The organism is Bifidobacterium sp. CP2 (assembly GCF_018555635.1).
Lineage (GTDB): Bacteria > Actinomycetota > Actinomycetes > Actinomycetales > Bifidobacteriaceae > Bifidobacterium > Bifidobacterium saguinibicoloris.
Genome location: NZ_JAFEJX010000006.1, coordinates 56,925 through 114,595, shown reverse-complemented (window position 1 = coordinate 114,595; position 57,671 = coordinate 56,925). Strand labels below are relative to the sequence as shown.

The window sequence follows — 57,671 nt, the reverse complement described above, 5'->3', positions numbered from 1 at the left end:
CCGCGGCGTACCAGCCGGGCGAGGTGAGGCACCGGCCGTAGTCGCCGTACGGGTATGGGGGCCTGCCGCCGACCACCGGACACGGCCGGTGCAGGTACGAGCCGCCCCAGACGCCTTCGAACACGGTGCTCCACATCGCCATCGAGGCCGCGACGACCGGCGAGACCGCGAGCGGCAGCGTCTTCGGCCGGATCGCGCCCAGCCATGCCTTCCACATTCCGTTACCCATGGCCGCCAGTCTAGACGCCCGTGCCGTCCGTCCGCCCTCATCCGGAAGGCGGAACGCGGCGACGCCGCGGCCCGTCCCGTCTACCGTCCGGACCTACCGTCCGGATTCGTAGCGTTCCAGCATGCGCCGCGTCGCGACGATGGCCTCCAGGTCGCCGTCGCTCAGCCATGCGTGCACCCGTTCCGTCCTCACGCGCAGCGCGAAGTGGCCGTCGTCGTCGAGGGCCGCGTTGCAGGCGCGCACGTAATCCTCGATGGTCGGACGCGGCGCGACGGTGTCCGCGACGTCCGGCATGCCCGCCGCCCGTCGCAGGGCGTCCGTCTCGAGATACGTGCTGCCGTCGCTGGGGACGCGCAGCAGCACCAGCCCGTCGATGCCCGTCATGGCGCCCGGTGTGAAGACGTCGTCGCGGAACGGCTCGGTCTCGGCGTGGTCGGGGTCGCCGTCCTCGTCGGCGGTGGAGTGCGGCCGTCGTCCCAAGATGCGCAGACGCACATCCTCCAGATAGGGCCGACGGTCGCCGCCCGAGGAGGAGCTGTCCGCACCCAGATGGACGACGGTCCCGTGCGCGTGGGACATCACGATCCGGTCCTTGAGCAGGTCGCGTTCGACCACGTCCTCGCGCGGCGGGTACGTCCGGCGCGCGTCGTCGCCCGAGGCGGCGGCCGATGCGCCGACGCCGTCGGCACCTCCCGCCGCCAACCGGTGGACCAGACGGCGCATGTCCTGCTGACGCCGTTCGAACGGCGTGATTTCCTGGGGGCTCGTCTCGCGGGCGAAGCGGTGGTATACGCCGTCCGCCTCGATCGCCATCACGATGCGCCCGTCGAGACGGGCGAGCACCACGTCGAATTCCGTGTTGGACGGGTCCTTGAAATGGTGGAAGCCTTCGTCGACGTCGGCGAGCGCGGTGCCGTCCGGCAGCAGCACGTCGGGCCATTTGACGGTGTGCAGCAGGACCAGTCTGTTGTGCTCGGCGATGCGGGCCGCCGCGGCCAGCACGATGTTCTCCGGCGCGTATTGCGTGGACCGTTGCCGGTCCCGGCGCTCCAGCGATCGGACGACCGCGCGGTCGCGTTCCTGCACGGCGGGGCGGATGTCGAAGATCGACCGTACGCGGGAGCGGATGACGCCGAAGTCCGGCTCGAGGTTCCGTCCGGCGGCGTCCACCGGCGCGTTGGCGGCGATGTAGTCGGCGAGCTTGCGGATGAACATCTGCTGGTTGCGCCGGTCGTGGCTGCGTTCGTCGGCCGGCGCGTTCGCCGGCACCTCGCCTCCGGTGAGCCGTCGTTGCAGCTCCCGTGACATCAGCGTGGTGGAGGCGATGACGCGCAGCTCCCGTTTGGCGCGGGAGACGGCCACGTTGATGAGGTGCCGGCCCTGCGACCACGGCCATTCCCAGTTGCCGTCCTCCACCGGCAGGAGGTAGACGATGTCGAAGCCCTGTCCCTGCGATTTGTGGATGGTGAGGGCCTGCGCCCGTTCCGTTCCGTCGCGCGTGGGACTGCCGCCGCCGGCGGGGGCGTCGCCGTCGCTATCGTTGTCCCTGGTGCCGTCCAGACGTTCGGTCGCGATGTCCTTGCCGTCGACGATGCCTTGGAGTTCGCGCCGCAGCAGTCGTTCGAGCCATTCCTGCTGCCCGCGGAACGGCGTGAGCAGGCAGACCGACAAGGGCCTGCCCGCGTCGGCGCCCTCCTTGAGCCGGCGTTTGAGGTAGGGCAGTTCCTCCATGCGGAAGACGGTCAGCTGTTTGTCGTTGACCGAGCTGGACCGGCGGCCACCTCCCGAGCCTTTGCCGTCCTTGCCGTCCTTGCCGCCGGCGCTTCCGAGCCAGGAGCCTTCGCGGTAGTCGCCGTCGTACCAGCGCAGGGCGAGCGGGAAGGCGGGGTCGCCTTCCCTCCGTGGTTTGGCCGGTTTGAGCACGCCCCGGTAGACGTATTGGTTGCAGAATTCGATGATGGCGGCGGGACACCGGTAGTGTTCGGTCAGCGTGGTCGTGACGTCGGTGTCGATGTCGGCGACGGCCGTGCGGGCATTCCCCGCCGTGCCGTCCGTGGCGGTTCTCGACTCCAGTTCGGCCTTCCTGCGCACGAAGACGGGGTCGAACACCCGGTAGCAGGCCGTCAGGAAGCTGCTTTCCGGGTCGGTCAGGTCGTATGGGGACGTGATCGCGTCGGCGTCGCCTTCGCCCGCCGGCCGGCATACGCGGTGGTGTTCGGCGAGCTCGGTCAGCGTGCCGGCGTACGCGTCGTTCACCACGGGCGGCAGTTGTTCCTCGTCGCCGACGATGACCACGCGTCTGGCGCAGCTGAGCGCCACGATGCCCTGGATCACGTTCGTCTGCGACGCCTCGTCCATGATGAGCAGGTCGTACTTTCGTTCCGCGCCGTCGGCGAAGCATTTCTTCAGCGAGTGGATGGTACTGGTGACGATGGGATACTTTTGGGTGAAGTCGTCGAAGGTGATCTTCGTCTCCGCCCCGGCGATGTACGGTTTGCCCGACTTGGGGAAGTACCGGGCCGTGACGTGTCCGCCCCCGTCCTTCTCCACGCGGGGTTCCGGCTTGCCGAAGACGGGTTCGTCGGTTGCCGCGCCGATGGGGCGCCACGCCCGCCGCACCTGCGTGCTGCCCAACGCGGCGAGCATGGTGGCGGTCACCGCGGCGAGGTCCGTCTCGTCGGGGCCTGCGTTCACGCGGCCGTCGCCGGCGCGCCGCATGTACGCCCGGTAGGCTTCCGTCGCCTTGTCCACCACGTTGCGCACGGCGGAGTTGTTGGAGGAGACGACCGCCACGGTCTCCCCTCGTTCGACGGCCAGCGCGATGATGTGCATGATCACTTCGGTCTTGCCGGTTCCCGGAGGCCCTTTGATAATCGACACCTTGTTGTGGAGCGCCTTGTGCAGCGCCTCCCGCTGTTTGCGGTTGAGCCCGTTCGTATCCTGCGGGAAACGGCTGTCCAGTATGGCGTCCTCGCGGCGCGCGTCCGCACGGTAGGTTCCGACGGCGGGCGCGTCATCCAATCGTCCCATGCCGAGGAACGCGACGAGGGGGTCGTCGGTGGATCCGCCCGCGGCGGTCGCCGTCCCGCCGGGACGATGGCCGAGGGCCTTCGCAAGGTCCTGCTCCAAGTAGTCGGTGAAATACCAGGCGAGCGAATAGGAGGACTGCCAGTTCGGGTCTCGGATGCCGGTCGGCGGCTCGAGGTCCTCCGCCTTCCGGCCGGGCTTGGGGCCGAAGCCCAGCACGCATGCCGCGTCGATGAGATAGTCGATGAGTCCGCGTGCGGTGGGCGTTCCGGCGACCAGCCGGGGAAGGGGCCCGTCGCCGGTGTCCCCCACGTCGATATCGGCCATATCCTTGCCCCCTTGCATATCTTCGTCGGGCCGCGGCTCTGCGGCGCCGCGCCGCATATCCCCCCGTTATAGCATGCCGGCACACGGCGATCCAACGACGCGGGCCGTCGCACCGACGGATGCCACGGCGTCGGCGGCATCGACGCTGCCCGCCGAATGCAGACGGCTCCCCTTCCCATACATGGGAAGGGGAGCCGAACAGCGTGGACGGAACCCCTCAGGGAACCATCCGTATGTCAGTACGTCCGTACGTCAGGCGACGAGCGGCTTGACGAGCGGGAACGTGATGGTCTCGCGGATCGTCGCGCCGGTCAGGGCGATGAGCAGGCGGTCGATGCCCATGCCGGTGCCGCCGGCCGGCGGCATGCCCACGCCGAGGGCCTCGAGGAAGTCCTCGTCGATGTCGCACGCCTCCTCGTCGCCGGCGAGCGCGTCCTTGGCCTGCGCCACGAAGCGTTCGCGCTGGACGATCGGGTCGTTGAGCTCGGAGTAGCCGGTGGCGAGTTCGAAGCCGCGCACGTAGAGGTCCCACTTCTCCACCACGCCGGGCTTGGAGCGGTGGCCCTTGACGAGCGGCGAGGTCTCGACGGGGAAGTCGCGCACGAAGGTGGGCTCGTAGAGCTTGTCCTCGTAGAAGTGCTCCCACAGGTGTTCGACGAGCTTGCCGTGGTTCTCGACCTCGTCGCGTTCCACGCCGAGCTTGTCGGCGATGGCGGCGAGATGTTCGACGGAGGTGCCGGGGTTGTCCGGGCCGCCGTTGGGGATGATCTCCTCGCCGAGCGCCTCGGACAGGGAGTCGTACATGCTCATGCTCTTCCATTCGTCGCCGCCGAAGTCGTATTCGGTGCCGTCGAGCAGGGTGACGGTGGTGGAGCCGAACACGTCCTTCGCGGTGGTCTGCACGAGTTCCTTGACGAGCTGGCCGATGGTGTCGTACGTGCCGTACGCCTGGTACGCCTCGAGCATGGTGAATTCGGGCGCGTGGGTGGCGTCGACGCCTTCGTTGCGGAAGTCGCGGTTGATTTCGAACACGCGGTCGATGCCGCCGACGAGGCAGCGCTTGAGGAACAGTTCCGGCGCGATGCGCAGGTAGAGGTCCAGGTCGAACGCGTTCATGTGCGTGGTGAACGGGCGGGCCGCGGCGCCGCCGTGCACGGTCTGCAGCATCGGGGTCTCGACCTCGAGGAAGCCGTGGCGTTCGAAGGTGTGGCGCAGCGAGGAGACCGCCTTGGAGCGGTTGCGCACCATGTTGCGGATCTTGTCGTCGGCGATCATGCCGATGTACGGCTTGCGGGTGCGGGTGTCCTCGTTGAGCTCCTTGTGCAGGGCCGGCAGCGGCTGGAGCGCCTTGGAGGCGATGGCCCAGTCGGTGGCGAAGACGGACAGCTCGCCGGTCTTGGAGGCGATGACGCGGCCGCGCAGGAACAGGTGGTCGCCGAGGTCGACGAGCTGCTTGAAGCGCTTGAGGGAGTCGGCGCCGATCTCCTTCTTGGAGATCATGCCCTGGATCTTGGTGCCGTCGCCCGCAGCGAGCTGCACGAAGTTGAGGCCGCCGGCGTTGCGGATGAACAGCACGCGGCCGGCGATGCCGACCATGTCCTCGGTCTCCTGGCCGGGCTCGAGCTTGCCGTCGTACCTGGCGCGCACGTCTTCGATGGTGTCGGTCACGTCGAGGTGGACCGGGTAGGGGTTGGCGCCCTCCTCGAGCATCATGGCGCGCTTGGCCACGCGCATCTGCACCTGCTCGGGGTGGCCCAGCGGGCCGAACTCCTTGTTGGACGGGTCCACGGCGTCGTCCAGGGAGGCGCCCTCCCTGATCTTCTCGCGGATGGCCGCATCCTGCCTCAGCAGCATCTCGGCGCGTTCCACGGTGGTCATCTGGGGAACGGCGTTCTCTTCCCCGTTCGCTTGGGATTCTTGGGTTTCACACATAGCCCCACAGTGTAGCGAGGAGACGATACAGGCTCGGGGCCGCCGCCGCATGCGCCGCAGAATCAGGGAAATCCGCGGTTTTCCGGCGCGACACGCCGGAGTTTGCTTCGCGAACCGAAACATGTAATATATCCCCCGTTGCCAAACGGGCTGTAGCGCAGCTTGGTAGCGCGCTTCGTTCGGGACGAAGAGGCCGCGGGTTCAAATCCCGCCAGCCCGACAACCGAGGGAACCGCTGAGAAATCAGCGGTTCCCTTTTTTCATATCCGGAAGGGACCCCATGAAGAAAAGCATGCTCAGCCTGCTGGCGCTGGCCGCCGGCGCGTTCATCCTCGGCGCGGCCGAATTCGTGATGATGGGCATCCTGCCCCAGGCGGCGGCCGCCACCGGCGTGGACATCCCAACGGCCGGCAACTACATCTCCGCATACGCCATCGGCGTGTGCGTGGGCACGCTGATCCTCGTGTTCGGCAGGAAGGTGCCGCCGAAGAACCTCATCATCCTGTTCATGGCCATCGCGCTCGTCGGCAACCTGCTGAGCGCGTTCAGCGTGAACGGGGTGATGCTCGTCGCGGCGCGCTTCATCTCCGGCCTGCCGCACGGCGCGTTCTTCGGCACGGCCACGCTCATCGCGAAGACGCTGGCCGAACCCGGCAAGGAGGCGCAGTCCGTCTCCGTGATGGTGACCGGGCAGACGGTGGCGAACATGCTGGGCGTGCCGGCGGGCACGCTGATGGCCGAGTTCCTGTCCTGGCGTCTGGCGTTCGGCATCCTCGCCGCATGGGCCGGGATGACGATCCTGCTCACCCTCGCGTGGATCCCGTTCGTGCCGCCGGTGAAGGACACGGGCATCCTCGGCCAGTTCCGCTTCCTGCGCCGCCGCGGCCCATGGGTGATCCTCGCGGCCGTGTTCACCGGCAACGCGGGCGTGTTCTGCTGGTGGAGCTACGTCTCCCCCTGGCTGCAGAAGACCGGCGGATGGCCGTCCGCGCTGGTGCCGTTCCTCATGATGCTCGCCGGATTCGGCATGGTGGTGGGCGGCATCATCGGCGGCCGCATCACGGACAACTGGCGTCATGCGGGCACGGCGGCGCTCGGACAGTTCATCTCGCTGCTCGGTCTCGCGATGGTGCTGCTCGTCCCCGGCAACCGTGTGACCACCGCGATCCTCACGTTCTGGATCGCGTTCGGCCTGTTCTTCATCTCCGCGCCGCAGCAGCTGCTCATGACGGAGGCCGGTCAGGGCGGCGGCGAGCTCATCGCCGGCGCCGCCGTGCAGGTGGCGTTCAACTTCGGCAACGCGGTCGGCTCGGTGGTCGGCGGCGCGATGCTCACCACGTTCGCGATGGACTACCGGTTCACCGGTCTGGGCGGGCTGCCGCTGGCGCTGCTGTCCGTGGGGCTGCTGGTCTTCTATTCGTGGCGCTGCGAGGGCGACACCGAGGCGATCCACCGCATGCGCGAGATCGACGTGGAGTGACGGACGGCGTGGGCCAGGGCAATCGCCCCGGCCCACGCCGCATAATCGCCTCTCACTGTGCGATCGCCCACAGGCGGAGTAAGTTCACCCTGCGTTCTTCCCGATTGCGCCTGTATTCCATGTTGCGGCCGTAGCGTGGGAGCAGTCCGACGGCCCATGTCCGAAACCGACGAATCCGGGCCGCGGACCGCAACGAAGGGAATACACAGTGAAGAGGAACATGCATGTCGCGGCGAGACTGATCGCCGCGGTGGCCGCCGTCGCGACGCTGTCGAGCGTCGCCGTGGCGACCGCCTCCGCGAACGAGCCCGCCTCGCCCGCGGCCTCCGCCACCGGCGTCAGCGCCGGCGGCGCCACCGGAAAGTTCGATGCCGCGAAGTACGCGACCACCAGCGAAGGCCGCTACGACGCCGCGGCCGCCGGGAACGACGTTTCCGGCTATGCTGCCGGCCCCACGGCGCGAGCCGCCAAGCCGAACCTGGTCCAGCTGCTCGGCGAATACGACTCCTACTGGCAGCCGGCCACCGAAACCGCCGGCGGCAAGGTGCTCAACAAGACCGTGCTCGACCATGACGACCAGTTCGTCCAGCAGATCAACAACGCGGCAGCGCAAGGCGGCGACGGCAAGACCGCCACCGCGCAGCAGCAGCGCGCCCTCGTCGACGCTGACCTGAGCGCCGCCGAGACCCTGCCGGACTCCCTGGGCCCGGTGCTCGGCAAGTACTTCTCCGACGGCCTGGCCGACGGCAGCCTGAACAAGGTGTCCGACATCTTCAAGTACGACACCATCTCCACCTCCGCCGCCAAGACGCACTTCCAGCATCCGCGTCCGTTCGAGGACCGCACCGACGGCGGCAGGAACGACATCACCGACATCTCCGCCGGCATCAAGCGCGTGCCCGACTGGACCGACGCGCAGGGCAACACGCATTCCGCCGAATACGACGGCCTCGCCGGATCCGGCTCGTTCCCGTCCGGCCACACCACCGGCGCCTACTCGTGGGGCATCGCGCTGGCCGGCATGTTCCCGCAGCTCGCGCCCGAGATCCTCGCCCGCACCTCCGAGGCGGGCAACAACCGCATCGTGCTCGGCGTGCACTACCCGCTCGACATCATGGGCGGCCGCATCGACGGCGAAGCCCAGAACGGCTACTACTGGAGCACCTTCTATGACCAGTACGTCAAGCCGGCCTCCGACCAGCTGCAGGCGTACCTCGCCGCCAAGTGCGTGGCCGACGGCCACGCCGCCAAGCAGGCCTCCGACTACGCGACCGTCACCGCATGCGTGAACAACCTCGGCGCGAACGCGTCCAACGGCTACACGAACGGGTTCGTCGACGCGGTAAGCAAGCAGACGGTCACCGACCGCAAGTCCGCCATCGCCGTGTACACGAACCGCCTGACCTACGGATTCCCCAAGACCACCGCCGGCACTACGTTCACCGCGCCGGAAGGCTCCGCCGACCTGCTGAAGATCGCCTACCCGAAGCTGCACCGCGACCAGCGCGAGGCCATCCTCGCGAAGACCGCGATCGACGGCGGCTACCCGCTCGACTCCACGTCCGCGGGCTGGCAGCGCATCAACCTGGCCGCCGCGCTGAGCGCCACGGTCACGCTGAACGAGAACGGCGACGTCGTCAAGGTCGAGCCGGGCGCGAGCGCGCCGAGCGTGATCGGCGAACAGTACGCCGACAACGGCGGACACCCGGACTCCGACGGCAACGGCTCCACCACCCCGGACCAGCCGGGCAAGGACGCCAAACAGGTGACCGTGTTCGACATCACCGACTTCCACGGCCACATCGAGACCGGCCAGTGGGTCGAGGCCGCGTACAAGAAGCTCGCCGTCGACCACAACCCGGGCAACAGCGTGTTCGTCTCCAGCGGCGACCTCGTGGGCGCCTCCCCGTTCGAATCCGCCTACTTCCAGGACAAGCCGACGCTTGAGATGGCGAAGGCCTGGGGCCTGAGCGTGAGCGCGCTGGGCAACCACGAGCTCGACAAGGGCACGGGCGACTTCAACGACCGCATCGCCGACCCGCAGTACGGCATCGACTGGGTAGCCGCGAACATCTCCGGCGGCAAGCTCACCTCCGATCGCCTCAAGCCGTACACGATCAAGACGATCAACGGCAAGAAGGTCGCGTTCGTCGGCGCCATCACCGCCGACCTCAAGAACGTGGTCTCCCCCAGCGTCATGCAGGGCGTCACCGTGACCGACCCGGTCCAGGCCGTCAACAAGGTGGCCGACCAGCTCTCCGACGGCGATCCGTCGAACGGCGAGGCGGACGCGGTCGTGGCCCTCATCCACGAGGACGCCGACACGATCCGCGACGACGGCGCCGGACTCGACGCCAACGTCGACCTCGTCTACGGCGGCCACAGCCACCGCAACAAGTACGGTTCCACCACGAAGTCCGGCGCGCCGATCATCGAGGCTGGCAGCTACGGCCGGGACGCGGCCGCGCAGGACCTCTTCATCGACGGCACCGGCAAGGACGCGAAGGTCACCGTGCGCAACGCCTCCCAGTACGACGTCACGTTCGTGACGAACAAGGACGGCACCGCGCCGTCCAAGGGCTTCGAAGGCGATCCGAACGGCCCGGCCGCGAAGGTCTACAAGCAGGCCCAGGCGGATTCCGCCGAAGCCGGCGACAAGGTCGTCGGCACCATCGACAAGTCCGCGGACTTCGCGAAGGGCGACTGGTCGGCCGAAACCCAACTCGGCACGCTCAACGCGGACGCCGCGCTCGAATCCGCGAGGAACACGGAGGTCGGCAGGAACGCCACCATCGGCTTCATCAACCCGGGCGGCCTGCGCACCGACAACCTCGACCCCGACGGGAACAAGCAGATCACCGTCAAGGAGGCGTACGGCATGCTGCCGTTCGGCAACGACAACAGCGTGGTCGACCTCACCGGCAAGCAGCTCAAGGCGGTGCTCGCCCAGCAGTGGCAGGAGAAGGACGGCAAGTCCAACGTGGTGCGTCTCGGCATCTCGTCGAACGTGACGTTCACCTACACGCTGACGCCCGACGCGAACACCAAGGTGCCGGTCGCCACCGTCACCGACGTGTACGTCGACGGCAAGCAGATCAAGGACGACGACACGGTCACCGTGGCCGCCAACTCGTTCCTGCTCTCCGGCGGCGACGGATTCACCGGGTTCACCGCGCAGGGCGCGCCGCGCCTGACCGGCACGGTGGACGTGCAGGGTCTCATCGACTACCTCGGCAGGCACAAGGACGTCAAGGGCGACGAATCGCCCGCCGGCGTCCAGCTCAAGTCCTCATCCGTGGAGAACGGCAAGGTGACGCTCACGTTCGGCCTGCCGGTGTACGCGAACGGCCCGAAGCCGCTCGCCTTGGGCCTGTACGTCAACGGCGTGGACTTCGGCGTCAACGACCTCGGCTCCGCCAAGCCCTCCGAGTTCACCGTCACCAAGACGCTGACCGCGGACGAGCTGGCGAAGTTCGGTTCCGCCATCACCTCCGTCTACCCGCAGATGCTCTACACGCAGGCGGAGATCGACGCCGCCAAGCAGGCGCGCGCCAACGGCGGCCAGCCCAGCCAGCCCGGTCAGCCGGGCCAGCCCAGCCAGCCGGGCCAGGGCGGCGAACCGCAGAACCCGACGCCCGGCAAGGGCGACGGCGGCAAGACCGGCGGCACAACCACCGGCAAGGGCAAGGCCAACGGCAGGACCGCCGGACTCTCCCGCACCGGCGCATCCGTGGCGGGCATCGTCGCGGTCGTCGTGCTGCTGGCCGCGGCCGGCGGCGCGACCGTCGCCGTGCGTCGTCGTCAGCACTGACGGCGACCGGCCGGGACCTTCCGCAAGGCCCGGACCACAGTCCATCGAGAGCCCCGCTTCGGCGGGGCTCTCCCCGTCTTCGGGCACGTCCGTACGGCGCGTCCTCCCATCCCCGTCCACCCCGTCCGTCCGCGTCCGCTCTTCCGTCCCGTCCACACCGCACGTCCGCGTCCGTCCTTCCGTCCCGCCCGTACGTCGTGCCCCTCGGCGGCCGCCGATGTAACGACACTCACAGCGTGCGCGCGCGACACGCACACTACGCTGGAGACCGGTATGCACGTAGTCGCGATGGAGGGGACGGACGATATGACCGGGAACGTGGCCGCAGGCGCGGACGCCGATGCGTCGCAGGAGACGTCGAAGGACTCGATGCTCGAGGCGGCGTTGGAACGGATGGCGGCGAAGCACGCGCACGACTTCGACAAGCCCGCCGACGCCGTCGCCTCCGACTCCCCCTCCCGCACGTTCGACGTGAACGGATTCCTCAAGGGGCTCGACGCGATCTTCGAGGCGCACGACGCCGCCGGGAAGGCCGGCCCGTACCTCGAGCAGGCGGCCGTGGACGCGGAGAACGCGGGCGACGACGCCGGCCTGCTCACCGTGCTCAACGAGACGATGGGCTTCTACCGTTCGCAGGGCCGCCACGAGGAGAACCAGTGGATCGTGCAGCGGGCCATCGAACTGGCCCTGCGCATGGGGCTCGAGGGCTCCGAGGCGTGGACCACCACGCTCATCAACTGCGCCACCGCGATGCGCGCGGCGAAACGCTACGACCAGTCGGAGGACCTGTACGCGCAGGCGCTGGCGTGCGCCGAGCGCAACTACGACCCCACGGACCGTCGTCTCGCGGCGCTGCACAACAACCTGTCGATGCTGTACAGCGAGACGGACCGTCCCGGCAAGGCGGAGGCGGAGCTGCGGGAGGCGCTGCGCATCATCGAGGCTTCGAGCGTGGATCCGGACGCGGACATCGACGTGGCGTCCTCGCACACGAATCTGGCGCTGGTGCTCCTCGGCGAGGGCAAGCTTCAGGAGGCGCACCGGCATGCGGCGAAGGCGTTGGAGATCTATGCGAACGGGCATCTGGAGCATTCGGCGCATTTCGCGTCCGCGTTGGCCGGGTTCGCGCAGGTGCTGTATGCGGAGGGCCGCTTCGGCGAGGCGGCGGACCGGTATCGCCGGGCGCTTGCGGTGATCGCCGAATGCTATGGCACGGACACGGACTACTACCGCATCACCGAGGCGAACCTCAGGGAGGCGGAGGCGAAGGCCGGTTCCGCCGCGTCGGCGGCCGATGTGGCCGATGCAGTAACGTCCGCGAGCGCGGACGCCGATACGGACGGTACGTCCGATACCGCACCCGCCGCGTCGTCCGTCCCGTCCGGTGCGCCCGCCGGCCCGGCGTCATCCCCCTCCCCCGCTTCCGTCCGTTCTGCCTCCCGCCCTGCGACGGCTTCCGCCCGCCCCGACGTGACCGGTCTCGCGCTGGCGCGCGCGTATTGGGACGAGGTGGGCCGGCCGATGGTCGAGGCGCAGTATCCCGAGGCGGTGGACCGTATCGCCGTCGGCTTGGTGGGGCATGGTTCGGAATGCTATGGCTTCGACGACGCGCTTTCGCGTGACCATGATTTCGGTCCGCGGTTCTGCCTGTGGCTGTCCGACGAGGATTACGCGGCCTTCGGCGAGCGTCTGCAGGCCGATTACGATGCGTTGCCCCGCGATTTCCGCGGGTTCACGCGCGCGGCCGCCCACGTCGCCGACCCCGCCACTACCGTCGCCACTCCCGCCGGCGATGTTTCACGGAACGTTTCACAAGCCTCCGAATCCGTTTCACGAGATGTTTCACACGCTGCCGCCATCGCCGGCGACACGGCCACCAACATCGGCGACAGCACCGTCACCGCCGTCTCCCCGCTGACACCGCGCGCGCAGGGCGCGTTCCGCCGCGACGGCGTCTTCCGCATCGGTGACTTCTTCGAGGCCCTGACCGGATACCGTCAGGCGCCCGCGCAGGACGCGCCCCACGAGTGGCTCATGCTGGACGAGGCCACGCTGGCCGCCGCCACGAACGGCGAGGTGTTCATGGACCGGTCCGGCCGGTTCTCACAGACCCGTCAGGGGTTCAAGGACATGCCCGAGGATGTGCGGCTCGCCCTCGTCTCGCGGCGTCTCGGCATGATTGCGCAGGCCGGCCAGTACAATCTGCCGCGTTCGTTGGAGCGCGGCGATGGCGCGGCCGCCTGGATGGCGGTCCACGAGTTCGTCGACGCGGCCGCCTCGCTCGTGTTCCTCGTCAACCGTCCGATGGTCGTGGGCTACCTGCCGTACTACAAGTGGCGGTTCGCCGCGCTGCGGCGGCTCTCCGCCAGGCCGTTCGCCCTGTTGTCCGACGTGTGCGCGCGGTTGGAGACGGTGATGCGCCTGTCGTCCACCGCCTGCTTCGGCGGCGCCGGTTTCGGCGAGGGCGGCAAGGGGTCCGCGCCGGCGGCGTCCGAGATCGCCGCGCAGGTGGAGGCCGTGGCACGTGCGATCGTCAAGGAGCTCGCCCGCGAGGGGCTCACCCGCTCGGACGAGACGTTCCTCGAATGGCAGCGGCCGTACGTCGAGGAGCACATCGTCTCCGACGCCCCCTGTCTGCACAGTCTGTAAGGAGCATCCCCATGACCGAATCCACCGATATCGACGCGTTGCGCGAACGCATCGTGCGTCTCGAATGGGACCAGTTCCAACGCACGAACAACGAAGGCGGACGCGCCGCATGCCAGGGCAACTGGCCGGTGTTCCACCAGATGCGCCTCTCCCAGTTCCTCACGTGGGACCGGCCGCTGCTGGAATCGTACGAACATGACCTCGACGAGGCGGACCGGACCGGCCGCAATCTCGTCACCGAGAAGTACGGGCGCATGATGGCCTCGACCGCGCCGGACGAGTATGCGCGCAACATCGAACCGTTCATCCCGCGCCTGTCCGAGGGCCGCGTCGCACGCCAGGAGCGCATCATCGCCGTGCAGGTGGCGTGGGCGCGCGACTTCCGCGCCCGCTGGCCGAAGCTGGGACGGGCCATGCGCGTGCTCACCACCGCGGAGGACACACCTGAGGCCACGTCGTTCGAGACGTATCTGCGCGGCGAGCTCGGCACGTATTCCGAGACCACGCTCGACCGCTACGCGCGCATGGTCGACGCGTTCGCCGCGGCCGGACGCAACCTCACCGAGGAGACGATCCGCCGCACCGTGGAGATCGGCGGGTTCGCGAACCTCGACGAGGCGGAGGCGGCGCAGGCGTAGAACGGCCGACGCAAACCGCGCGGCGCGTCACGGCCACGGTCACGATCACGCCGTGAACAACCCCCAGAACGCGAGGACCGTGAGGGTGAGCAGCATGCCTGCAAGCACCAGCAGCGCCATCACCCAATGCCAGCGGCCGAACATCCACGAGGAGCGGACGCGGCGGCCCGTCGGATACAGCCCATGGTCGACGGCCGCGCGACGCACGCGCCATGCGCGCCACAGCCGGACGATGAGCCACGCCGTCAGCAGCAGCACCACCGCGGCGCCGCCGCGCAACGCCGTGAACCCCCATGTCATGCCCTGCGGGTCCCGCTGTTCGTGCAGGGCGGCGACCCCCACGTAGGACAGGTATCCGCCGAGCGCGAGCATGACGCCCAGCGACGTCAGCGCGCCCGCGACGAGCAGCGCCTTCAGCCCGTGCGGATAGCCCATCATGCGGGCGAACTCACGGCCGGTGCCGGGCCAGGGGGCGACGGTGCGACCCCGCCTTCCGAGCGCCGGGAACCGTTCGCGCCCGGTGCCCATGCCGTCCGCGGCGGCCATGGCGAGCCGACGGCGTCGGACCATCTCGAACACGAGGAACATCGTTCCCCCTGCGCCCGCCACGACGAAGCACAGCACGGCCGCGGCGATAAGGCCCACGAGCATGGCGAGCGAACCGATGATGCCGGATGCGGTGCCGTGGCGCGGCGCCGCTACCCGTTGCCGTGGCGTGGCGCCGGCGATCCGGGGCGTGGCCCATCCGTCCGCATCCGTGCCGGCGGCCACGCCGTTGACCCAATCGGCGAGGTCGCGCGTATAGCCCTCGGCGAGCGGCAGCCCTTGCGTGAACAGGCCTTTGCCGGCGCGCAGCTGATGGTTGGCCGCGTAGTAGCGGACGGTGACGTTGCGGTTGCCGTGCCGTGCGGCGGTGTCGACGAGCGTGCGCGCGCCCTGTTCGATGGGCATGGCGGTGTCGTAGGTGCCGTAGTTGACGAGCAGGGGCATGGTGAGCGAGCCGCGGACGGCGTCGGCGTCGAAGTCGGCGTAGCGGAAGTCGAACGGCGCGTAGTCCATGGACATGAGCTTGGCGGCGTCCCTGACGACCGCCGTGGGTGCGCCGGCGGCGTGGATGGAGGCGCTGACGGCCATGGCCATCTGTTCGCGTCCGGTGTATACGGGCGCGGAGGTGAGGATGGCGAAGGCGATGTCCCGTCGTTCGGAGGTCATGAGCGTGGCGATCCATGTGCCTTCGGATTCGGCGTAGACGCCGGTGCGCGCGGCGTCCACGCCGGGCATGGCGCGCAGCAGGTCGAGGGCGGTGCCGTAGTCGCGGGCGAAGCGCGCGTAGTCGCGGTGTGCGGGCGTGTAGCCGTCGGTGCGTTTGGCGGGGACGAGGGTGATGATGCCGGCGGAGCTCATGGCGTTGGCGATGTCGCCGAAGTCCTCGGCCGTGCCAGTGCCGGAGCCGTGGACGAACAGGCATGCGGGATGCGCCCCGTCCACGCCGACGGGTTCGCGCAGGATGGCGGGCACGTCGCCTTCGCCATCCTCCAGGTGGATGGTGATGTGCCGTTCGCGGGTGGCGTAGGCGCCTTGGTGCGCGATATGCGCGTCCCGTGGCGCGATGGCGGTGTCCGCGGATGCGATCGTGATGTGGTCGCGGTAGGGTTCGGCGCTCCACCGCGGCATCATGAGCAGGCCGAGCGTGCAGCATGCGGCGAACAGGATGGCGACGGCGCATCCGAATGCCAGCATCCGTTTCGCCGTCGCCATCATGTCACGCCTCTTTCCTGTCCGCACACGCCCTGTGTGCGGGTTCCTCCACGGCGGCCGTCGGCCGGGCTGTCCGGCCGCCGCCTCCGTTTCCGTTCTACTCCGGGGAGCCGTCGTGCGTTTCCGGCCCGTCCTCCGGCGTCCCCGCGTCCGGTTCCGTCATGCCTTCCGCGTCCGGTTCCGTCGCCTTGATGCGACGACGTTTGGAGACCGCGGAGCCGATCGACCAGCCGATGCCGATGACGATGAGCAGCACGCCGATGACGGCGCAGGACACCGCGATGGTCATCTGCGGGTCGATGGAGGTGAAGATGGCGGGCAGTTGGGAGAAGCGCAGACCGAAGAGGATACCGAACCCGCCGAGCAGGATGCCGACGCCGCCCAGCAGGATGGTGGGCACGCTGGGGCCGGTGGGCCGCTGCGGTTCGGGTTCGGGCGCCGGATCCGGGGTCGGCAGGGCGTAGCCCGGGGCCGCGGGCCGTGCAGGGCCTTGCGGCGGCAGCGGCGCCGCGGGGGCGACCGGCGCCGGGGCGGATGCGATGGGCGCGGCAAGTACGGGCGCGGGCTGCACGCCTTGGGCGGTCCAGACCGGCGGCGCCACCGGAGCCGGGAACGTCGCCGGAGGCTGGAATCCGGCGGCCAGGTTCGCCACCGGCTGCGTCATCGGGTCGGCAGCCGGGCCCGCCGGAGCGAACGGCGTCGCCGGACCGGACTGTGTCTCCCCGACCGTGTCGGGCGTCGTCTCGTGCGGCACATCGGCCGTCGTCTCGGACGCGACCGGCGCGGCGACGGGATCCATCGTCTCGGTGGCGGCGTCGGGCCGCACCGCCGGCGCGGTCACCGGGGCCATGGCCTGCGTCTCCGCCTCGGCGCGAGCGCCGGACGCCGTCGCCGTCTGTTCGAGGATCTGCGTGTCCACGATGTCCTGCAAGGATGCGGGATCGTTGCGTTGCATGTCACTCATCGTCGTTCTCCTTCGTGCCGTCCGCCGTGCCGTCGTACGAGCGGCCCTTGTCCTTCGTCTTGCCGTTGCCGCCCGCGGCGCCGTCGGCGTCCGATTCGGCGTGTTCGGCGCCGTCGTCCTTCTGTTCGCCCTGCTGGATGGCCACGTGCCGCTTGGTGACGGCGCCGAGCGCGAACCGGTCGCCCCAGTCGTTGGACGACAGCCGGTCGGCGTAGTCGACGTAGCTGGGCAGGACGCTTTCCGAGGCGTACCGGACCACCACGCGGCCGGCGCTGCCGGAGGCGAAGTTGATCTGGAAGGACGAGTCGTCGTCGATGCCGTTGGTCTGCCAGTCGTAGTTGTCCTGGTGGGTGCCGTCCGCGTAGTCGTTATAGTCGTAGTCGGTCCCCGGAACCCCCCAGCTGGTCACCATGTTGTTGAGGACCACGGTGTTCGCGCCGCCGAGCACGTCGCCGGTGTACAGTTCCAGCCCATCCTTGCCGAACGTGTAGGGGCAGGCGTCGGGCAGGGTGACGACCACCGTGGCGTTGGAGACGGCCAGGTTGATCTGTCCCGCCGGGCAGCCCTTCCGGTACGTGTTCACCTGTGCGCCGCCGTAGTTCCAGCGCGCGTACTCGCTCAGGTCGATGTTGGCGACCGATTTTGATTCGTCCATGCCTTGGAAGTACATGCCCTTCTGCAGCAGCGCGAAGTTCTTCGGGCTGGAATCCGAGACCCAGTAGTTGATGTCCGGGTCCAGATAGGTCTGGTCGGAGGACGAGGGGGCGTAGGCGGCATCGCCGTCCAGGCTTCCGGTGACGGGCCCCTGGAGGCTGATCGTACCGTCGGCGTTCTCGGACAATGGGCTTCCGCCGGTGCCCAATCCCACGGCGACGAAGCCCATGCGGTTGTGCTCCGCCTCGTATTGCGCATAGGACATGGACCCGGTGGCGATCATCATGCACACGGCGACGAACCCGGCGATGAGCGCCAGCGGGACGAGGCCGCCGGAACGCCGGCCCATGACGCCGAGGACCACGAGCAGCAGGCCCATCGCCACGCACACCGCGCCGATCCAGACCATCGCGGCCGTCACCGCGGTGGTGACCGAAGGCGAACCGTACCGTTCATGCAGGTACAGGTAGAGTCCGGCGCCGGAGATCATCGTCAGTCCCAGCACCAGCAGCACGAGCATCGGGCCGGCGGGCTTGCGCCGGGCGGTGCGGGGCCTGTGCGGCGCGGGCGGCACCGGGGCCGGAGGCGCAACGGGGCCGGCCGGACGCATGGGCGGGACCGGGGCGCCCATCGGCATCGTCGGACCGGGCGTCACGGGAGCACCCGTCGGGGCGGGCATGGTCGGAGCCGCCGGACCCTGCGGGACCGGACCGGAAGTCGGCCGGACCGGGGCGCCCTGGGGTGCGGCCCACGGGCCGGAAGCCGGGGACGGCGCGCCCTGCGGGGCCTGTCCCGGCGCGGCGTACGCGCCGCCGGCCGGACGCTGCGCCGCGAACCCGTACCCGTGACGCTGCCTCATGCCGCTCTGGCAGATCGCCCACAGGGCCACGCCGGCAGCGACGAACGCCACCCAGCCGGCGCCGGGGATGACGAGCGCGACCGCCATGAAGACGAACGCGCCCAGACAGTTCCAATCCCACTGTCCGGCGAGCAGCCCCTCGGCGAGGATGCGGCCGTCGCGCGCATCGGGCAGGAACAGCCAGCCGAACGCGTACAGGGCCGCGCCGAACCCGAACAGGAACGTGAGGGCGAGGACCAGCGCACGCACCAACGTGGGGCTCCAGCCCAGGCGGGCCGCGAAGCCGGAGCACACGCCGCCGATCCAACGGTCGTCGCCGCGCATCACGCCGGTGGCGCGGATCCAGGAGAAGAAGCGCTTCCGAAGCGTCGTATCGTTATCGTTCATGTCTCCCATTACAGCAGCGGAACGCCTGCACGGCCGTCCGGGAACACCCTGATTCTTCCCTGAACCCGGGCTGATGACCCTGGAAGTCTCCCCCATGCCGGGCACAATGGAACCATGACCCAGACCGGAAACCAGCCGAACGCGGGCGCATGGGCGCCGCCGCGGGGAACGTCCGCGCCGCTTCCCCCCATGAGACCGGCGCGCCTGCCGCTGATGCGCCCGAAACGCGGACGCGTGCTCGCCGGCGTCTGCCGGGGCATCGCCCTTCACCTGGGCGTGAACGTGGCGTGGGTGCGGCTCGCGTTCGTCGCCGCCACGCTCATCTGGGGCGGCGGCATCGTCGCCTACCTGTTCCTATGGATGTTCACGCCCGCCGGGGACCCGGCCGCCGCGGCCGCGGCGCACACGCAGGCCGCGCACGCGGCCGAAGCGCCGCTTGCGCACGGCAACCGGGACATGACCACCGGACGCACACGCGCGGAATCGGCCGCGGAAGCCATGTCCGGCACGACGGAGAACCTGCTCGAAGCGCTGCGCCACGCACCCAAGCCGGCACTGGCCGCGGCGGCCGGACTCCTGCTGCTCGTCCTCGGACTGTCGCTGGGGCTCACGCATCACGGCGCGCTCATCGTGCCCACGCTGCTGGCCGTATCGGGGCTGCTCGCCGCATGGTCGCGGTTCGACGCGCGCACCGGACAGCTGCCCACCATGATCCTCGGCCTCATCCTCATCTTCCTCGCCTACGTGGCGTTCGTGACGGACGTGATGTACTCGGGCATGCTCTCGTATTCGAAACGCATCATCATCGCCGGATTCCTCCTGCTCGTCTGCGTGGTGCTCGCCATCCTCCCCTGGGCGAACTCGATGATCCGTCAAGTCACCGCCGAACGGGCCATGAAGGAACGCGAGGAGGAACGCGCCGACATGACCGCGCACCTGCATGACGGCGTCCTGCAGACGCTCGCGCTCATCCAGCTGCACAGCACCGAGCCGGACACCGTGTTCACGCTGGCCCGCAGCCAGGAGCGGGAGCTGCGCTCCTGGCTGTACCAGGAGCGCGCCACCACGGACCGGTCGGTCGGCGCCGGGCTGAAGGCCATCGCCGCGCAGGTGGAGGACACGCACGGCAAACCCATCGACGTGGTGACCGTGGGCGACGCACGCCCCTCCGCCGCCACCGACGCGCTGCTCGACGCCACCAACCAGGCGCTCGTCAACGCGGCCACGCACGGCGCGGAACCGATCTCCGTGTACTGCGAGGCCGGCCCCACGCTGGTGGAGGTGTTCGTGCGCGACCACGGCCCAGGATTCGACGTGGACGCGATCCCGCCGGACCGGCTCGGCATCCGCGAATCGATCATCGGGCGCATACGGCGGCGCGGCGGTACAGTGGAAATCGTGTCGAGACCGGGATGGGGCACCGAAGTGCGCATGCACATGCCGATCGCCGCCGAAGCCGGCGGGCCGGCGGCGTCGGCGGGCGCGGCGAAGACGACGGGACCGGCGGAACCGAAGCGGTCGGCGTGAACGGTCGAAGCGGCCGGTCGAAGCGGCCGGATACGGACGGAACGACGGGAACGAACGAAACGCACGAAACGAACGAAACGAACGGAGAGGAAGGAGCACCGATGGACGGGCGGACGGCAGGACAGGCGACCGGACAGGCGAACGGAGGCGCGACGGCCAAGTCGGCAGGATCGACCGGGCAGACGGCAGGACAGAGCGAAGGGGCCACGGACGACAAGCGCATCCGCCTGGCGGTGGTCGACGACCACGAGATGTTCCGCGCGGGCGTCATCGCCACGCTCTCGCCGTACTTCACAATCGTCGGGCAGGGCGCCGACGTGGAGGGGTCGATCGCGATGATCGCCGCCACCAAACCGGACGTCGTGCTGCTCGACGTGCACGTGCCCGGCGGCGAAGGCGGCGGCGGCGCGGAGATCCTGCTGAAATCGCATCCCCTCTCCCCCGCCTCCGCGTTCCTCGCGCTGTCCGTCTCGGATTCGCCGCAGGACGTGGGATCCGTGATCCGCGCCGGCGCGCGCGGCTACGTCACCAAGACCATCACCGGCGACGACCTCGTCTCCTCCATCCGTCAGGTACATGAGGGCTATGCGGTGTTCTCGCCGAAACTGGCCGGATTCGTGCTGTCCGTGTTCCAGGGCGGCCCGGCCGGCGGCGATGCGGGCGCGGACATGCTCGGGAATGCGGGAGCGGCCGGCACGCCCGGCGGAATCGGCTTCGGCAACGGGTTCGGCGGCGGGTTCGGGCCCGACGGACGCCCGACGCACGACGAGGAGCTCGACCGCCTCTCGAACCGCGAGCAGGAGGTGATGCGGCTCATCGCGCGCGGCTACACGTACAAGGAGGTCGCCGCGGAGCTGTTCATCTCCATCAAGACCGTGGAGACGCACATGAGTTCGGTGCTGCGCAAGCTGCAGCTGTCCAACCGCACCGAGCTCACCCGATGGGCGGCGGACCGGCGCATCGTGTGAATCCGTCGCATCGTGTGAATCGCCGGATACGACCGGAACCGCCGGATACGACGAAGGCCCCGACCGCAATGGTCGGGGCCTTCGCATGAGGCGGACAGAGCGAGATTCGAACTCGCGGGAGCTTGCGCTCCAACGGTTTTCAAGACCGTCTCTTTAGACCGCTCAGACATCTGTCCGTGGCGCGCGCGGGCCGTTTCGGCTTCGCGCACGACGTTCCATTATACAGATGGGACGGAAAACGCCCCGGTCGGCGTGACGGACGTCACGCCTCCCACTTCGTCGGCTCGATGACCTCCTTGCCGCCCATGTACGGACGCATGGCCTTCGGGATCTCGATGGAGCCGTCCTTCTGCTGGTGGTTCTCGAGGATCGCGACGAGCCAGCGGGTGGTGGCGAGCGTGCCGTTCAGCGTGGAGACCGGGCGGGTAGAGCCGTCCTCGGTGCGTTCGCGGATGTTCAGGCGACGAGCCTGGTATTCGGTGCAGTTCGAGGTGGAGGTGAGCTCGCGGTAGCGGCCCTGGGTGGGCACCCAGGCCTCGCAGTCGAACTTGCGGGCGGCGGAGGAGCCGAGGTCGCCAGCGGCGGTGTCGATGATGCGGTACGGCACTTCGACCTTGGCGAGCATCTCCTGCTCCATCTCGAGCAGGTGCTGGTGCTCCGCGTAGGAGTCCTCCTGCTTGGCGTAGACGAACATCTCCACCTTGTCGAACTGGTGGACGCGGATGATGCCGGAGGTGTCCTTGCCGGCGGCGCCCGCCTCGCGGCGGTAGCAGGAGCTCCAGCCGCAGTAGCGCAGCGGACCGTTGCCGAGGTCGAGGATCTCGTTCTCGTGCATGCCGGCGAGCGCCACTTCGGAGGTGCCGACGAGGTACTGGTCGTCGGGCTCGCGCAGACGGTAGATCTCGTCGGCGTGGGAGTTGAGGAAGCCGGTGCCGCGCATGACCTCGGGGCGCACGAGCGTCGGGGTGATGGCGAGCACGAAGCCGTGCTGCTCGGCCTGGTCGACGGCCATGGTGAGCATCGCGATCTGCATGCGGGCGACGGCGCCGCGCAGGAAGTAGAAGCGGGAGCCGCCGACCTTGACGCCGCGGCGCATGTCGATGCCGGCCACCTCGGTGCCGAGGGTGAGGTGGTCCTTCGGCTCGAAGCCTTCGGCCGCGAAGTCGCGGATCTGGCCGACCTTCTTGACGACGACGTAATCGTCCTCGCCGCCTTCCGGCGCCTCCGGCTCGACGATGTTGGACAGCTTCCACATGGCGGTGGTGTATTCCTCGGACGCGGCGTCCGCGGCGGACTTGTATTCGGCGACCTTGGCGGCCAGCTCCTTGGTCTCGGCGATCAGCTTGGCCTTCTCGTCCGCCGGGGCGGCGGCGACCTTCTTGCCGATCTCCTTCTGCTGGGCGCGGGCGGCCTCGAACTCCTTGAGGGAGGAGCGACGCGCCTCGTCGGAGCGCAGCACCTCGTCGACGAGTTCGACGGACTCGCCGCGCTTGCGCTGGGATTCCTTGACGATATCGGCGTGTTCACGAATGAATTGAATATCAAGCATGCGGCCAAGCCTACCGCCGCAAGCCGACACGCGGGGCGGCCGTCCCACCCGGACGCGCGGGCCCGCAGTCGCGTCGCATCCGTGCCAGCCGCAGCACGCATCCGACGCAACCAGTCGCCCAACATCGGTTCCATGCCAACCATGGCACGCATCCGACGCGAACAGTCCTTTCAGCATCGCCACCATGCCAAGGATGGCACACATCCGACGCAGACGGCTACTCAGCTGGCGCATCCGTGCCAACCATGGCACGCATCCGACGCGAACAGCCGCTCAACATTGGTTCCATGCCAGCCGTGGCACGCATCCGACGCCTACAGTCCTTTCAGCATCGCCACCATGCCAAGGATGGCACACATCCGACGCAGACGGCTACTCAGCTGGCGCATCCGCGCCAACCATGGCACGCATCAGACGCGAACAGCCGCTCAACATTGGTTCCATGCCAGCCGTGGCACGCATCCGACGCAGACAGTGCGACCACCGCCGAACGACATCAATCGGCACCGATGCCTGCACACCTCCCGGTCCGCATCCGCACCTCCCAGCACCACCACCACACCAACACCAACCCGCACCCACGTGCAGGAATCGTCGAATTTCGACGTGGCGATGCGGGATTCCTAGCGCATTATGAGCAGAATAAAGGTTATGCCCACCAGCGCCATCATTTTCGCAGTAGTCCTCGGCGTCGTCGCCGTCATCGTCGCGGCAGCGTTCGCCGTCCGCGCCCACCGCCGTCAACGGCTCGCCGAGAAGCTGGTGAAACGCAACGACGACCAGGTGCATTACGCGTTCATCGTGAACCCCTCGAAGCCGCAGGCCGAGGAGCGCCGCCGGCGCATCGAACGGTTCTGCGAGGCGAAGGGCCTCACCGAGGTCGAGTTCATCGACACGCAGCTCGACAAGGACGGCCGCGCGTGCGCGCTTGAGGCGTTGAGGCACGGCGCGGATGTGGTGGTGGCCGTCGGCGGCGACGGCACCGTGCGCACCGTGGCGAGCGCGGTCTCCGGCACCGGGCATGCGCTGGGCATCGTGCCGATCGGTACTGGCAACCTGTTCGCCCGCAACATGGGCATTCCGGTGGACGACATCGACGCGGCGCTCACCGTGGCCACGTCGCACGGCTCGCGCCGCGTAGACATGGGCCGTCTCACGCTGCTCGACCATCCGGAGGAGGACCATGGCCATGCGTTCCTCATCATCGCGGGCGTGGGTTTCGACGCGGCGATGATCGACGACACGGACCCGCAGCTCAAGAAGAACATCAGCTGGCTCGCCTATTTCGTGGGCGGCGTGAAGAACCTGTTCGCCCCGAAGTACCGTGCGGATGTGACGATCCGCAGCGCGGACGGCGGCGTGCATTCCAGGCGCGATCTGGTGTTCCGCACGTTCATGGCGGGCAACTGCGGGCAGATCCCCGTGTTCTCGCTCATGCCGAACGCCTCGTACAACGACGGCCTGCTGGATTTCGAGATCATCGACACGACCGGCGGCATCCTGGGTTGGGCGAACCTGTTCGGCGACGTGGTGCATCAGACCATCACCGGCAAGGCGGAGCAGAATCCGCTGTCCACGAACTCCACCATCGACCAGGTGCAGGGTGTGAGCGCGGAGCTCATGCTGGAGAAGAGCGCGCCGGCGCAGGTGGACGGCGACATGCTGCCCGCCACGCGGCACATCCGTTTCGATGTGGAGCGTGAGGCGCTCATCGTGCGTGTGCCCGAGGTGAGGCCGGATCTGTCCGCCACCGGCACGATTCCGGTGGTCGCCTGACGCCCGGTTCCTTGCGACGTCCAATTCCTTGCGACGTTCGATTCGCACCTAGGCCCCGATACGACGACGGCCGCCCGCGGTTTCCGCGGGCGGCCGTTTCGATGTCGTGCGGCGTCTCCGCCTTCCTTCCGGACTCCGGCTCAGGAGGCGGTGACGCGCGCCACGTGGAGGGTGAGGTAGGCGACTTCGTCCTTGGTGAGCGTGGTGTCGAGACGCAGCTCGATGAGCGCGGCGATGCGCCGGGCGCAGCTGGACGCCTTCGGATAGGACTGCGTGATCGATTCGACGATGGCGTCGGGCTCACGTTCGAGCTGGCTGTGCTGGTGGATGCGCACGAAGAGGTAGCGCAGATGTGTGATGAAGCGTCCGACGTTCACGGAGTGCTCGTCGAGCGTCATGTCGTAGGCGCTTTCGATGACGGCGAGCAGCTGTTGGATGACGCCGGTCATCGCGTACGTGTGGGACAGGTCGCCGGTGGAGAATCCGGCGTTGACGAGATGCAGTGCAAACGCCACGGATTCGCTGGCCGGAAGCGTATCGTCCAACCGGCGATTCAGGGCTTCGAGCAGCGCCTTGCCCTGCAGGTATTCGCGCTCGTAGAGCGAGCGCACCTCCTCGGTGAGGGGGTAGGGAATCGCGGGGATGCCGTTCTTGGCGCGTCGCAGCGCACCGCAGACGTGGTCGGCGAGCGCCATGACGAGGGTCGGGGTCTGCGCGGCCTCGCCGCCGAGCCCGATCTCATCCATCGCATCGGCGACGAGCTTGATGATCTCGGGGGGAATGTCACCCAGCAGCTGGGCCATGTGGTCCGGGTCGCGGCCGTCGGCGGGCACGAACACGCGCACGACCTTGGCCTCGTCGACGGGCATGCCCGGCTTGGCTTTGAAGCCGAGCCCCCGGCCGGTGAGGATGACTTCGCGTCTCCCGTCCTTCGCCAGGACGACGTTGTTGTTGAAGACGCGCAGAATCTCCATGATGTCCCTTCCTTTGCCGGTGAACAGCCGGCGCGCCGGCTCCCGAAGCCCGCCCTCGTGGGGCCGGACCGGGAACCGGCGCGCCGGAACTGATCACTGTCTGGTCGCTACCAGATCACTTCTCGATGGCGATGACCTCGTCGCCCGCCTTGACGTCCACGCCCGTCTTCGGGGTGACCGACTTGAGCGCGGCGGTGTTGAGGACCGTCATCACGGTGGTGGTGCTGTATCCGGCTGCCTTGACCTTATCAAAATCAACGGTCACCAGCGTGTCGCCGGCGTTGACGTGCTGGCCCTTGGCGACGGCCACGGCGAAGCCGTCACCGTTCAGCTTGACCGTGTCGATGCCGACGTGCACGAGCACTTCGACGCCGTCGTCGGTCTTGAGGCCGAAGGCGTGGCCGGTCTCGGCGACGGTCTGCAGCTCACCGGAGACCGGGGCCTTGACCTCGGAGGCCGCCGGCTGGACGCCGACGCCTTCGCCGAGGGCGCGGGAGGCGAAGACCGGATCGCCGGTCTCATCGAGGGTGATGACGTGGCCGTCGACCGGGGCGAGCACGGAGGTGGTCGGGGCGGCGGTCTCGGCCGGAGCGGCAGCGGCGGCAGGCGTGGCGGCCGGGGCCGGAGCGGTCTCGACGGCCGGAGCGGCGGACTCGCCGTTCTTGGCCTTGGCAGCGGCGGCGGCGCGGGCCTTCACTTCGGCCTTCTGCTCCGGGGTGCGGTAGTCGAAGGTGATGATGAGGAACATCGAGGTCAGGAAGGCGGCCGCGATGGACACCGCGTAGACCCACATCTGATCGAAGACCGGGATGGTGAGCAGGGAGGTGAAGGCGAACGTGGTAGTGGTCACGCCGTGCACGCCGGCGGAGGACGGGAACAGCCAGCCGAGGACGGCGATCACAACACCGCCGACGCCACAGCCGACCAGCATGCGGGAGTAGATGAGCTTGTAGCGCAGGTGGATGCCGTAGAGGGACGGCTCGGAGACGCCACCGAGGAGGCCGGCGGCGAGGGCGCCGATGGAGGTCTGGCGCATCTGGTCGTCCTTGTCACGGATGGAGAGGAAGAGCACACCGGCGGTGGCGCCGAAGCAGGCGAAGTTCCACGTACCCATCGGGCCCTGGATGAAGTCGTAGCCGAGCGTCTGGATGTTCATGAGCATGAGGGCGTTGAGCGGCCAGTGCAGACCCAGCGGCACGAGGAACGGGTAGAGCAGCGGGATGGCGATGGCGAAGATGAACGGCGCGTGCGAGTTCATCCAGGACAGGCCGACGCCGACGCCGTTGCCGGCCCAGACGCCGATCGGGCCGATGATGAAGGCGGTCAGGGCGCCAACGATGATCATCGAGAAGAACGGCAGGAAGACGAGCTGGACGCTTTCGGGGATGATCTTCTTGAGCCCGTGGTACACGAGGGCGAGCACGGCGGCCATGAGCAGCGGCACGAACACGTTGCCGGAGTAGTCGGACATCTGCATCGGCAGGCCGAACACGGTGGTGGTGCACTGCTTGCTGCCCATCACCTCGACGCACTTGACGGCGTCCCCCCACTGCTTGGTGTCCTGCAGGGTGGTCATGAACTGCGGGGTCAGGAGCATGGCCATGATGGAGCCGCCCAGCCACGGGTCGACCTTGAGCTTCTTGGCCGCGTTGTAGGCGACCATGATGGGCAGGAAGTAGAACACGCCCTTCCAGATGGCCTGGATGAACACGAGGCCAGTGGTGGCGGTGTCGTTCGGGATCACGCCGAGGGAGATGAAGAGGTTCACCAGGGCGATGATGATGGAGGCGCCAAGCAGCACGCCCAGGATCGGGCGGAAGGAGTCGGCCAGGTACTCGAAGAAGTTGTCGAGCCAGGCGACCTTGCCACGGATGCCCTTCTTGCGTTCCGCGGCCTTGAGGTCCGCGTTGCTCATCTCGCCGTCGTCGTCCGGCACGGTGCCGGCGCCGAGGCCCGACATCTCCGGCAGGTGCATGATCTCGTCGTACACGGACGCGACCTGGCCGCCGATGACGACCTGGTAGCGGTCGCCGGACTGCGGCACGCCGCCCAGCACGACCTTGTTGGAGTCGAGGGAGGCCTGGTCGACCTTGCCCCCGTCCTTGAGTTCGAAACGCAGTCGGGTGGCGCAGTGCGTCAACGACTTGACATTGGCGGCACCACCGACGGCGGTGATGATCGCCTTGACATCGTCCTGATGCGACATCAAATTCTCCATTCCTGTTGTTCTCCAGTGAGGTAGTTACCTTGCGTGATCGTCATCGACCCGAGATAACAAGAAAGACCCGGGGCTAAGCCTGTGAGGTCGCAAGCGAATATGCTTGTGGCTCGGCTCACGCCCCAGGTCTTGCCTCGAAATCTTGAGTAGCAACCCTGCTAAGGAAACTGACGTCCGTCAGTGTAACACGTCGCCATTCAATCAGCAAACGTTTTCTAAACAACTCCCCAAAACGGCTTCGTTCCAACGTTTTTCGCGCGACGCGCCGGCGTTCCGCCGTTCTCCCCGGGAACGACGGAGCCGTCCGTAGGGAAATCGATTTCCCTGCGGACGGCTCCTGCATGGGTTTGCGACGCCGTCGTCCCCGCGGCCCCGTCACAGGTTCCGCGGGGACGTCACGACGTCACGTCCGGTTCGGTCGGTTCGGCCGGCCCGGCCGGTTCAGCTGCGACGACGCGCGGCGAGCATGCTTCCGGCGGCGATGATGCACGCGGAGGCGAGCGCCGCGATGGCGAGCACGGACGCGCCGGTGCGGGAGAGCGCGGCGGCGCGCGGCGCGGCCTTGGCGCCCGGCTTGCCGGCGTTCGGGGCGGCGGGCTTGTCGGATTCGCCCGGCTTGCCCTGCTCGCCCGGCTTGGTCGGGGCCTGGTAGGTGTTCGCGAACGTGGCGGCGTCCACGGGCTCGCCGTCCTTCTCGTAGGCGACGGCGGCGGTCAGCGTGTTGTCGTCGTTGCCGGTCACGGTGACGGTGACGGTGTAGACGGTGTCGTCGTAGGTGACGCCGGCGGCGTCGCCCTTGACCTGCGTGAGCGTGTACGTGTGGACGCCGGGTTCGGTGAACGTCAGCGGGTCGAACGCGACGGTGCCGTCGGCGGCGTTCGTCGCGGTGGCGACGACGTCATCGGAACCGTCCGTGGCGTCCGACGCGGTGGCGACGCCATCGGCGTCGGCCGACTTGAGCGCGAAGGCGAACTCTCCGGCCTTGGCGGCGCGGCCGGACAGGCTTACGGAGGCCGCGGGCGCGGCGGTCACGGGCGCGGCGTCCACCGTGTTGTCGAAGGTGAACAGGCTCTTGCTCGGGGCGACGGAGACCCACTTGCTGCTGGAGCCGAAGGGGCCGGACGTGGTCTCGAGCTTCCAGGTGGCGAGCTGCTCGTCGCCGCTCCACACGCTCATCGTGCCATCCTGGTTGTCCTTGAGGGTCAGCGTGAACGTCTTGGTGGCCTGCTTGTCGAGCGTGACGCCGGCGAGCTTGTTCGGGTACAGGGCCTCCTGGGTCACCTGGTACGTGAAGTCCCTGGACGTGGCACCGTCCAGATAGCCGGGCTGGAAGCTCAGCGCCAGATAGTCCTTGTCTCCCACCACGCCGCGGAACGAGACGGTGCCGTCGGCCTCGTTGGAGCCGGTGAACGGGAACGACGGGCTGACGATGGTCTTGTCGGCCGTGTCGCCGACCTGCGTGACGGTGTACTTGAGCGCGCCCGCGTAGGCGGAGCCGTCCATGGCCTTGCCGGAGGCGGCGCCGGTGAACGTGACGCCGCCCTTGATGGACGCCTTCGCGTCATGCTTCGGCGCGATCGGCGTCTCCTTCACCGTGTTGGTGAAGGAGAACAGGCTCTTGCTGGGGGCGGTGGGGACCCACACGGTATGGTCGCCGAGGAAGTCGTGCTTCGTCCCGAGCGTCCAGAGGGCCAGCTTGTCGCTGCCGCTCCACACGCTCATCGTGCCGTCCTGGTTGTCCTTGAGGGTCAGCGTGAACGTCTTGGTGGCGTCCTTGTCGAGGGTGACGTCGGTGAGCTTGGACGGGAACAGAGGTTCCTGGGTCACCGTGTAGTCGAAGTCCACGGACTGCTTGCCGTGGAGGTAGCCGGGCTGGAAGCTCAGACCCAGATAGTCGGGGTCCACCGAACCGCGGAACGTGACCGTGCCGTCGGCGTCGTTGGATCCGATGAACGGGAACGACGAGCCGACGATCGTCTTGTCGGTGGTGTTGTTGGTCTGCTTGACGGTGTACTTGATCGCATCCTTGTAGGCGGTGCCGTCGACCTTCTTACCGGTGATGGAACCGACGAAGGTCACCCCCCCCCTTGATGGACGCCTTCACGTCGTCCTTCGGCGTGACGGCCGCCTGCGATCCGTTCGCCGACGGCGTCGTGTCGGCCGCGCTGGCCGCGAGCGGCGCGACGGCCATGGCGGCCATGGCGGCGACGCCCGCAAGGGCCGCGACGGCCCTGCGTGCATGGTTCGAGAATGTCATTCCCGATGTCCTTCCTCTGCTTCCGCCCGTCCGAAGCATGCCTGGAGGCATGGGAAGCGACGGACGGGACTCCTTCCCGAGGGAGAGCATAGGGAGGGAAATGTCACGGCATGTTTCATGGTCCGTTCGGCGGACCCTCGGAACGCTCTCGGCGGACGCCCAGCGAACGACACGCCATGTCCCGGAAGCGTCACCGACAATTCACTCACATTTCAGAACAATTAAGCACAAAATGTTACGTGTTGCGCACGCGTCCGGCCGTACAATGGGAGCATGGTAGCTAACAATGCGGGCCAGCCCGCCACCCCAGCAGATCTGATCAACGTCGATGAGGTCATCGGCAAGTACTACGACCTCGTCCCCGACCCGTCCGTCCCGGAGCAGCGTGTCATCTTCGGCACCTCCGGCCACCGCGGATCGTCCCTGAAGACCTCGTTCAACGAGGCCCATATCGTCGCCATCTCCCAGGCCATCGCCGAATACCGCAAGCAGGCCGGCGTCACCGGCCCGCTGTACCTCGGCTCCGACACCCACGCGCTCTCCGGCCCGGCCAAGAAGACCGCCATCGAGGTCCTCGTCGCCAACGGCGTGCACGTGCGCATCGACTCCCGCGACGACTTCGTGCCCACGCCGGTCGTCTCCCAGGCGATCCTCACCCACAACCGCGCCGCCGACGGCACCCAGCGCTTCACCGGCGAAGGCCTGGCCGACGGCATCGTCGTCACCCCGTCCCACAACCCGCCCACCGACGGCGGCTTCAAGTACGATCCCGTCACCGGCGGCCCCGCCCCGGCCGACGTGACCAACGCCATCGCCGCCCGCGCCAACGAGCTGCTCGGCGACTACAGGAACGTCAAGCGCGTGCCCTACGAGGAGGCCATCAAGTCCGAGTACGTCGAGGGCTTCGACTTCCGCGAGCACTACGTGTCCGACCTGGAGAACGTCATCGACTTCGACGTGATCCGCAACTCCGGCGTGCGCCTCGGCATCGACCCGCTCGGCGGCGCATCCGTCAACTACTGGCCGCTCATCAACGAGAAGTACGGCCTGAACATCGGCGTGGTGCGCCCCGAGGTCGACCCGACCTGGCGCTTCATGACCATCGACCACGACGGCAAGATCCGCATGGACCCGAGCTCCCCGTACGCGATGAAGGGCCTCGTGGACCAGCTCAACGCCGGCGCGTGGGACAAGTACGACCTCGTCGGCGGCACCGACCCGGACGCCGACCGCCACGGCATCGTCTGCCCGGACTGGGGTGTGATGAACCCGAACCACTACATCGCCGTGTGCGTGGAGTACCTGTTCGGCGGCAACCGTCCCGGCTGGCCGGAAGGCGCCGCCGTGGGCAAGACTCTCGTCTCCTCCTCCCTCATCGACCGTGTCGCCGCGTCCATCGACGCGAAGGTCATCGAGGTGCCGGTCGGCTTCAAGTGGTTCGTCGACCCGCTGTTCAAGGGCGAGGTCGCGTTCGGCGGCGAGGAGAGCTCCGGCATGAGCTTCCTGCGCCGTGACGGCCGCGTGTGGACCACCGACAAGGACGGCCTCATCCCCGACCTGCTCGCCGCGGAGATCACCGCGAAGACCGGCAAGAACCCGGCCGAGCTGCACAAGGACCAGGTGGCCCGCTTCGGCGAGTCCTGGTACAAGCGCGTCGACACGCCCACCACGCTCGAGCAGAAGCAGAAGTTCGCCAAGCTCACCGGCGACGACGTCACCGCCACGCAGCTCGCGGGCGAGGACATCACCGCCAAGCTCACCGAGGCGCCGGGCAACCACGCCAAGATCGGCGGCCTCAAGGTCACCACCAAGGACAACTGGTTCGCGGCCCGCCCCTCCGGCACCGAGAACATCTACAAGGTGTACGCCGAGTCCTTCGAGAGCCCCGAGGCCCTCGACAAGGTCCTCGCCGAAGCCACCGAGGTGGTCGACAAGGCTCTCGCCGAGTGACATCCGAGTGACATCACCCAGTCTCCTCCAACGGAGCGCATGATGCAGGCGCTCGAATCCCCTCCACGGGGTTCGGGCGCCTTCGTTGTGCCCCCCCCCTATTTCGACCAACAACCTGTTTTTATTGAATAAAATATTTGTTTGTAAATAACTTGTCATTATTTAAATAACTCCGCGCGCCGCCGTCCTGCAGGACATACACTGCCCCTGATAGGGGCAATAAAGCCCCCGAATAGGGATTCACCGCACGGGACACCCCCCGACCGGTCCTCCGAATCCCACAGGAAAGGACCACTTTTGGCATCTCAGGAGAAGAACCACATGGCGCGCGTCATCCGAGCCGCCATATGCGCCACGGCCGCTTCGGCCACACTGATGGCGGTCGGCATCGCACCGGCGTCCGCCACCCCCTCCAGCGCTTCCGTCGACGAAGGCAAGACGCTGACCCTGCCGGTTCAGTTCATCGACTACGACAAGGACAACCTGCTGTTCGAATACGCGATGGGCGCGGGCACCGGCGCCGACGACCTCTCGCTCAACAACGGCAAGAACGACACGGCGAGGACCGGCCTCGTCGCCGACACGCTCGGCAAGAACGGCATGCCGCAGTACGACAAGGCCGCCGTCGAGCAGATCGCGAAGGGCATCGACACGGAACTGGGACGCGCGGACGCATCCGACATCCCGTCCGACCCCGCGCAGCGCACCATGTTCCAGCGCCTGCTCGCGCAGTTCATGACGAAGGCGGCCACCAAGTCCACCGTGCTCAACCCGGCGGACCCCGGTGACGGCGTCGCCGGCGCGTTCGGCAAGTGGAGCTGCGGCGACGGCTCCGCGATCGTCGACGACACCTGCATGACCCCCGCCGCCGACGGCACCGCCCCGTCCGTCACCACGCTATGGGAGCAGAACGGCAACGGCGTCTACGGCTACAGCAAGGCCTCCACGCTCACCAGCGGCGCGTTCACGGTCACCCCGAACACCGAATACAAGTTCAGCGTCTGGGCCGACAACGGCGGCACCACCGCAGCCGACATGAACGTCGCCATCAGGAACGGCAAGAGCGACGCCATCACGGCGTACAACGCCGCTCCCTCCGACGCCGCGCGCACCACGCGCGACAGCGTCGCGAAGGACGCCGGCGCCTGGCAGGACTTCTACTTCAACAGCGGCGACGCCAAGGCCATCACAATCGCGCTGACCCCCGCCGCCGACGCGAAGACCGTGCGCATCGCCGGAGCCCAGCTCGTCCCCGCGGGCGCCAACAACGCGTATGACGCCGCCGACGCCGCCTACACCGGCATGCTCGGCGACGGCACGCACTACTTCTACGCAGGCAACCCGGACGCCGCCGACAACACGAAGTTCGGCAAGTGGACCGTCTCCGGCACGGGCAAGGACACCGAGTACGCCGAAGGCAAGGCCTCCAAGGTCACCGGCACGATGATGTGGTCCCAGGACGGCGACAGCGTGCTGAGCATGGCCGGCACGGCCGTCAAGCCGCTGACCCGCACCATCACCGGACTCACGCCCGGCGAGACCTACACGGTCTCCTACGCGCGCGGCTTCGTGCAGGCGGCCTACGCCGGCATCAAGGCGACCGACGCCGCCGGCACGACGATCCCGCTCACGGTTCCGGAAACCGACGCGAACAAGGGCGCCAACACGGTCGACCAGATCGACCCGGTCGCCAAAAACGACACGGGCGAGATCAGCTCCTTCGACCTCACCGTGCCGAAGGACTCGAACGGCGCCGTGACGCTCTTCATCCTCGCCGGCAAGGACAAGGACCTCCACTACCGTGCGGGCAACATCACCATCAAGCCGAAGCACAACACGCTGAAGTCCCAGACGTACGCGGAGGCCGTCGCCTCCGTGGACCTCAAGAAGAAGATCGACCTCTCCTCGGACAGCACGGACAACGGCATCGGCGTCTTCCAGAGCCCGATGGCATACGCCTACTACATGCTCAACAACCTGTTCACCGGCAACGCCGGCACGCCGTACTTCGGCTACGACAAGATGGTCCTCGCCTATGACGGGTCCAAGTCGGCGCATGGCCATCAGATCGACAAGTACACCTTCGCCGCGAACACGAGTGTCGAGGGCGACGTCACCTACCAGCCGGGGACGAAGGACGCCCCGGGCAGCGTCGCCTATGATCCGACCGCGACGAAGAGCGAGACGGACGGCAACTTCGGCTTCTTCCCGCTGGACGGCATCGACGGCGGTGAGATGACCGAAGGCAACATCGGCATCCGCGACGAGAACGGCAAGCCGGTCGTCAAGGACGGCAGGAACGTCTACGTCAGGAAGCAGCACAACTACCACTACGCCATGAAAAGCAACGGCGTCTTCACCTACCATCAAGGCGCCGGCCAGTTCTTCGACTTCACCGGCGACGACGACGTGTACCTGTTCGTCAACAACAAGCTCGCCATCGACCTCGGCGGCGCGCATACGGCGGCCAGCAAGGATGTCGACCTCGACGCGCAGGCGAAGTCCCTCGGACTGCAGGACGGCAAGACCTACCGCTTCGACTTCTTCTACATGGAGCGCCACACCGACGAGGCCGACATCAAGGTGACGACGAACCTCGACGTCACCGCGCTCTCCTCCGACTACACGCTGCTGGTCTCCAACGTGCTCAACGGCAAGGCGATGAACGACGGCGACTACCAGTTCACCGTCAAGCCCGCCGACACGGACGCGCAGGGCAACGCCATCCCCGAGGCCGACCGTACGGCCGCCGCCACGATGCTCGGCCTCGACGCCGCCGACATCGACACCGGCAGGACCTACGACTCGCCCAAGAGCGAATCCGGCCGTGCCGTCAACCTGGCGGAGCCCCTCACCCTGAAGTTCACTCCGGAGAACGCCGGCACCTACGTGTACAACATCGCCGAATCGCACGTCCCCGGTGACGCCGCGGCCGGCTACACCAACGACAGTGCTCCGAGGAAGGTGGTCATCACGGTCACGAAGGACGACACGTCCGACACCGGCTTCACGGTCACCACGACCGTCGACGGCAAGGAGCTGGAATCCGAGAACGGCGTTCCGCCGATCATCAGCTTCGTGAACAGCTGGAAGGCCCCCTCCGTCAAGCCGGGCGAACCGAACAAGCCGACGAACCCGGCCACACCGAAGCACGACGACGGCGCGGTCGCCGGCCAGCCGAAGCACGAGCTCGCGCGCACCGGCGCCTCGGTCCTCGTCGCCGTCGTGGCGTGCATGCTCCTCGCCGGAGCGGGCATCCTCGCGCTCGCCACCCGCAGGCACGACTGACGCAATCACCCGCCGGACACGGTGAGCCTCGCCGCAGGTGAGGCGGATATGACTTGGCCCCTCAAGACGAGGGGCCAAGTCATATCCACGGCCGTATTCCCACGCCCCAACCGGCATGCGCCCGCCTGGGGGACGCCCTTCCGTCCCGCATGCGGGTGCCGGGTGCCGTTAGGGTGGAGGCATGACTGACACGATTGTGGTATCGACGGACGGTTCGGCGCTCGGCAACCCGAACGGGCCGATGGGATGGGCGTGGGCCGACCACGCGAAGGACGCGGGCGACGGCGGCGAGCCCGGACACGAGCACGATTCGCGCGGCTACGACGCCGGCGGCGCCACGAACGGCACCAACCAGATCGGCGAACTGTGCGCCGTCCTGGAGGCGCTGCGCGCGCATCCGGGGCCGCAGAAACTCATCATCGAATCGGACTCCCAATACGCCATCAACTGCTCGACGAAATGGGTCAAAGGCTGGAAGCGCAACGGCTGGAAGAACTCGCAGAAGAAGCCGGTGAAGAACCGCGAGCTCATCCAGGCCATCGACGAGGCGATCTCGAACCGTCCCGGACCGGTCGAATTCAAGTGGGTGAAGGGACACGCCGGCAACGCGGGCAACGAGCTCGTCGACGAGCTCGCGCGCACCTACGCCGGCGACTGCCGCTCGGGCGCACAGGACGGATACCTGCCCATCGAAGGCTGGCGCTCGCTGCTGAACTCCGAATACTCGCGTGGCACCGACGTGCCGCCGGACGTGCAGCTCGTCCTCGACGGCAAGGCCGACGCGTCCGGTCTGCGCGGGACGCACGCGAACGACGGCAAGTCCGACGCGCGTCGCGACGCGGCGTCGCGGACGGCCGCGACACGCGCGTCGAAGCCGAAGCTCACGGACCTGCTCGCCGAACCGGAGGGCGTGCCGGACGACCTCGGCGCAGCGAAGGCGGACGCGTCGGACACGACGGGCGCAGCGAAGGCGGACACACGGGCGGCGTCATCGGCCGCGGAGCCGTCGGCGGCGCAACAGACCGCGCCGCAGGCCGCAATGCCGGGCCTCACGCCGAGCGGACTGAAGGTGTCGGGCGAGGTGCGTTTCTCCCCCGCACCGAAGACCAGCCCGTTCTACAACGGCGAGGCGATGCACGTGCATGGCTGGATCGCCGTGGACGGCTTCGTGGACGGCGACGGCAACCTCACGCTCACGGCCGCCGACTTCCTACGCTGAACACGCCGTGAACAGAAGTGGACACCATCTCACAGCATCGCCCACCCGCGTTAGGATAAGTACGGATTTTTCATCCGTACGGAAAGGAAGCACCATGGATAAGGCACAGCAGGACGCCCTGAAGAAGGCCGCCGGCATCGAGGCCGCCAAGCTCATCGAGAACGGCATGATCGCGGGCCTCGGCACCGGTTCCACTGTCAAGTTCCTCGTGGACGAGCTCGGCCGCCGCGTCAAGGAGGAAGGCCTCCAGTTCACCGGCGTCACCACGTCCCGCCGCACCCAGGCCCAGGCGGAAAGCTACGGCATCAAGATCGTCGACATCGACGATGTGGACCACATCGACGTGACCATCGACGGCGCCGACGAGGTCGACAAGGACTTCAACGGCATCAAGGGCGGCGGCGCGGCCCTCCTGTGGGAGAAGATCGTCGCCACCAACTCCGACAAGATCGTGTGGATCGTGGACGAGTCCAAGGTCGTCGACACCATCGGCAAGTTCCCGCTGCCGGTCGAGGTCATCCCGTTCGGCGCCGGCCACGTCATCAAGAAGTTCGAAGCCAAGGGCTACAAGCCGGTGCTGCGTCTCGACGCCGACGGCAAGGAGGTGCGCACCGACGAGAACAACTACGTCGTCGACCTGCACCTGGAGAAGATCGAGCACCCGTTCGACCTGGCCGAGGACCTCATCAACACGGTGGGCGTCGTCGAGCACGGCCTGTTCCTCAACATGGTGGACACGGTCATCGTGGGCGACCCGAACGGCCCGCGCGTGCTGACCAACTCCAACAAGTGAGCCGCGCATAACCCGGTCCTTCACCGGCGCGCACGCATGGACGCCGCATCCGTCCCGTACGGATGCGGCGTTCGTCGTCTTCGGCGGGGCACATGCGGGCATCCGGACGCCGCGGGCGGACGCGGATATGGAAGGACCCCGCGCACCGGTTCGGTGCGCGGGGTCCTTCATGCCTTCGTGCAGGTAAGACTACTTGCGCTGGTGGCGGGTCTTACGCAGCAGTTTGCGGTGCTTCTTCTTGCTCATCCGCTTGCGGCGCTTCTTGATGACGGAACCCATCTGAAGCCTCCATTCCGATTAATCGTAAAAGTTGCAACTCGCACGAGTATACACACTCTTGAGGACGATGTCACCGGCACGTCACGATGTCGTCATGTTCCGGCCCGATGACGTCCATATGACGGGCGTCACGACGGGCGTCACAGCGGGAACTTCTGGTAGAAGCGCTGCAGCTCGTCCTTCGTGCCGGTGGCCTGGAACACCACGGTGTCGTTGCGCCACACGGCCGTGCCCTGCTTGGGCTGGTCCTTGTCGGTCTTCACCACGTATTCGCCGGTGTTGTCGCCCTGCACCTTCACCGCGCCGGACGCGATCTTCTTGCCGTCCAAGGCGCCGGTGAGCGCGTTGTACTGCGTGGTGGCGTCGTCGGAGGAGCTCCACTGGGCCACGATGAGCGTGATGTCCTGTCCCTTCTTGCCGGTGGAGTACGTGAGCGTGTACTCCTCGAGGGGAGTGGCCGAGTTCCAGGTGGTGGAGGCGTCGGCCTTGGTGCGTGCGAAGTTGAGCACGCTGTCCGGCATGGCCTTGAGCAGTTCCGTGGCGCCGTCCGGCAGATCCGTGGCCTTGATGGTCGGCGTGGTCGGCTCCTGCGTCTGCTGCTGGGAGGTGGCGGGCTTCGACGCCTCCGTCTTGTTCAGCGCCCAACCCGGCCAGACGAAGGCGGAGAGCAGGGCGAGGATGATGACCAGGGCGGCCGCGACGATCACGGCGATGAGCTTGCCGTGGGAGGGGCTTTGCTGCGCGGAACGAACGGAACTACGTGTATTCGACATGCCTTCGATTGTGGCACAGCCGCGTGACGCGCCGACGGGCACGAGGAACCGGTAGATATCTACCGGTGGTCCGTTCGCGGACGTACCGTCGAGGCATGGCGAAGACGAATGTGCAGTATGTATGCGGCGAATGCGGCTGGAGCGGCGGGAAATGGTTCGGCCGCTGCCCCGAATGCGGGCAGTGGGGCACCATCGAGGAGTTCCATGAGGCCCGTCCCTCCGCGGCGGCGAGGCGGGGCGGCGTGTCCGCAGGGCCGGCGGGGCGTATGGGCCACACGCGTGCCGGCGTCGTGGCGGAAGGCGCGGCGCGTCCGATCACGGAGGTCGGCACCGAGGACGTGACGCGTCTGCCCACGGGCTTCTCGGAGTTCGACAGGGTGCTCGGCGGCGGCATCGTGCCCGGGTCCGTGGTGCTCGTCGCCGGCGAGCCGGGCATCGGCAAGTCCACGCTGCTGCTGGAGACGGCCGGCAACATCGCCCGCGCCCATGCGGCGGACGGCGGGCGCGTGCTGTACGTGTCCGGCGAGGAGTCGCAGGGGCAGGTGCGGATGCGCGCCACGCGCATCGACGCGGTGGAGCCGAACCTGCTGCTGGCCGCCACCACGGACCTGGCCACCGTGCTCGGGCTCATCGAGCGGGAGCGTCCCACGCTGGCCATCGTCGATTCGGCGCAGACCATCATCTCCCAGGACGTGGATGGCATCTCCGGAGGCTCCACGCAGGTGCGCGAGGTGGCGAGCGCCCTCATCGACGTGGCCAAGACGTTGGACGTGCCGGTGCTGCTGGTCGGGCACGTCACGAAGGACGGTTCGATCGCCGGCCCGCGCACGTTGGAGCATCTGGTGGACGTGGTGTGCCAGTTCGAGGGCGATGGGGAGACCGCGCTCAGGATGCTGCGCGCGGTGAAGAACCGGTTCGGGCCCACGGACGAGGTGGGCTGCTTCGACATGAGCGGCGAGGGCATCGAGGAGGTGACCGACCCGGCCGGCCTGTTCCTCTCCTCCCCCGGCGGCGCGGACGGAGGCCCGGACGGTGGGGACGACGCGGCGACGGTGGAGGGCACGTGCGTGACGTTCACGTTGGACGGGCACCGGTCGCTGCCGGTGGAGATCCAGTCGCTGGTCACGAATTCGGTGCTGCCCACGCCCAGACGCGCGGTGAACGGCGTGGACGCCAACCGCATCGCCATGCTGGTGGCGGTGCTGTACCGTCACGGGCACGTGAACCTGCTGGGCAACGACCTGTACGTCTCGACGATCGCCGGCGGGCTCGCCAAGGAGCCGTCCTGCGACCTAGCCATCGTGGCCGCGTTGGCGAGCGCGGCGAAGCACGCGCCGATCGCGCGCACCACCTGCGCCATCGGCGAGATCTCGCTGACCGGACAGGTGAGGCCCGCGCCGCGGATGGAGTACCGTCTGCGCGAGGCGGCACGGTTGGGCTTCACCACGGCCGTGGTGCCGAGGCTGCGCAAGCGCGTCGAGATCCCCGGCCTGCGCATCGTCGAGGCCACGACGCTCAAGGCCGCGCTCGACGTGCTGTTGTAGTGCCGGAGACGCGGGTCGCCGATATGCGGCGTCCCGCCCACCCCACAAGGATGGACGGGACGTCACGAAGGCCGGAAGGCGGCGGGGATGCACCCCGGAATGCACCCGGGTGCGGGACCGCGCTCAGGCGGTGAGGTGCTTGGTCTCCTCGACGTTGCGCCTGAGTTCGGCGGCGAGCGCGTCGGCGCCGTCGAACCTCACCTGCGGGCGCAGGAATCCGGCGAACTCCACACGCACCTTGTGCCCGTAGAGTTCCAGCCAGTCCTCGGTGATCGCGTACGCCTCGACGACGCGCTCGTTGAGGCCGGTCTTCTCGCTGAACGTCGGCTTGGTGCCGATGGAGATGGCGGCGGCCCAGCGGCGGGGCTCAGTTGCCGTCTCGGCGGAAGCGGAGGTCTCGGCCGCCTCGGAGGCGTCGTGATCCCCCGCTTCGCCTTCGTCGACGAGCCAGCCGGCGTACACGCCGTCGACCGGCAGGTATCCCACGACCTCGTCGGACAGGTTCGCGGTGGGGAATCCGATGGTGCGCCCGCGCTCCTCGCCGTGGACGACGATGCCTTCGACGGCGTGCGGACGTCCCAGGATCGCGTTCGCGTCCTTGATGCGGCCATGGCCCAGCAGGTAGCGCACGTTGCTGGAGCTCCACGCGCGGGTCGCCTTGGCCTGGCGCTTCTTGCTCCACGCGCGGCGCTCCGCCTTGGTGGCCCCCGCCAGCGGGTCGGCGGGCTCACCCCACTCCTCCGGCATCTCCGGCTTCCAGTCGCGCGGGATGCGCACTTCGCCGGGGCCGCGATCGTCCACCACGTCGAGCTCGAACACGCCGGTCGCGGCGGCGAGGTTCGCGATCGACTTGACGTCGCCCTTGCGGCCCGCGCCCATCGCGGCGTCGGAGCCGAGCACGAGCGTGCGCATGCCGAGCTTGCCGGTGAGCTGTCCGAGGAAGAAGATGTACGATTTCGCGGCGAAGGCGAGCGTGTACCGCACGACGAGCGCATGCTCGACGCCGAGCTCCTCCAGCACCCTCAGCCGGTCGTCCACGCCGTTGAGCGCGTTCGCGTCGATGACGCCGTCGCCGGGTTCGGCGCCGTCGTGCGCGGCGGCCCACCCATGCACGAACGCGGGACGCGGGTCGAACAGGATCACGACGGAGAACGCGTCATGCTTGTGCGCGAGCTCGACCACGCGGCGCACGACCGCCTGATGCCCCAGGTGCATGCCGTCGAACGCGCCCAGCGTGACCACGGCGCGCTTGTCGTCGTCGAAGGACGGCCACGCGACGTCGCCGTTCCCGTCCGGGGTCAGATACGTGATGTTCATTGCCATTGCGTTCGTTCCTTTCAGTCCTTGGGAAACACGACGACCGGTTTGGCCTGCGTGCGGTTGGCCCGTTCGACGATGGCGGCGACGTCGTCGCCGGCGATGGCGGCGTAGTGGACGCCTTTGGCGAGCGTCCCGTCGATGCGGCGGCCGAACCGCAGCTCGCGCGCCTGGTCGGCGGTGATGTCGATGACGGTCATGGCGCCGCGCGCCGCGTCGGCCATGCCGATGGCGCGGGCGCGCAGCCAGTCGCCGCGTTCCTCGCCGGACAGGCCGTCCGGGGTGTCCAGCACGCACCGGTTGCGGGTGATGGTCTCCCCCTCGCGGTTGGTGAACGTCTTCGGTTCGGCGTGGGCGTCGACGATCGCATCCGCGGCGACGGCGAGGCCTGACCTGTCGTCAGGCAGCGCGAACCGTCCCACGCGCGTGCGACGCAGGCGTGTGAGATACCCTCCCACGCCGAGCGCGGCGCCGAGGTCGCGGCCGAGCGCGCGGATGTACGTGCCGGACGAGCAGCTCACCCGCACGTCGACGTCCACGACGGGAATACGGTCCGTCGCGTCGGCCGCATCGTCGGACGTCCCGGGACCAGTCGCGTCGGCCGGACCTGTCGCGTCGGACGTACCCGCCGGTTCGAGCGGCGCCGCCGGCGACGCGGCGGACGCGTACCCGGGACGCACGTCGAGGACGTCGAATCCGGCGATGTGCACGGCCCTCGCCTTGAGCGCCACGTCCTTGCCCTCGCGGGCCAGGTCGTAGGCGCGCTGGCCGTTGACCTTGATGGCGGAGAAGGTGTTCGGCACCTGTTCGATGTCGCCGAGGAACGTCTCGGCGATGACGCGTTCGACGTCCCGACGCAGGCCGTCGGCACCGCCGGACAGCCATCCGGCCGCGGCGCCGTCCGCGGTCGCGACGAACGCGCCGTCGGCGTCGTCGGTGGTGGTGGAGGCGCCGAGTCGGATCGTCGCCTCGTAGGTCTTGTCATGTTCGACGATGTACTGCAGCAGGCGCGTGGCCCTGCCGAACCCGATGACCAGCATGCCGGTGGCCATCGGGTCGAGCGTGCCGGCGTGGCCGACCTTCTTCGTGCGCAGCGCGCCGCGGACGGCGGCCACCGCGTCGAAGCTGGTCACGCCCTGCGGCTTGTCGACGAGCAGGAGTCCGTCGTTCATGCGATGCGGAAGTCCTCGGCGTCGCCGAACCCGTCGTCGGCGTCATCGTCGAAATCGTCGAAACCATCGTCGTCGGCGTCCTGCGCGGGCTTGTCGTCATGCTTGTACGGGTCGACGTCGCCGGCGTACTGGGCGTTGGCGCGCGCCTTGGCGAGCTCCTCGTCGCGCTTGCGGGCCATGACGAGGATGTCCTCGATCTCGTGGGCCTCGCCGGGGACCTCGTCGAACACGAACTGGAGCTGCGGGGTCAGGCGCAGGCCGGCCTTGCGGCCGACGAGCGTGCGCAGATGGCCCTTGGCCTGGTCGAGGGCCTGCTGGGCGCGTTTGCGTTCGCCGGCCTCCTTGCCCTGATGGCCGTACTGGGTCCAGTAGACCTTGGCGATCTGCAGGTCGTTGGTGACGCGCACCTCGGTGATGGTGATGTTGATCAGGCGCTTGTCATGCAGCTCACGCTCGATGGAGGAAGCGATGACGCGCTGGATCAGGGCCGCGATGCGCGCGGCGCGGGGGTTGGTTCCTGCCATGGGAAGTCCTTTTCAAAGAATCGTCCGGAACAATCTGTGCGGATATGAAGCGCTCCCGCTGGCGAGGACTGTCGGCGGGAGCGGATGATGCGGGCCGGCGGGACGGGTCTGGTCCCGGCCGCCGGCCGTTTGACGCGTGCGATGACGCGTTCGATGACGCGTGCGGCGCACGTCACGTGCGTGACGTACGCGGCACGCCGATGCGCTACTTGCGTTCGACCTCGCGCATCTCGAAGGTCTCGATGATGTCGCCGAGCTCGATGTCGTTGAAGGAGCCGAGGTTGATGCCGGCCTCATAGCCTTCCTTGACGGACTGCACGTCGTCCTTGAAACGACGCAGCGAGGAGATCTCGAGGTCGTTGACGGTGGCGACGCCGTTGCGCAGGATACGGCACTTCGTACCGCGCTTGACCTCGCCGTCCTGCACCATGACGCCGGCGATGTTGCCGAACTTGGAGGAGCGGAAGATCTCGCGGATCTCGGAGTGGGAGGTGACGACCTCCTCGTATTCCGGCTTGAGCATGCCCTTGAGGGCGGCCTCGATGTCCTCGATGGCCTTGTAGATGACCGAGTAGTACTTGATCTCCACACCCTCGCGGTCGGCCAGATCCTGCACCTGACGGTTCGGTCGCACGTTGAAGCCGATGATGACGGCCTTGTCGACCGTGGCCAGGTTGACGTCGTTCTGCGTGATCGCGCCGACGCCGCGGTGGATGACCTGGATGCCGACCTCGTCGGACACCTCGATCTTCATCAGGGAGTCCTCGAGCGCCTCGACGGAGCCGGAGGAGTCGCCCTTGATGACGATGTTGAGCATGTCCACCTCGGACTTGGCGAACTGCTCCTTGAGGGACTCGAGGGAGACGATCTTGCGGCGCTTGGCCAGCTGGGCGGCACGCTCGGTGGCCTGGCGCTTCTCGGCGATCTGACGCGCGGTGCGGTCGTCGCCGGCCACGAGGAACAGGTCGCCGGCGGTGGGCACGGAGGTCAGGCCCAGCACCTGGACCGGCGTGGACGGGGTGGCCTCCTTCATGTGCTTGCCGTTCTCGTCGAGCATGGCGCGCACGCGGCCGTACGAGGTGCCGGCCACGATGGCGTCGCCCACGTGCAGGGTGCCCTGCTGGACGAGCACGGTGGCCACGGCGCCGCGGCCCTTGTCGAGCCTGGCCTCGATGGTGGCGCCGCGGGCGTCCATGTTCGGGTTCGCCCTGAGGTCGAGGTCCGCGTCGGCGGTGAGCAGCACCGCTTCGAGGAGCTTGTCCACGTTGATGTTCTGCTTGGCGGAGATGTCGACGAACATGGTGTCGCCGCCGTACTCCTCCGGCACCAGGCCGAACTCGGTGAGCTGGCCGCGGACCTTGTCCGGGTTGGCGCCCGGCTTGTCGATCTTGTTGACCGCCACGACGATCGGCACCTTGGCCGCCTGCGCGTGGTTGATGGCCTCGACGGTCTGCGGCATCACGCCGTCGTCGGCGGCGACCACGAGGATCGCCACGTCGGTGAGCTCGGCGCCGCGGGCACGCATGGCGGTGAACGCCTCATGGCCCGGGGTGTCGAGGAACGTGATCTTGCGCTTCTCGCCGTCAAGGTCGACCGTCACCTGGTAGGCGCCGATGCGCTGGGTGATGCCGCCGGCCTCGCCCTCGATGACGTTCGTCTTGCGGATGGTGTCGAGCAGTCGGGTCTTGCCGTGGTCGACATGGCCCATGACGGTGACCACCGGCGGACGCGGCTCGAGGTCCTCGTCCTCCTGCAGCTCCTCGTTGTCGAGGTCGATGTCGAACTGCTGGAGCAGCTCCTTATCCTCCTCTTCGGCGGAGACGATCTGGATGTTCCAGCCGATCTCCTCGCCGAGAATCTGGAAGGTGGACTCGTCCAGCGACTGCGTGGCCGTGGCCATCTCGCCCAGGTGGAAGAGCACGGTGACGAGGGACGCGGCGTTGACGTTGATCTTCTCCGCGAGGTCCGCGAGGGACGCGCCCTGGCGCAGGCGGATGGTCTGGCCGTTGCCGCGCGGGATGCGCACGCCGCCGATGGTCGGCGCTTTGATCTCCTCGTACTCGCGGCGCTTCGCCAGACGGTTCTTACGCGCCTTGGAGCTCTTGCCTCCCTGGCGTCCGAAGGCGCCTGCGGCACCACCGCGACCGCGACCGCCGCCACGTGCGGGACCGTTGCTCGGAGCGGAGGAACCGCCCTGGAAGCCGCCGCCCTGCCCGCCGCGGAAGCCGCCGCGCTGGCCTGCGCCGGACTGGGCGCCGCCCTGACCCGGACGGTTGTGGCCCCACTGGCCCGGACGCGGAGCGCCGGTGCCACCCTGGCCCGGACGGCCGTTGCGGAAGCCGCCACGGCCGCCACGACCGCGGCCACCGCCGTTGCGGCTGTCGTTCACGGTCGGACGCGCCATCGGGTGCGGACGCGGGATGTCACCCGGCGTGGGGGTGTGCATGCCCTGCTTGCGGCTGAACGGGTTGTTGCCCGGACGCGGGCCCGGGGTGTGCGCCTGCTGGCCGGGGGCCGCCGGACGCGGGTTGGCGCCGCCGGACTGGCCGGGACGCGGGGCGCCCTGACGGCCGGGGTTGCCGCGGTGCTCGCCCTGCGGGCGCGGGGCGCCGGGACGTGCGCCCGGACGGCCCTGGCCCTGCTGGCCGGGACGATGGCCCTGCTGGGCTCCCTGGGAACGGTCACCGCGCTCGTTGCGGTCGCGACGCTGGCCGGACTGGCCATGCTGGGACTGGTTGCGCGGTCCCGGCTGCGCGGGACGCGGACCCGGATGGGCGCCCGGCACGGGGGCCGGACGATGCTCGCCGGCATGCGCCGCGGGAGCGGCGGAAGCAGGGGACGGCGCCGCGGGCCTGGCGGCCTGGGCCGGGGTGGGGGCGCCGGCATGCGCCGCCGGACGCGGGGACTGTCCGTGCGCGTTGTGCGACGGCTTCGGGGCGCCGGGCTTGGCACCCTGCCTGGAACCACCCTGTTCGCCCTTGTCGGCGAAGGCGTTCTTCAGTTTGCGAACCACCGGAGGTTCGACGGTGGAGGAGGCGGACTTGACGAACTCCCCCATATCCTTGAGCTTCTCCAGCACGGTCTTGCTGTCGACGCCAAGGGCCTTGGCAATTTCATATACGCGTGGTTTCGCCACTACTTGTTCTCCTTATCGTGACCACGCGCCGGCGTGGTCAAATCCCGATGACGGCGAGCCTGTTCATCGTACGACCATGATCGTGATTCCTCATTCTTCGGCCGGGCATGCTTACGCCCGGCATACCGCATCAAGCATACTCAGTACGCTGGATGTGCCACGCCCGACGACGGGGCGGGATGCCGTCCGGCTCCCCGCCCCGTCCACGTGTCCGCGGGAGACGGGTCAGTCGGCCTGCGCCTGTCCGTCCGTGGCGGCGGCCTCATGCTGCTGCTCGGCGAGCTTCCTGGCGTGGGCCTCGGACGATTCGATGCCGATCTTCCAGCCGGTGAGCTTGGCGGCCAGACGCGCGTTCTGTCCCTCCTTGCCGATGGCCAGCGACAGCTGGTCGTCGTGGATGAAGGCGATGGCGGTCTTGTTCTTCTCGCTGATCACCTGCACGCCGGTGGCCACGGCCGGGCTCAGGGCGGAGGCGACGAACTTGGCCGGATCGTCGGAGTAGTCGACGATGTCGATCTTCTCCGGGCCGAGGTTCTCCATGACGGCGCGCACACGGGCGCCGCCGGGGCCGATGAGCGCGCCCTTCGGGTTCACGCCGTCGGTGTTCGCCTTGACGGCGATCTTCGTGCGGGCGCCGGCCTCGCGGGCGATCGCCATGATGGACACGGCGCCGGAGACGAGCTCCGGGACCTCACGTTCGAAGAGCTTGCGCACGAGCTCCGGGTGGGAGCGGGAGACGATGATCTCCGGTCCCTTGAGGCCGCGGCCCACGTTCACCACGTAGACGCGCAGACGCTCGCCATGGCGGTAGCGCTCGCCCGGCACCTGCTCGCGGCGGGGCAGCAGGGCCTCGACGTCGCCCACGGCGATGTGCACGTTGGACGAGTCCTTGACGTCCTGCTGGACGACGCCGGTGATGAGCTTGCCCTTCTGGCCGGAGAACGCGCCGAACACGCGCTCGTCCTCGGCATGGCGGAACAGCTGGGTGATGACCTGGCGCGCGGTGGCGGCGGCGAGACGGCCGAAGTCCTTCGGCGTGTCATCGTATTCCTCGCCCAGCGTGGGGGCCGGATGCGGGTCGTCCTCGGTGGGCGTGCCCGGGATCTCGTCCGCGGCCCACACGGTGAAGGTGCCGGCACGGTCGTCGAGTTCGACGCGCGCGTGCTTGGCCGCGTGCGGGGTCTTGAGATAGGCGAGACGCAGCGCCTCGGACAGGGCGTCGTCAAGCGCCTCCGGCTCGATGCCCTGCTCTGCTGCGAGCTTGTGAATTCCTGTCAGGTCCAGTTCCATTTCGCAAGACCTCCCTTAAGTTATTGCGGCGAATGGCCCCTATGTTGGCCCATATGGTCATAGTCAGTGTTTACTCTACTGTTTTATGAAGACACTTCGGGATTCCTGGACGCACACCCCCTTGGCGGCCGTACTCGCGTTGTGCGCGATGACGGCGCCTCTCGCCGGCTGCGCCGCACCGGGTCTCGAAGCGCAGGTCGACGAGGCGACGAAGCCGAGCGCATGCGAGAGCGTGTATCTGACGGCCTCGCACGCCCTGTCCCCCGCCGTCGCCGAAGCGCCGCTGATGATGCGGTATCTTGCGGCCCGCACCTCGGCCACGGCGTGGCTCACCGTGGCCTCCACCTGCGACTCCCGGTTCGCCGAGGGCGCGATGCGCGCCGCGCAGGCCTCGTTCGTCGCCGGAACGTTGGCGGAACGTCTGGGGGTGGACGCCTCCTCCCCGGAGAAGGTCGACTACGACGAAGTGGTGAGCCTCGACATGCAGGCGTCCGCGCTCGACGCGATCTCGCTCGGCGAGGACCGCGCCGGATTCTCGGTGGAGGTGCTCGCCGCCCGCGGCGTGGACGGCGCCACACTGGCCCTGTCCGACAACCACAAGACCGCCGCGCAGCGCCTGTTCTCCCTGTCCGGCTCCTCGAAGGACCCACGGCGCAAGGTGTACGCGGTGGACCAGCTCATCGCCCACCCGGACACGATCGCCGACCCGGCCAACGGCATCACGGCCGACACGGTCGCCTCCATCGAGATGAACTGCGCACGCGCCTATCTGGACGCGGTGGGCGGCAAGGAGGTCACCGGCGCCGACGGATCCTCGTCGCCCTCGCCCAAGACGCTCGCCTGGCTGGCCCGCATGGCCTCCGCCCGCGCATGGCGCGCGATGGAGCTCGGCTACCCCTCCTTCGACGCCGCCCTGTTCGACTGACGCCCCCCCACCGACGTCACGTGCCCGACGTCACGCGCGCGGACCGTCATCGGACGGCTCACGGACATACGAAAAAGGGTTCCGGGACAACCCGGAACCCTTTGCAATCGCGGATGAAGCGAGATTCGAACTCGCGGAGGGGTTCGCCCTCACACGCTTTCGAGGCGTGCTCCTTAGACCGCTCGGACATTCATCCATCGTCGCGTGAAAACGCAACCTGTTCATTATAAGCCGTGACGGCGTGAACGCAAGTTGGCGCGTCGCGACACGTCACGGCACGTCGCGACACGGCCGCACGCCGACGTACGCCGCCGTCCCGTCGCACCTACGGCTTCCGCCCCTACAGCCTCTGCTCGTGCACGGAGGCGTTGACCCACTGGTGCTGCTCGACGTTGTATCCGGAGAAGATGCCGATGTCGAGCATGCAGTCGCGGTAGTCGCGCCCGTGGGCGATGGTGATGTAGTTGTCGTTGACCATGCGGTCGTGGGTGGGGTCGAGACCGATCCACCGGTTGTTCTGGTAGACCTCCACCCAGGCGTGCGTGGCACCCTCCCCGCCGAGCAGACCCGCGATATAGCGGGCGACGAGCCCGCAGTGGCGGGCCACGGACAGCATCACGTGCGCATAGTCCTGGCACACGCCCTTGCGTTGGGCGAGCGCCTCCTCGGCGGTGGTGCGGATGGTGGTGGAACCGGGCGTGTAGACGAACGCCTTGTACACCTCGTCCATGATCTCGCGCGCCTTCTCGACGGGCGTGGCCTCCTCCGGCAGCGCGGCGAGACGACGGCGGCAGATGTCGGTCAGCGCCTCCACGGCGGGGCCGGGGATCGTCAACGCGGAATCGAAGCGGTACAACGGCTTGTAGATCTCCGTCTTGATGTGCTCGTTGTCGACGAACGCGATGCCAGTCACCTTGTAGTTGAACACATCGTGCGGCTCGGGGATGAAGCCGGTCTTGACCACCGAATCGAACGAGTCGATGGTGGTCTCCAGCTCGACGTCCGGCTCGATGTCGATCTCGACGTCCACAACCTGCTGACGCGGGCCGGTGGCGGGGATGCACCGCAGCTGGAAACGGTGATCGGTGACGGGCGAGCTGAAGCTGAGCTTCATCTCGTAGTCAAACACCAGTTTTTTCATGAATCAGGCTCCGAATCGGCTCCGTAAGATGTGATATAGACCGCATTCCACCTTACCAGCTCGACCTGTCACGGCCTGCGGGCGTCCATGTTCATCGCGCTGAACGACCCCGGATCCTTGCGGTCGCCGGTGATCGAACGCTTGCCGAAGTCGTCGAGGAAGCTCTGCAGGCGCGCGGTCAGCTCCGGGTATCCGCGCTGCGGCAGCTGGCCGAGCAGCCAGCCGATGCCCTCGGCGAAGCACTGCGGCAACGGCATGCCGTCCAACGCATGCGAGTAGGTGCTGAGCTTACGGAACGGCGCGTCCATCTCCTCCACCGGCATGCCGAAGCGCGTGTACAGGTCGAGGCGTTCGATGTACTTGCCGATGAAGATGAACGCCTTGAGCGTCATGTCGGCGGCGGAGTTCTCGATGCCGCCCCAGAAGGCGAGCATGTTGTCGGCGATGTCGCGCTGGGCGTAGATGTCGGACGAATCGGCGGACGCCTCGGCCGCGCTGGTGATGTTCGTCACCGCCAGCTCGACGTACTGCAGCAGACGCGAGCTGAGCTCCGGGCGCAGGACCACCGCGTTGTTGAACGCGGAGACGATGGCGGAGCGCACCGAATCCGGGTTCGTGCCGTCGTAGAGGAACGAGTGGATGAACGTGTCGAAGTCCTCGAAGTCCTCCGGCAGGTCGAGCGCGCGGGCGAACGGACGGAAGGCGTCCGGATTGTCGTCCATCACACGGTCGTAGAACGGGTAGAACTGGACGAGCGTGGTGAACGCGCGCTCGGTGTAGCGGCCGAGCCAGTACAGGTTGTCGGCCTTGGATGCGGTGACGAGCTGCAGCGAATGCTTGCGCGCGTGCGGCATGAGATTGACCGATTCGATCTCCTCGCCGTGGTTCGGGATGACGCGGTCCTTGGGCGCGAGCACCCACGTGTCCTTGAAGCCGCCGCCCTGGGACGAGTTGACGATCATCTGCCCGGGCACCGAGGAGTAGCGGGTGAGACCGGAATACCACACGTGCGTGTTCTGGCCGGTCACGACGAACGCGCGCAGGTCGGCCTTGCGCGGGCTGTGCTCGCCGGTGGCGGGGTCGACCACGTCGATGTCGCGGAACTGGATGATCTCCTGCGCGATGAACCGGCGCGGGTCCGCCTTGATGCGGTCGGCGAGCTCCTCGCGCTTCTCGCGGCTCAGGTCGCGGCCGAACACCACACCGTAGCCGCCGGCCTCCGCCACGTCCTTGATGACGAGTTCGTCCATGCGGTTCAGGACCTCCTTGCGGTCCTGCTCGAACATCGGCATGTACGTGGGCGCGTTGTGCAGGATCGGCTCCTCGCCCAGATAGTACTTGATCATCTGCGGCACGAAGTAGTAGATGGCTTTGTCGTCGGCGGCGCCGTTGCCCGGCGCGTTGACGATGGCGACGTTGCCGGCGCGGTAGGCGGACAACAGTCCGGGCACGCCGATCACGGAGTCCGGGTTGAAGGCGAACGGATCGAGGTAGTCGTCGGCGAGCCTGCGGTAGACAACGCCCACGCGGTGCCGGTTGCCGGCGTAGTCGAGGAAGAACAGCTTGTTCTCCACCACTTCGAGGTCCTCCGGGAAGGCGAGCGTGGCGCCGGTCTTCTCGGCGAGGTAGGCGTGTTCGAAGAACGCGGAGTTGTAGCGGCCGGGGGTGAGCACCACAGCGATGCCCTCGGTGGAAACGAAGTCCATGGCCTTGCGCAGCAGACGCGGATAGTCGCGGTTGTCCCGCACGTGCACCTCGCGGAACAGGCGCGGGTTGGCACGGCGTTCGATGTCGCGCGCGAACAGCGGGTAGCTGGCGCCGGAGGGGATGCGCAGGTTGTCCTCGAGCACCCACCAGCGGCCGTCCTCGCCCTGGACGAGGTCCTCGCCGGCGATGTGCGCGAACACGCCGGCCGGGGGCGTCACGCCGTTGACCTGCGGGTAGTAGCCGGCGGACGTGTACACGAACTCCTCGGGCACGACGCCGTCGTGGATGATGCGCTTGTCGGAGTAGATGTCCCGCAGGTACGCGTTGAGCGCGTTGACGCGCTGCTTGAGCCCCGCCTCGAGACGGTCGAACTCGTCGGATTCGATGATGCGCGGAATCGGATCGTACGGGAACAGACGGTCCTTGTACACGCCGTCCTTGTACACGCCGAACCGTACGCCGTTGCGGCTCAGCTCGCGGTTGATGTCCTCGCGCCGCTCCACCAGTTCCGTCGCGAGCCTGCCTGCCGACGATTCGATCATCGTGTTTCCGCCTTCCGTGCCTCATGCCGTGAAGCCCGCGTCCGTCCGTTGCGGTGCGGACCTTCGGACATGCGGGCCTCCTTGCCGATACGCGCGTCATCGTAGGCGGCACCCGTTTCATGCAGGGCGCGGCAATGTTACGAGCAGGTCACCGTCCCGCCTCGGCGCCGCCTCGTCGTCCTCCCACGATTCCCGTACGGGGCATCGGCGCGGGACCGTATACTCGTTGGCTATGACGGACAAGACACGACTGCGCATCGACCTCGCATACGACGGCGGCGGCTTCTACGGGTGGGCCACGCAACCGGACATCCGCACCGTGCAGGGCACCATCGAGGCGGCGCTGCACAAACTGCTGCGCGTGCCCGAACACGACCCGGACGAGCCACTGCGCCTCGTCGTCGCCGGACGCACCGATACCGGCGTCCACGCCAGTCATCAGGTGTGCCATCTCGACGTGACGGAGCCGACGCTGGCACGCGCCGTCGGGCACATGAGGGTGCCGGCGGTCACCGCGCTCGAGCACCGGCTGCAGCGCCTGCTGCCGTCGGACGTCACCATCCATCGCGTGTCCGTCGCACCGGACGGCTTCGACGCGCGGTTCTCCGCGCTGGAACGCACGTACGTGTACCGGATCGCCGACCGCGCGAGCGAAGTCGATCCGCGGCTGCGCGGGTGCGTGCTGCACATCGACGACACGCTCGACCTGGACGCGATGAACCGTGCCGCGGCGATGACGCTGGGATTGCACGACTTCGGTTCGTTCGCGACGCCGAACCCGGGCGGCACGACGATCCGCGAGGTGAAGCGCGCGTTCTGGACGCGCGTCCCGTCGCGTCCGCTGGTGCCGTCGCGCGACGACGTCGCGGCGCGCGGGCACACGTCAGACAGCGGCACGACGGGTGGCGGGTACGGCGACGACGCGGCGGCCGGTTACGTGACGCCGACGCTGGAATCCGGTCTTGTCTGCTTCACGATCGTCGCGGACGCGTTCGCACGCAACATGGTGCGTTCGCTCGTCAACGCGTGCGTCGCAGTGGGCATCGGCAAACGCGACCTCGACTGGTTCGCGGGCAAGATGGCCGTGCCGAAGCGCGAAGGCTCCACGGGGCCGATCGCACCGCAGGGGCTCACGCTGGAGCACGTCGCCTACCCGCCCGACAACGAACTCGCCTCCCGCGCCGAGGCGATCCGCGCCGTCCGCACCCTGCCGTAGCCGCCTGCGGCCGCCACCGCACCATGCGATGGATGGGAGCGGGCATGCGAAAGGGGTCGGGAATCCATACGGATTCCCGACCCCTTTGCTTCGAGTCAGCTGACGCTAACGACTCACTCGGCCTGCTCGGCCTCGGTGGTCTCGGCGGCCTCGGCCGGAGCCTCGGTGGCTTCGGCGGCGGTCTCCTCAACCGGAGCCTCGGCGGCCGGAGCCTCATCCTTGGCCTCGACCTTGGTGGCGGCTTCGGCTTCCTTCACGACGGCCTTCTTGGCGACCGGCTCGGTGACGAGCTCGATGATGGCCATCGGGGTGGCGTCGCCCTTACGCGGGGCGATCTTCACGATGCGGGTGTAGCCGCCCTCGCGCTGCTCCATCTGCTCGGCGATCTGGGTGAACAGCACGTGCACGACGGACTTGTTGCGGATGACGCGCATCACGCGACGGCGGGAGTGCAGATCACCGCGCTTGGCGAAGGTGATCAGGCGCTCGGCCAGCGGGCGAAGACGCTTGGCCTTCGGCAGCGTGGTGGTGATGCGGCCGTTCTGGAACAGGCTGGTGGCCATGTTCGCGAGCATCAGGCGCTCGTGCGCCGGGCTGGAGGCCAGACGCGGGCCCTTCTTGGGTGTGGGCATAGTAACTCCTTTTGCTTGGCCGGCTCAGGTGGGCAGAGGCCCGAACGTCCGAACCGGTCTAGCGGTTGGTCGAAATCGGCTGGACCGTTCTCACTCGTCTTCCGGCGAGAAGAAGGTGCCGCCTTCGAGATTGTTGGTGTCGAAGCCGCCGAGCGGGGAGGCCTTCAGGGACATGCCCAGAGACTGGAGCTTCTCCTTGACCTCGTCGATGGACTTCATACCGAAATTGCGGATATCGAGCAGATCCTGCTCGGTGTGGGAGACCAGCTCGCCGATGGTGTGGATGCTCTCGCGCTTGAGGCAGTTGTAGCTGCGCTGCGTGAGGTTGAGGTCCTCGATCGGCACGGCGAGTTCGGGGTTGGACTCCTCCACCACAGGGGCGGGGCCGACCTCGACGCCTTCGGCCTGGGTGTTGAGCTCACGGCACAGGCCGAAGAGCTCCACCAGGGTGGAACCGGCGGAAGCCACCGCGTCACGCGGGGAGATGGCCGGCTTGGTCTCCACGTCCAGGATGAGCTTGTCGAAGTCGGTGCGCTGTTCCACACGCGTGGCCTCGACCTTGTAGCTCACCTTGAGCACCGGGGAGTAGATGGAGTCGACCGGGATGCGGCCGATCTCATCGGTGTCCTGCTTGTTCATCGCCGCCGGAACGTAGCCACGGCCGCGCTCGACGGTGAACTCGATCTCGAGTTCGCCGTCCTCGGCGAGGGTGGCGATGTGCATGTCCGGGTTGGCGATGGTGACGCCCGCAGGCGGGGTGATGTCACCGGCGGTGACCTCGCCCTTGCCGCTCTTGCGCAGGTACATGACGACAGGTTCGTCGTACTCGCTGGTGAGCACGATGCCCTTGACGTTGAGCAGAATCTCGGTCACGTCCTCCTGGACGCCCGGCAGAGTGGTGAACTCGTGCAGGGCACCGGAGATACGCACCGAAGTCACAGCGGCACCCGGAATCGAGCTCAGCAGGGTGCGACGCAGCGAGTTGCCAAGCGTATAGCCGAATCCCGGTTCGAGCGGCTCGATGATGAAGCGGGAGCGCTGGGGGTTCAGCGATTCCTCGTTAAGAGTCGGACGCTGTGCAATAAGCACTGTGGTATCCTTTCAGCTTTTGACCGGTGGTGCACTCACCGGGAAAAGCGGGTTGGATGAATATTGTCTAGTAGTGCTCAGACGCGACGACGCTTCGGGGGACGAACGCCGTTGTGCGCTTGCGGGGTGACGTCGGTGATGGAACCGACTTCGAGACCGGCGGACTGCAGGGAACGGATGGCGGTCTCACGACCGGAACCCGGGCCCTTGACGAACACGTCGACCTTCTTCACACCATGCTCCATCGCCTTGCGGGCGGCGGACTCGGCAGCCATGCCAGCGGCGTACGGCGTGGACTTGCGGGAGCCCTTGAAGCCGACATCGCCACCGGAGGCCCAGGACACCACGGCGCCGGACGGATCGGTGATCGAGATGATCGTGTTGTTGAAAGTGGACTTGATGTGAGCCTGGCCGACCGGGATCGACTTGCGATCGCGACGACGGGGCTTACGAGCGGCTTGCTTTGGCGCTGCCATTGACCCTCGTTTCCTTGTAACGAACTAATTGCTTGATTGGATGGTCCGTGGCGATGGGTGTGACCCCGTGGCCCGGATCGCGCCACCTACTACTTGGTGGCCTTCTTCTTTCCGGCGACCGTGCGCTTCGGGCCCTTGCGGGTGCGGGCGTTGGTCTTGGTGCGCTGACCACGCACGGGAAGTCCCTTACGGTGACGCTGGCCTTGGTAGCAGTTGATCTGAATCTTGCGACGGATGTCCGCGTCGATCTCACGACGCAGATCGCCCTCGATCTTGTAGTTGGCCTCGAGGTAGTCACGCAGCGTGATGAGCTGCTCGTCGGTCAGATCCTTGACGCGGATGTCCGGGTTGATACCGGTCGCGGCAAGCGTTTCCTTGGCACGAGTGCGACCCACACCGAAAATGTAGGTGAGGGCGATCTCGATGCGCTTCTCATTGGGGATGTCGACTCCGGCAAGACGTGCCATTGCGATTCCTTCTGGTTGACGTAGGTCTTGCACCCACTCGTCCGGCGTTCCGGCACGGGCCTACGTACCCGTGGTTCAGTGTCGTTCCCTTGCGGGAAGCACTGTGAATGAGTGCCTTATTGGTTGTGCCGCTGGAGAATCTGCTCTCAGCCCTGACGCTGCTTGTGGCGGGGGTTGGTGCAGATCACCATGACGCGGCCGTGACGACGGATCACGCGGCAGTTCTCGCAGATCCTCTTGACACTAGGGCTGACCTTCATGGTTTTCCTTTGCTTGTACCTTACTTGTAACGGTACGTAATACGGCCACGGTTGAGATCGTACGGGCTCATTTCGAGCACCACGCGGTCCTGGGGAAGGATACGGATGTAGTTCTTCCTCATCTTGCCGGAGATGGTGGCGAGCACGATGTGCTTGTTCTCGAGTTCGACGCGGAACATCGCGTTGGGAAGGGCTTCGACCACCCGTCCTTCGACTTCAATCACACCGTCTTTTGCCATGGGCTCCCGCTTCCGTTGGATTGGCTGCATTACATGAGGTGCATCCTAAGACACACCAAACTACTAGAATACACAAGGGCCGGACTATCCGACACATGGCGTGTCAGATGGTCCGGCCCCTGCGTGTCGTGGGTCGATGGCCGCCGATCGGGTCAGCGGGCGTCGAGCGCGGCGACGATGTTTTTCTGGATGGCGTCGATGTCGCCGACGCCGTCGATCTCGACGAGCTGGCCGCGGGACTTGTAGGTGTCCAGCAGCGGCGCGGTCTCCTTTGCGTAGGTGGCGAGGCGCTTGGCGATGGCCTCCGGGTTGTCGTCGGTACGGCCCTGCTCCTCGGCGCGCTTGGCGATGCGGTGCATGAGGACCTCGTGGTCGGCGTCGAGCGCCACGACCGCGTCGAGCGGGGTGCCGAGCTCCTCGAGCATGGCGTCGAGCGCCTCGACCTGGGCGGCGTTGCGCGGGTAGCCGTCGAGGATCCAGCCGTTCTTGGCGTCGTCCTGCGCGAGGCGGTCCTTGACGATGGAGTTGGTCAGCTCGTCCGGGACGAGTTCGCCCTTGTCGGTGTAGGCGATGACCTTGAGGCCGAGCTCGGTCTTGCCCTTGATGTTGGCGCGGAAGATGTCGCCGGTGGAGATGGCCGGGATGCCGTAGTGCTCGGCGAGCAGCGCGGCCTGGGTGCCCTTGCCGACGCCCTGGGGGCCCATGATGAGAAGACGCATGTTATTGCCTCACTTTCCTTCGACGTGGTCGGTGTTTTCGAACAGGAATCCGGCGTACTGGAACTGTTCGGTCTGGGCCTTGGCCTGACGAAGCGTGTCAAGGCCGACGCCCGCGATGATCAGGATGGTGGTGCCGCCGAACGGCAGCTTGGTGTTGAGTCCGAGCGCCATGATGAGGACCGTCGGGATGAGCGCCACGAAGAGCAGGTAGACGGCGCCGACCGTGTTGAGTCGGTTCATCACGTAGTTCAGGTAGCGGCTGGTGGCGTTGCCCGCGCGGATGCCCGGGATGAATCCGCCGTACTGCTTCATGTTGTCGGCCGTCTCGTCCGGGTTGAACGTGATGGACGTGTAGAAGAAGCAGAAGAACACGATCATGAGGGCGTACAGGGCGATGTACCAGACGCTGGTGGTGTCGGCCAGGTTCGCGTTGATCCAGTCGACCCAGGACTGTCCGGACTTGCCGAACTGGGCGATGAGGGTCGGGATGGCCAGGATGGAGGAGGCGAAGATCGGCGGGATGACGCCCGACATGTTGATCTTCAGCGGCAGGTAGGTGGAGGAGCCGCCGTACATCTTGCGGCCGATCATGCGGCGCGTGTACTGCACGGGGATGCGGCGCTGGCACAGCTCGACGAAGTCCACGAAGATGAGGATGACGACGAGGACGGAGACGACGATGGCGAACTTGGTCCAGTCGCCATCGGTGCCGTTGGTGCCCCAGCCGATCTCCCACAGCTGCGGCAGGAAGCCGGAGCAGATGGACATGAAGATGAGCACGGACATACCCTGGCCGATGCCCTTGTCGGTGATGAGCTCGGCCATCCACATGATGAGGCCGGTGCCGCCGGTCATGATGAGCACCATGACGATGAGGTTCCAGACGGAGCCGTCCGGGATGACCTGGGAGCAGGAGTAGTTGAAGAGCGCGCCGGAGCGTGCGGTGACGAGGATGGTGGTGGACTGGAGCACCGCGAGGCCGATGGTGA

At 67.7% G+C, this 57,671-nt stretch carries 42 protein-coding genes and 3 tRNA genes (2 of these 45 cut by a window edge); 15 read left to right on the top strand and 30 right to left on the bottom strand.

Features of this window, described 5'->3' with window-relative positions:
* From menA to lysS, 3 genes are all read right to left on the bottom strand, one after another.
* Positions 1–229, bottom strand: the 5' portion of a protein-coding gene (menA, locus tag JS531_RS06290) for a 1,4-dihydroxy-2-naphthoate octaprenyltransferase (RefSeq protein WP_240542076.1). It extends 896 nt beyond the left edge of the window; only the first 229 of its 1,125 coding nucleotides appear in the window; its start codon is at positions 227–229; its stop codon lies beyond the left edge, outside the window.
* Between the two features lie 93 nt (positions 230–322).
* Positions 323–3,583, bottom strand: a complete 3,261-nt coding sequence (locus JS531_RS06285; protein ID WP_214314191.1) for an AAA domain-containing protein — start codon at positions 3,581–3,583, stop codon at positions 323–325.
* Between the two features lie 252 nt (positions 3,584–3,835).
* Positions 3,836–5,515 carry a lysine--tRNA ligase gene (gene lysS / locus JS531_RS06280; protein ID WP_214314184.1) on the bottom strand — a complete coding sequence of 560 codons (1,680 nt, stop codon included), beginning with the start codon at positions 5,513–5,515 and terminating at the stop codon, positions 3,836–3,838.
* A gap of 146 nt (positions 5,516–5,661) precedes the next feature.
* Between lysS and JS531_RS06275 the strand changes: the two genes are divergently transcribed.
* From JS531_RS06275 to JS531_RS06255, 5 genes are all read left to right on the top strand, one after another.
* Positions 5,662–5,735 (top strand) — tRNA-Pro (locus JS531_RS06275).
* A gap of 60 nt (positions 5,736–5,795) precedes the next feature.
* Positions 5,796–6,995, top strand: coding sequence for an MFS transporter (locus tag JS531_RS06270; protein ID WP_214314182.1), 1,200 nt, complete (start codon positions 5,796–5,798; stop codon positions 6,993–6,995).
* Positions 6,996–7,203: 208 nt separating this feature from the next.
* Positions 7,204–10,806 (top strand): 5'-nucleotidase C-terminal domain-containing protein, encoded by a 3,603-nt coding sequence (locus tag JS531_RS06265; protein ID WP_346427766.1) that lies wholly within the window; start codon positions 7,204–7,206, stop codon positions 10,804–10,806.
* A gap of 306 nt (positions 10,807–11,112) precedes the next feature.
* Positions 11,113–13,455 carry a DUF4037 domain-containing protein gene (locus JS531_RS06260; RefSeq protein WP_240542075.1) on the top strand — a complete coding sequence of 781 codons (2,343 nt, stop codon included), beginning with the start codon at positions 11,113–11,115 and terminating at the stop codon, positions 13,453–13,455.
* An 11-nt stretch (positions 13,456–13,466) separates the two neighbouring features.
* The gene (locus tag JS531_RS06255; protein WP_214314175.1) at positions 13,467–14,093 is read left to right on the top strand and encodes a DUF4125 family protein; all 627 of its coding nucleotides are present in this window, start codon (positions 13,467–13,469) and stop codon (positions 14,091–14,093) included.
* 45 nt (positions 14,094–14,138) lie between these two features.
* Here JS531_RS06255 and JS531_RS06250 read toward each other — a convergent pair whose 3' ends face one another.
* The 3 genes from JS531_RS06250 to JS531_RS11255 form a co-directional block, all read right to left on the bottom strand.
* Positions 14,139–15,854 (bottom strand): alpha/beta hydrolase, encoded by a 1,716-nt coding sequence (locus JS531_RS06250; protein ID WP_214314168.1) that lies wholly within the window; start codon positions 15,852–15,854, stop codon positions 14,139–14,141.
* Positions 15,855–15,948: 94 nt separating this feature from the next.
* Positions 15,949–16,815, bottom strand: a complete 867-nt coding sequence (locus JS531_RS06245; protein ID WP_214314166.1) for a hypothetical protein — start codon at positions 16,813–16,815, stop codon at positions 15,949–15,951.
* A complete protein-coding gene (locus tag JS531_RS11255; RefSeq protein ID WP_214314158.1) occupies positions 16,808–18,715 on the bottom strand; it encodes a PspC domain-containing protein in 1,908 nt (635 codons plus the stop codon). Before JS531_RS11255 ends, JS531_RS06245 begins: the two co-directional genes overlap by 8 nt.
* A 114-nt stretch (positions 18,716–18,829) precedes the next feature.
* Here JS531_RS11255 and JS531_RS06235 point away from each other — a divergent pair, with 114 nt between their 5' ends.
* Both JS531_RS06235 and JS531_RS06230 read left to right on the top strand, forming a co-directional pair.
* Positions 18,830–20,242 carry an ATP-binding protein gene (locus JS531_RS06235; RefSeq protein WP_214314156.1) on the top strand — a complete coding sequence of 471 codons (1,413 nt, stop codon included), beginning with the start codon at positions 18,830–18,832 and terminating at the stop codon, positions 20,240–20,242.
* 101 nt (positions 20,243–20,343) lie between these two features.
* The gene (locus JS531_RS06230) at positions 20,344–21,210 is read left to right on the top strand and encodes a response regulator transcription factor (RefSeq protein WP_276313195.1); all 867 of its coding nucleotides are present in this window, start codon (positions 20,344–20,346) and stop codon (positions 21,208–21,210) included.
* A gap of 91 nt (positions 21,211–21,301) precedes the next feature.
* On the opposite strand, the gene JS531_RS06225 is transcribed toward JS531_RS06230, so the two are convergent.
* Both JS531_RS06225 and serS read right to left on the bottom strand, forming a co-directional pair.
* A tRNA-Ser gene (locus tag JS531_RS06225) sits at positions 21,302–21,386 on the bottom strand.
* Between the two features lie 86 nt (positions 21,387–21,472).
* Entirely contained in the window at positions 21,473–22,759 is a 1,287-nt protein-coding gene (gene serS / locus JS531_RS06220; protein WP_214314154.1) for a serine--tRNA ligase, read from the bottom strand.
* Positions 22,760–23,410: 651 nt separating this feature from the next.
* On the opposite strand from serS, the gene JS531_RS06215 reads away from it, so the two are divergent.
* Entirely contained in the window at positions 23,411–24,535 is a 1,125-nt protein-coding gene (locus JS531_RS06215; RefSeq protein WP_214314152.1) for a diacylglycerol kinase family protein, read from the top strand.
* A gap of 140 nt (positions 24,536–24,675) precedes the next feature.
* On the opposite strand, the gene JS531_RS06210 is transcribed toward JS531_RS06215, so the two are convergent.
* From JS531_RS06210 to JS531_RS06195, 4 genes are all read right to left on the bottom strand, one after another.
* The gene (locus JS531_RS06210; protein WP_214314150.1) at positions 24,676–25,509 is read right to left on the bottom strand and encodes a PRD domain-containing protein; all 834 of its coding nucleotides are present in this window, start codon (positions 25,507–25,509) and stop codon (positions 24,676–24,678) included.
* Between the two features lie 115 nt (positions 25,510–25,624).
* The gene (locus JS531_RS06205; protein ID WP_214314142.1) at positions 25,625–27,715 is read right to left on the bottom strand and encodes a glucose PTS transporter subunit IIA; all 2,091 of its coding nucleotides are present in this window, start codon (positions 27,713–27,715) and stop codon (positions 25,625–25,627) included.
* A gap of 453 nt (positions 27,716–28,168) precedes the next feature.
* Positions 28,169–29,806, bottom strand: coding sequence for an FctA domain-containing protein (locus JS531_RS11310; RefSeq protein ID WP_214314140.1), 1,638 nt, complete (start codon positions 29,804–29,806; stop codon positions 28,169–28,171).
* Positions 29,778–29,984: a hypothetical protein gene (locus tag JS531_RS06195; protein ID WP_214314138.1), complete on the bottom strand. Its 207-nt coding sequence runs from the start codon at positions 29,982–29,984 to the stop codon at positions 29,778–29,780. Before JS531_RS06195 ends, JS531_RS11310 begins: the two co-directional genes overlap by 29 nt.
* 273 nt (positions 29,985–30,257) lie before the next feature.
* Between JS531_RS06195 and pgm the strand changes: the two genes are divergently transcribed.
* From pgm to rpiA, 4 genes are all read left to right on the top strand, one after another.
* Positions 30,258–31,934, top strand: coding sequence for a phosphoglucomutase (alpha-D-glucose-1,6-bisphosphate-dependent) (pgm, locus tag JS531_RS06190; protein WP_214314136.1), 1,677 nt, complete (start codon positions 30,258–30,260; stop codon positions 31,932–31,934).
* Positions 31,935–32,231: 297 nt separating this feature from the next.
* On the top strand, positions 32,232–35,222 hold the full coding sequence (locus tag JS531_RS06185) for a fibro-slime domain-containing protein (RefSeq protein ID WP_214314134.1): 2,991 nt from the start codon (positions 32,232–32,234) through the stop codon (positions 35,220–35,222).
* 241 nt (positions 35,223–35,463) lie between these two features.
* Positions 35,464–36,441 (top strand): ribonuclease H, encoded by a 978-nt coding sequence (locus tag JS531_RS06180; protein ID WP_240542088.1) that lies wholly within the window; start codon positions 35,464–35,466, stop codon positions 36,439–36,441.
* A 94-nt stretch (positions 36,442–36,535) separates the two neighbouring features.
* The gene (gene rpiA, locus JS531_RS06175) at positions 36,536–37,234 is read left to right on the top strand and encodes a ribose-5-phosphate isomerase RpiA (protein ID WP_214314130.1); all 699 of its coding nucleotides are present in this window, start codon (positions 36,536–36,538) and stop codon (positions 37,232–37,234) included.
* Between the two features lie 189 nt (positions 37,235–37,423).
* Here rpiA and JS531_RS06170 read toward each other — a convergent pair whose 3' ends face one another.
* Together JS531_RS06170 and JS531_RS06165 are read right to left on the bottom strand one after the other, a co-directional pair.
* Positions 37,424–37,513 carry an AURKAIP1/COX24 domain-containing protein gene (locus JS531_RS06170; RefSeq protein ID WP_004268639.1) on the bottom strand — a complete coding sequence of 30 codons (90 nt, stop codon included), beginning with the start codon at positions 37,511–37,513 and terminating at the stop codon, positions 37,424–37,426.
* A 140-nt stretch (positions 37,514–37,653) separates the two neighbouring features.
* Complete coding sequence (locus tag JS531_RS06165; protein WP_214314123.1) at positions 37,654–38,286, bottom strand: hypothetical protein; 633 nt, start codon at positions 38,284–38,286, stop codon at positions 37,654–37,656.
* A 95-nt stretch (positions 38,287–38,381) separates the two neighbouring features.
* Here JS531_RS06165 and radA point away from each other — a divergent pair, with 95 nt between their 5' ends.
* The gene (gene radA, locus JS531_RS06160) at positions 38,382–39,830 is read left to right on the top strand and encodes a DNA repair protein RadA (RefSeq protein WP_214314121.1); all 1,449 of its coding nucleotides are present in this window, start codon (positions 38,382–38,384) and stop codon (positions 39,828–39,830) included.
* A gap of 123 nt (positions 39,831–39,953) precedes the next feature.
* Here the strand turns inward: radA and JS531_RS06155 are convergent, their stop codons facing one another.
* The 5 genes from JS531_RS06155 to nusA all read right to left on the bottom strand — a co-directional run bounded on the left by JS531_RS06155 (position 39,954) and on the right by nusA (position 47,269).
* Entirely contained in the window at positions 39,954–41,147 is a 1,194-nt protein-coding gene (locus JS531_RS06155; protein ID WP_214314332.1) for a riboflavin kinase, read from the bottom strand.
* Between the two features lie 20 nt (positions 41,148–41,167).
* A complete protein-coding gene (gene truB, locus JS531_RS06150) occupies positions 41,168–42,319 on the bottom strand; it encodes a tRNA pseudouridine(55) synthase TruB (RefSeq protein WP_214314119.1) in 1,152 nt (383 codons plus the stop codon).
* The gene (gene rbfA, locus JS531_RS06145) at positions 42,316–42,843 is read right to left on the bottom strand and encodes a 30S ribosome-binding factor RbfA (protein WP_214314117.1); all 528 of its coding nucleotides are present in this window, start codon (positions 42,841–42,843) and stop codon (positions 42,316–42,318) included. Before rbfA ends, truB begins: the two co-directional genes overlap by 4 nt.
* A 205-nt stretch (positions 42,844–43,048) precedes the next feature.
* On the bottom strand, positions 43,049–45,979 hold the full coding sequence (infB, locus tag JS531_RS06140) for a translation initiation factor IF-2 (RefSeq protein WP_214314115.1): 2,931 nt from the start codon (positions 45,977–45,979) through the stop codon (positions 43,049–43,051).
* A gap of 225 nt (positions 45,980–46,204) precedes the next feature.
* Positions 46,205–47,269, bottom strand: coding sequence for a transcription termination factor NusA (gene nusA, locus JS531_RS06135; protein WP_214314113.1), 1,065 nt, complete (start codon positions 47,267–47,269; stop codon positions 46,205–46,207).
* Positions 47,270–47,417: 148 nt separating this feature from the next.
* Here nusA and JS531_RS06130 point away from each other — a divergent pair, with 148 nt between their 5' ends.
* Complete coding sequence (locus JS531_RS06130) at positions 47,418–48,194, top strand: hypothetical protein (protein WP_240542074.1); 777 nt, start codon at positions 47,418–47,420, stop codon at positions 48,192–48,194.
* A 110-nt stretch (positions 48,195–48,304) separates the two neighbouring features.
* Here the strand turns inward: JS531_RS06130 and JS531_RS06125 are convergent.
* From JS531_RS06125 to JS531_RS06115, 3 genes are all read right to left on the bottom strand, one after another.
* Positions 48,305–48,390, bottom strand: a tRNA-Ser gene (locus tag JS531_RS06125).
* A gap of 144 nt (positions 48,391–48,534) precedes the next feature.
* Positions 48,535–49,335 carry a transglutaminase family protein gene (locus JS531_RS06120; RefSeq protein ID WP_214314111.1) on the bottom strand — a complete coding sequence of 267 codons (801 nt, stop codon included), beginning with the start codon at positions 49,333–49,335 and terminating at the stop codon, positions 48,535–48,537.
* Positions 49,336–49,403: 68 nt separating this feature from the next.
* A complete protein-coding gene (locus tag JS531_RS06115) occupies positions 49,404–51,584 on the bottom strand; it encodes a circularly permuted type 2 ATP-grasp protein (RefSeq protein WP_214314109.1) in 2,181 nt (726 codons plus the stop codon).
* A gap of 232 nt (positions 51,585–51,816) precedes the next feature.
* Between JS531_RS06115 and JS531_RS06110 the strand changes: the two genes are divergently transcribed.
* Positions 51,817–52,800 carry a tRNA pseudouridine synthase A gene (locus JS531_RS06110; RefSeq protein ID WP_214314108.1) on the top strand — a complete coding sequence of 328 codons (984 nt, stop codon included), beginning with the start codon at positions 51,817–51,819 and terminating at the stop codon, positions 52,798–52,800.
* 113 nt (positions 52,801–52,913) lie between these two features.
* Here the strand turns inward: JS531_RS06110 and rplQ are convergent, their stop codons facing one another.
* The 8 genes from rplQ to secY form a co-directional block, all read right to left on the bottom strand.
* Positions 52,914–53,432 (bottom strand): 50S ribosomal protein L17, encoded by a 519-nt coding sequence (gene rplQ, locus JS531_RS06105; RefSeq protein ID WP_214314106.1) that lies wholly within the window; start codon positions 53,430–53,432, stop codon positions 52,914–52,916.
* A gap of 90 nt (positions 53,433–53,522) precedes the next feature.
* A complete protein-coding gene (locus tag JS531_RS06100) occupies positions 53,523–54,521 on the bottom strand; it encodes a DNA-directed RNA polymerase subunit alpha (RefSeq protein ID WP_214314104.1) in 999 nt (332 codons plus the stop codon).
* Between the two features lie 77 nt (positions 54,522–54,598).
* Positions 54,599–54,997 carry a 30S ribosomal protein S11 gene (gene rpsK, locus JS531_RS06095; RefSeq protein ID WP_003814580.1) on the bottom strand — a complete coding sequence of 133 codons (399 nt, stop codon included), beginning with the start codon at positions 54,995–54,997 and terminating at the stop codon, positions 54,599–54,601.
* Positions 54,998–55,086: 89 nt separating this feature from the next.
* Complete coding sequence (gene rpsM, locus JS531_RS06090; protein ID WP_014484255.1) at positions 55,087–55,464, bottom strand: 30S ribosomal protein S13; 378 nt, start codon at positions 55,462–55,464, stop codon at positions 55,087–55,089.
* 146 nt (positions 55,465–55,610) lie between these two features.
* Positions 55,611–55,724 carry a 50S ribosomal protein L36 gene (rpmJ, locus tag JS531_RS06085; protein ID WP_003814578.1) on the bottom strand — a complete coding sequence of 38 codons (114 nt, stop codon included), beginning with the start codon at positions 55,722–55,724 and terminating at the stop codon, positions 55,611–55,613.
* Positions 55,725–55,744: 20 nt separating this feature from the next.
* Positions 55,745–55,963, bottom strand: a complete 219-nt coding sequence (gene infA, locus JS531_RS06080; RefSeq protein WP_004268611.1) for a translation initiation factor IF-1 — start codon at positions 55,961–55,963, stop codon at positions 55,745–55,747.
* Between the two features lie 152 nt (positions 55,964–56,115).
* A complete protein-coding gene (locus tag JS531_RS06075; protein ID WP_214314096.1) occupies positions 56,116–56,682 on the bottom strand; it encodes an adenylate kinase in 567 nt (188 codons plus the stop codon).
* 9 nt (positions 56,683–56,691) lie between these two features.
* Positions 56,692–57,671: the 3' portion of a preprotein translocase subunit SecY gene (secY, locus tag JS531_RS06070; RefSeq protein WP_214314094.1), read on the bottom strand. It continues 358 nt past the right edge of the window; only the last 980 of its 1,338 coding nucleotides appear in the window; the start codon falls outside the window, past its right edge; it ends in the stop codon at positions 56,692–56,694.

What these genes read in the sequence shown, in the direction of transcription:
- JS531_RS06285 (WP_214314191.1), bottom strand. Translation starts at nt 3,583, where the DNA reads ATGGCCGATATCGACGTGGGGGACACCGGCGACGGGCCCCTTCCCCGG.
- lysS (WP_214314184.1), bottom strand. Translation starts at nt 5,515, where the DNA reads ATGTGTGAAACCCAAGAATCCCAAGCGAACGGGGAAGAGAACGCCGTT.
- JS531_RS06270 (WP_214314182.1), top strand. Translation starts at nt 5,796, where the DNA reads ATGAAGAAAAGCATGCTCAGCCTGCTGGCGCTGGCCGCCGGCGCGTTC.
- JS531_RS06260 (WP_240542075.1), top strand. Translation starts at nt 11,113, where the DNA reads ATGACCGGGAACGTGGCCGCAGGCGCGGACGCCGATGCGTCGCAGGAG.
- JS531_RS06255 (WP_214314175.1), top strand. Translation starts at nt 13,467, where the DNA reads ATGACCGAATCCACCGATATCGACGCGTTGCGCGAACGCATCGTGCGT.
- JS531_RS06250 (WP_214314168.1), bottom strand. Translation starts at nt 15,854, where the DNA reads ATGATGGCGACGGCGAAACGGATGCTGGCATTCGGATGCGCCGTCGCC.
- JS531_RS06245 (WP_214314166.1), bottom strand. Translation starts at nt 16,815, where the DNA reads ATGAGTGACATGCAACGCAACGATCCCGCATCCTTGCAGGACATCGTG.
- JS531_RS11255 (WP_214314158.1), bottom strand. Translation starts at nt 18,715, where the DNA reads ATGAACGATAACGATACGACGCTTCGGAAGCGCTTCTTCTCCTGGATC.
- JS531_RS06235 (WP_214314156.1), top strand. Translation starts at nt 18,830, where the DNA reads ATGACCCAGACCGGAAACCAGCCGAACGCGGGCGCATGGGCGCCGCCG.
- JS531_RS06230 (WP_276313195.1), top strand. Translation starts at nt 20,344, where the DNA reads ATGGACGGGCGGACGGCAGGACAGGCGACCGGACAGGCGAACGGAGGC.
- serS (WP_214314154.1), bottom strand. Translation starts at nt 22,759, where the DNA reads ATGCTTGATATTCAATTCATTCGTGAACACGCCGATATCGTCAAGGAA.
- JS531_RS06215 (WP_214314152.1), top strand. Translation starts at nt 23,411, where the DNA reads ATGCCCACCAGCGCCATCATTTTCGCAGTAGTCCTCGGCGTCGTCGCC.
- JS531_RS06210 (WP_214314150.1), bottom strand. Translation starts at nt 25,509, where the DNA reads ATGGAGATTCTGCGCGTCTTCAACAACAACGTCGTCCTGGCGAAGGAC.
- JS531_RS06205 (WP_214314142.1), bottom strand. Translation starts at nt 27,715, where the DNA reads ATGTCGCATCAGGACGATGTCAAGGCGATCATCACCGCCGTCGGTGGT.
- JS531_RS06195 (WP_214314138.1), bottom strand. Translation starts at nt 29,984, where the DNA reads ATGACATTCTCGAACCATGCACGCAGGGCCGTCGCGGCCCTTGCGGGC.
- pgm (WP_214314136.1), top strand. Translation starts at nt 30,258, where the DNA reads ATGGTAGCTAACAATGCGGGCCAGCCCGCCACCCCAGCAGATCTGATC.
- JS531_RS06180 (WP_240542088.1), top strand. Translation starts at nt 35,464, where the DNA reads ATGGGATGGGCGTGGGCCGACCACGCGAAGGACGCGGGCGACGGCGGC.
- rpiA (WP_214314130.1), top strand. Translation starts at nt 36,536, where the DNA reads ATGGATAAGGCACAGCAGGACGCCCTGAAGAAGGCCGCCGGCATCGAG.
- JS531_RS06170 (WP_004268639.1), bottom strand. Translation starts at nt 37,513, where the DNA reads ATGGGTTCCGTCATCAAGAAGCGCCGCAAGCGGATGAGCAAGAAGAAG.
- JS531_RS06165 (WP_214314123.1), bottom strand. Translation starts at nt 38,286, where the DNA reads ATGTCGAATACACGTAGTTCCGTTCGTTCCGCGCAGCAAAGCCCCTCC.
- radA (WP_214314121.1), top strand. Translation starts at nt 38,382, where the DNA reads ATGGCGAAGACGAATGTGCAGTATGTATGCGGCGAATGCGGCTGGAGC.
- JS531_RS06155 (WP_214314332.1), bottom strand. Translation starts at nt 41,147, where the DNA reads ATGAACATCACGTATCTGACCCCGGACGGGAACGGCGACGTCGCGTGG.
- truB (WP_214314119.1), bottom strand. Translation starts at nt 42,319, where the DNA reads ATGAACGACGGACTCCTGCTCGTCGACAAGCCGCAGGGCGTGACCAGC.
- rbfA (WP_214314117.1), bottom strand. Translation starts at nt 42,843, where the DNA reads ATGGCAGGAACCAACCCCCGCGCCGCGCGCATCGCGGCCCTGATCCAG.
- nusA (WP_214314113.1), bottom strand. Translation starts at nt 47,269, where the DNA reads ATGGAACTGGACCTGACAGGAATTCACAAGCTCGCAGCAGAGCAGGGC.
- JS531_RS06130 (WP_240542074.1), top strand. Translation starts at nt 47,418, where the DNA reads ATGACGGCGCCTCTCGCCGGCTGCGCCGCACCGGGTCTCGAAGCGCAG.
- JS531_RS06120 (WP_214314111.1), bottom strand. Translation starts at nt 49,335, where the DNA reads ATGAAAAAACTGGTGTTTGACTACGAGATGAAGCTCAGCTTCAGCTCG.
- JS531_RS06115 (WP_214314109.1), bottom strand. Translation starts at nt 51,584, where the DNA reads ATGATCGAATCGTCGGCAGGCAGGCTCGCGACGGAACTGGTGGAGCGG.
- JS531_RS06110 (WP_214314108.1), top strand. Translation starts at nt 51,817, where the DNA reads ATGACGGACAAGACACGACTGCGCATCGACCTCGCATACGACGGCGGC.
- rplQ (WP_214314106.1), bottom strand. Translation starts at nt 53,432, where the DNA reads ATGCCCACACCCAAGAAGGGCCCGCGTCTGGCCTCCAGCCCGGCGCAC.
- rpsK (WP_003814580.1), bottom strand. Translation starts at nt 54,997, where the DNA reads ATGGCAGCGCCAAAGCAAGCCGCTCGTAAGCCCCGTCGTCGCGATCGC.
- rpsM (WP_014484255.1), bottom strand. Translation starts at nt 55,464, where the DNA reads ATGGCACGTCTTGCCGGAGTCGACATCCCCAATGAGAAGCGCATCGAG.
- rpmJ (WP_003814578.1), bottom strand. Translation starts at nt 55,724, where the DNA reads ATGAAGGTCAGCCCTAGTGTCAAGAGGATCTGCGAGAACTGCCGCGTG.
- infA (WP_004268611.1), bottom strand. Translation starts at nt 55,963, where the DNA reads ATGGCAAAAGACGGTGTGATTGAAGTCGAAGGACGGGTGGTCGAAGCC.
- JS531_RS06075 (WP_214314096.1), bottom strand. Translation starts at nt 56,682, where the DNA reads ATGCGTCTTCTCATCATGGGCCCCCAGGGCGTCGGCAAGGGCACCCAG.